The organism is Rhodanobacter sp. Root179 (genome assembly GCF_001428465.1).
In the GTDB taxonomy this organism is placed as follows: domain Bacteria; phylum Pseudomonadota; class Gammaproteobacteria; order Xanthomonadales; family Rhodanobacteraceae; genus Rhodanobacter.
The window spans coordinates 1-57,671 of sequence record NZ_LMHR01000064.1 but is presented as its reverse complement, the minus strand read 5'-3'; the positions used below and the strand labels follow the sequence as shown (position 1 = coordinate 57,671).

Genomic DNA, 57,671 nt, shown 5'->3' with positions numbered 1-57,671 from the left:
CCGGCGGTGAGCCGCGACTACAACCACAACGGCCACCAGGTGATCGCGCGGCTGGCCGATGGCGTGGACATCGCCACCGCGTCGGCGCAGGTGGATGCCGCCGAGCGCACGATGTTTCGCGACATGGGCATGGGCGGCAACTGGAAGAAGCCGCGCTTCGGCGCGCAAGGCTATGCCGCCGCGTTCCAGCAGGAGGCACGGCCGTTGCTGCTGCTGTTCCTCGCCAGCGCGGCGCTGGTGTTGCTGATCGCCCTGGTCAATCTGGCCAACCTGATGATGCTGCGCGCGCTGGCGCGTCAGCATGACGTGGCGGTACGCCATGCACTGGGCGCGTCATGGTGGCGCAGCCTGCTGCCGGCGCTGGCCGAAGGCCTGCTCATCGGTGTCGTGGCGGCGTTGGCGGGCATGGCGCTGGCGCTGGTCGGGCTGGCCTTGCTGCAGGGGGCCATTCCCGCTTCGTGGCGCTGGGGCGGCCAGGTGCAGGTGGGCGCCACGGCTTGGCAGCTCGCTTTCGGCATGGGGTTGCTGGGCGCGGTGCTGGCGGCCGCGTTCGGCGTGCTGCGCAGCCGGGGCGTGGCCAGTGTCGAGGCATTGCGCGAAGGCGGGCGTAGCGGCGTCGGCATCGACCGTGGCCGCCTGAGCCGCGGCCTGGTGGTGGCGCAGGTGGCGCTGGCGACCGTGCTGCTGTGCGCCGCCGGCCTGCTCGTGCGCGCCATCGGCGATGCCTCGCGGCAGCCGCTGGGCTACACGGAAACCGGCGTGCTCACGTTCGAACTGGCGCCGGTGAAAGGCCACTATCCGGACACCGCGTCGATGCTGGCCATGACCCGGCAACTGGTCGAGCGCCTGCGCATCCTGCCCGGCGTGAGCGCCGCGGCGGTGACCACCAACCTGCCCACCAGCGACGACATCTTCGGCTCGTTCAACAACGGCATGCGCACGCCCACGGGCGGTGAATTCCAGTCGCAGGTGAAGGGCATCGGCACGGACTATTTCAACGTGTTCGGTATGCACCTGCGCGAGGGACGCGACTTCGCGCTGACGGACCAGCAAGGCGGTGCGCCGGTGGCGATCGTCAGCCAGGATCTGGCCGACCAGTGGTATCACGGTCGCGCGCTGGGCCAGCAGCTCGACATCGAGGTGAGCAATGCGGCACCGGTGCCCATGCGCATCGTCGGCGTGGTGCCCCGCACCTGGCAGAGCGGCCCGCTGCATCCGCCGCTGCCGGTGGTGTACCTGCCGCTGGCGCAACTGCCGGCGCCCACGATGGCGATCTTCCGCGAGCTGGAACCGCTGCGTTTCGCGGTGCGCGGCCACGGCAATCCGGATGACTGGCGCGCCGGCGTGCGCGAGGCGGCGGCTGCGGTGGCGCCCGAGCAACCCATCGCCAGGCTGCGCAGCATGCGCAGCATTGTCGAGCAGACCACCGCCGACGCGCGACTGAACCTGCTGTTGATCGGCGTATTCGCCACGTTGGCGCTGCTGCTGGCCGCGGCCGGGTTGTATGCGGTGATGGCGGTGGCGGTGGCCGCGCGCGAACGCGAATTCGGCGTGCGCATGGCGCTCGGTGCGCAGCCTTCGCGGCTGGTCGCCATGGTGCTGCGTGGCGGCCTGCTGCAGATCGCGGCGGGGCTGGTGCTGGGCGTCGGCATGGCGCTGGTGTTCACCCGCCTGTTGCGCGCGCTGATCGAGCAGCTCGGTCGCCGCGCCTTCGATCCGTGGGCGCTGGCCGGCGTGTGCGTGGTGCTGGCCTTCGCCGGTCTGCTGGCCTGCCTGGTGCCGGCGCTGCGCGCCGGTCGAACCCATCCCATGCGCGCCTTGCGCGGAGAGTAGCGACGATGAAGCACATGACGCGGGAGCTTTGGCGATGAACATCTGGCTGGCGGAAATCTGGCGTGCCTGGCGCGCGAGTCTGCGGCGTCCCGGTTTCCTGCTCCTGGCGGCCGGCGTGCTGGCGCTGGGGGTCGGCAGCACTGCCGCGGTGTTCACCCTGATCGACCAGGTGCTGCTGCAGCCGCTGCCGGTGCCGCAGGCCTCGCGGCTGCTGGTGGCCGGTCCCTGGAACGGCGACCATGTCAGCGCGGTGTCGCCGCAGCAGTACCAGCACATGCAGTCGCTGGAAGGCGTGCAATCGCTCGGCCTGATCCAGGATGGCCCGAAGTTGAACATCGCCGGTGGCGGCCAGCCGGAGCTGGTGCCGGCGAGCTACGCCGATCGCGGCCTGCTGCCGACGGTCGGTCTGTCCCTGCAGCTTGGTCGCAACTTCAGCGCCGAGGAGGACCGGCCGCACGGGCCGCAGGTGGTGATCCTGGGCCACGGTTTCTGGCAGCGCCGTTATGGCGGCGACGCCGGCGTGATCGGCCGCAGCATTTCGATCGAAGGCACGCCGCGCACCATCGTCGGCGTGTTGCCGCAAGACTTCGCCGCGCTGGGCTTCGCGGGCGACGTGGTGTTGCCCGCCGCGCTGCCGCCGAACACCGTCAATGACGGCACCAACTACATGGCGCTGCTGCGCCCCAACGCCGGTGTGGCCGCCGCCACGGTGGCGGCCGAGGTCGACACGCGCCTGCACGCGATGTACGTCGCGCTGGGCAACGATGACTGGAGGCGTGCCCACTTCGGCGCGCAGCCGTTCAGTGCCTGGCAGCATGCCGATGCCGGCCACGTGCTGACGCTGTTCCTCGCCAGTGCACTGTTCGTGTTGCTGATCGCCCTGGTCAACCTGACCAACCTGATGCTGCTGCGTGCGCTGTCGCGCAGCCACGATGCCGCGGTGCGCGGTGCACTGGGCGCGCCGATGTCGCGGCTGGCATTGCCGGCGCTGGCCGAAGCGCTGCTGGTCGGCGTCGCCGGTGCGCTGGTCGGCATGCTGCTGGCGATGATCGGCCTTGGCGCCTTGCAAAGCCACATGCCGGCGGAGTGGTTGCCGAATGGTCGGCTGCATTTCGATGCCGCGACATGGCTGCTGGCCCTGCTGGTCGGGCTGGGCGGTGCGCTGCTGGCCGCGGCGCTGGGTCTGTGGCGCGGGCGCCGCGTCACCGGGATCGACGAACTGCGCGAAGGCGGACGCAGCGGGCTGGGCCCGCACAGCGGTCGGCTGGGCCGCGTGCTGGTGGTGGCCCAGGTGGCGCTGGCGACCGCGCTGCTCAGTGCCGCGGGCCTGTTCCTGCACACGCTGTACGACGCCGCGCGCACGCCGCTGGGTTTCGACAGCGACGGCATCCTCACCTTCGAGCTGGCGCCGGTGCTGGCCGACTATCCCGACGCCGCCGCGGTGGAGCGCCTGTCGACGCGCGTGCTTGAACGTCTGCGCGCGATACCCGGCGTGACCACGGTGACCTCCACCACCAATCTTCCGGCGGACCTGTGGAGTGGCCAGTTCAACCTCGGCGGCCTGCACCTGCCCGGTAGCGGGGAGATGTTCAACACGCAGTACCGCGGCGTCGACCCCGACTTCTTCGCGCTGTTCGGCATCGCCACGCATGAGGGGCGCACGTTCGGTCGCAACGATATCCGCGGCGGCGAGCCGGTGGCGATCATCAACCGGGCGATGGCGCAGAAGCACTATGGCGGCCAGGCCCTCGGCAAGCTGATCCAGCGCGGTGAGCGCGGCGACCATGCCGGACTGTGGTCGGCGCGGATCGTGGGCGTGGTCGGTGACACCAACCAGTTCGGTCCGCTGGAAGAACAGCCGGAAGTGCTGTACGTGCCGCTGGCGCAGATGACCGACAACGCCATGGCGATTTTCCGCAGCTTCGAACCGATGCGCTTCGCGCTGCGCGGCCATGGCGACCCGAACGCGTGGCGCGATGCGCTGGCGGCGGCGGTGACCGCCGTCGCGCCGAACCAGCCGATCGCCAACGTACGCAGCATGCAGGGCATCGTGCGCAGCACCACTGCGGACATGCGCCTCAACCTGTTGTTGGTCGGCATCTTCGCCGCGCTGGCGCTGCTGCTCGCCGCGGCCGGCATGTACGCGGTGATGGCGGTGGCGGTGGCCGCCCGCGAACGCGAGTTCGGCGTGCGCAGCGCGCTGGGCGCCTCGCCATGGCGCTTGATGCGACTGGTGCTGCGCGGCGGGCTGTGGCAGATCGGGCTTGGCCTGGTGCTGGGCGTCGGCCTCGCGCTGGGACTGTCCGGCGTGCTGCGCGCGGTGCTCGAAGACATCGGCCGCGGCGCGGTCGACCCGGTGGCCATCGGCGGCGTCTGCGCGGTGCTGGCCGTGGCCGGTGTGCTGGCCTGCCTGGTGCCGGCGCTGCGTGCCGGCCGTGTTCATCCGATGCGCGCGTTGCGGGGGAGCAGGGAATGATCGTGCGCGAATTTCGCGGTGCATGGCGGCGGTTGCTGGCGCGGCCGGGTTACACCTGTCTGTCGACCGGCATGCTGGGTGTCGGCCTGGGCGTGCTGCTGTTTCTGTTCAGCCTGATCGACACCCTGGTCCTGCAGCCGTTGCCGTTCCCGCATGCCGATCGGCTGCTGGCGATCGGCGAGGTGCACGACAACGGCAGCGGCATCGGCGATATCGAGAGCAGCCAGTACCTCGACCTGCATGGCCGACTGCAGGGACTGGATGAGGATGGCGCCTATGCACCGGTCGGCCTGGGCATGGACCATGGCAACGGCACCAGTTTTTACAGCGGCACCTTGTGGACCTCGTCGATGATGGATCTGCTCGGCGTCAAGCCGTTGCTGGGGCGCGGCTTCGGCGCGGCGGACGACGTGCCCGACGCCGCCCCGGTGGTATTGATCGGCGAGACCTTGTGGCGGCACGAGTTCGACGCCGACCCCGCGGTGATCGGGCGTGCCGTGCGCGTCAATGGCGAGTGGGCGACGGTGGTCGGCGTGCTGCCGGCGGCGTTCGGCTTTCCGGGTGTCAGCCAGCTGTGGATGCCGCTGCAACCTCGCGCAGGGCAGCACGATTCCGTGTACATGGTCGGGCGGCTCGAGCCCGGTGTCAGCCTGGTCCAGGCGCGTTCGCAGCTGCTTGCGCTGGACGGCCAGCTGCGGCAGCGGTCGAGGTCGTGGCAGATGCAGCAGGCCCTGACGGCCAAGCCGCTGGCGGTGAGTTTTGCACCCGAAGACATGCTGCGCTGGGTCTGGCTGATGTTCGCCGCCGCCGCGCTGGTGTTGCTGCTGGCCTGCGTCAACGTGGCCAATTTGCAACTGGTGCAGACCCTGAGCCGGCGTCGCGAGCTGGCCTTGCGCAGTGCGCTGGGCAGCAGCCGTGGCCGGCTGATGCTTGGCGTGCTGGCGGAGAGCCTGATGCTCGGCATGATGTCGCTGGCCCTGGCGCTGCCGATCGTGCACTGGGGCAATCGCTGGATCATTTCCGCCTACATGACGGCGGACCGGCAGGCTCCCGGCTTCCAGCACTTCGGCATCAGCGGCGGCGTGCTGATGTTCGCTGTCGCCGTGGCGTTTTTCACCACGGCGCTGGCCGGACTGATACCGGCGTGGCGCGCCTCGCACGCCGACATGCAGGATGCGTTGCGCGAAGGCAGCAAGGGATCGGGCGGCGCGTTCGCGCGTATCGCCAAAAGCCTGGTGGTGATGGAAATCGTGCTGACCGTGGTCCTGCTGGTCGGCGCCGGCACCTTCGTGCGCTCGCTGAACCAGCTGCTGGCGGTGCCCGCGGCCGGCGGTGGCGATGCCAGCCATGTGCTGACCGCCGAGGTGGCGCTGCCGCCGAAAGCGTATGCGAAGGACGAGCAGCGCATCCGCTTCTTCAGCACGCTGGCCGAACGCCTGCGCGCGGACCCGCAGGTGCTGGATGCCACGGTGGCCAACACCGTGCCCGGCGCGCGGCTGGGCAGCCACGAAATGATCGGCGCGAAGGGACGCTCGCGTCCGTCCGGCGGCTGGACCGAAGCGCAGATGGGTATCGTCGACGGGCACTTCCTCGACACCTACGGCGTGCACCTGCTGTCCGGCCGGTTCTTCGATACGCGCGATCGTGCCGACAGCCAGCCGGTCGCGGTGATCGATCACAAGACCGCCGTCGCACTGTGGCCTGGCCAGGAGGCGGTGGGCCAATCGCTGGTGCTCTATCCCGAGCAGCCGTGGGCGACCACCGTCACCGTGATCGGCGTGATCGAGCCGCTGCAACTGGATACCCAGATGGAGCGATCGGTGCCGGGATTCCTGGTGCCGCTGCAGCAATCGCAAGGAATGTCGCCGCTGGCCGCCGTTGGCCTGGCCGTGCGCACGCGGGCGGATGCCCATGCCTACGGGCCGCGCCTCACGGCGCTGGTGCGCAGCGTGGATGCGCAGGCCGCCGTGCACTACGTGCACAGCCAGTCGCACCTGATGGCTTCCGGACGGATCGGCTTGCTGGTGCTGACCCAGGTGTTCAGCGCGCTTGGTCTGATCGCGCTGCTCCTCGCGGCCGCCGGACTGTATGGCGTGCTGGCCTTTTCGGTGGCGCAGCGCACGCGGGAATTCGGGATACGCCGCGCGATCGGTGCGGGCAACGCCGCGATCGTGCGCGAGGTCGCGCGGCAGTTGCTGTGGCAACTGGGCCTCGGGCTGGGCATCGGCCTGCTGCTGGCGTGGCCGTGGTCGGGCCTGCTGGCCGACCCCAACCTGCACACGCAGGCGCATGACATGCGGGTGTTCGTGCCGGTGCTGCTGGTGGTGGCGCTGGTGGCGATGTTTGCGTCACTGCTGCCGATGATTCGCGCGCTGCGCGTGGCGCCGGCCATTGCGCTGCGCTACGACTGATGCGCTCCTGCGCGCCGGAGCCGATATGCTTTGCTGAACCCGTGAACGGAACGACATGACACGCGAATCGAATCCCACCGTCCTGCTGGTCGACGACCAGGCCGACGTGCGCGAAGCCTTGCGCCTGCTGCTGAAGTCCGAGGGCTTCGCCAGCGTGGGCGTCGACGGCCCGGCGGCCGCGCTGGAAGCGGTGCGCCAGCGCGATTTCAGCTGCGCGCTGATCGACCTCAACTACACCCGCGACACCACCTCGGGCGAGGAAGGCCTGGCCCTGCTCGATGCGTTGCGCCAGCACGTGCCGGAGCTGCCGGTGGTGGTGATGACCGCGTGGGGCAACGTGCCGCTGGTGGTGGATGCGCTGCGCCGCGGCGCCGGCGATTTCATCGAGAAGCCGTGGGACAACGCGCGCGTGCTCAGCATCGTGCGCACCCAGATCGCGCTGGGCGAGGGCGCGCGGCGGCAGCGCCGGCTGGAGGCGGAGAACGCGCTGCTGCGCGGTGGCGGCGAAGCGTTGATCGCCGAGTCGCCGGCGATGCGCCGGGTGATGGAGCTGGTGGCGCGGGTCGCGCCCAGCGACGCCAACGTGCTGGTGCTGGGCGAGAACGGCACCGGCAAGGGCGTCATCGCGCAGGCGCTGCACGCGCAGTCGCGACGCGCGGCGAAGGCGCTGGTCAAGGTCAACATGGGCGGCATCGCCGAGAACGTGTTCGAGTCGGAAATGTTCGGCCACGTGCGCGGCGCGTACACCGACGCCAAGAGCGAACGCATCGGCCGTTACGAGCTGGCCGACGGCGGCACGCTGTTCCTCGACGAAGTGGGCAACGTGCCGATCTCGCAGCAGCCGAAGCTGCTGCGCGTGCTGGAGGATGGCGAGTTCGAGCGGCTGGGTTCCTCGCGCACGCAGAGCGCGGATGTGCGGCTGGTCTCGGCCACCAATGCCGACCTGGCCGTCGAGGTGGAGGCGGGGCGCTTCCGCAAGGACCTGCTGTATCGGCTCAACACGCTGGAAATCCGCCTGCCGCCGCTGCGCGAACGCCGCGACGACATCCTGCCACTGGCGCGCAGCTTTCTCGAACGCAGCGCCGTGCGTTATGGCCGTCACGATCTGCGCCTGGCGCCGTCGGCCGAGCGCGCGCTGCTGGCCTGGCGCTGGCCGGGCAACGTGCGCGAGCTGGGCCACCTGATGGAACGCGCCGCGCTGCTGGCCGAGCAGGATCTGGTCAGCGACTCGGCGCTGGCTTTCGGTCCCGGCCCGGGTGGCGGCACGGCGGCGGCGTCGACCGAGCTCGACGACATGACCATCGACCAGGCCGAGGCGCATCTGGTGCGACGCGCGCTGGAACGCCACGATGGCAACCTGCAGCATGCCGCCGATGCGCTGGGGATCACCCGCCAGACGCTTTACCGGCGCATGGAAAAACACGCGCTGCGCGATCCCGCCAGTGACGACGATGGCTGAACCCGTGGCCAGGGCGTCATCGCGGCGCCGCGCGCGCATGCCCGCATTCGAGCGGCGCGTGCTGTCCGGCGGCTGGCTGGTGGCGTTGCCTGCACTGGCGGCGCTGGCGATCGTGCTGCTGACGGGGCGGCCCGAGGTCGAACTGTGCTGGCTGCTCGCCGTCGCCGTGCTGGTGCTCACCGCGATGCTCGCCCGCTGGCAGCACCGGCGCGTGGTGTATCCGCTATACACCCTGGTCGGCCTGCTCGAAGCGTTGCGCGAAGGTGACTACAGCCTGCGCGGGGTGAGCGGCGGCGTGCTGGGCGAGGCGATCTACGACATCAACGCGCTGGCCGACCGGCTGCAGCGCGAGCGCCTGCAATCGGAGGATTCGGCGCGCCTGCTGGGCAAGACGCTGGCCTCGCTGGATAGCGCCGTGTTCGTGTTCGACAGCGACGTCCGCCTGCGCCTGCTCAATCCCGCCGCGCAACGCCTGCTCACCGGCGAGCGCCATGCGCTGATGGGTCGCCGCGCGGACGAACTGGGCCTCGATGCGCTGCTCGCCGCGCCATCGGCGCAGGTCGTGCGGCACGTGTTTCCCGGTCGCAGCGGCCGCTTCGAGATTCGCCACGCGCCACTGCGCAACGAAGGTCGCAACGGCCAGCTGCTGGTCGTCAACGACGTCGGCCGCGCGCTGCGCGAGGAAGAGCGCCAGGCCTGGCAGCGGCTGCTGCGCGTGCTTGGCCACGAGGTCAACAACTCGCTGGCGTCGATCCATTCGCTGGCCGGCACGCTGGCCAGCCTGGTCGCGCGCGAACCGCTTCCCGACGACTGGCGCGAGGATGCCCGTGGCGGCCTGCAGGTGATCGGCAACCGCGCCGAATCGCTGGCCCGTTTCCTGGCCGGCTACAGCAAGCTGGCCGCGCTGCCGCCGCCGCAGAAGCGGAGCGTCGACCTGGCCGAGCGCATCGCGGCGGTGGCGCGGCTGGAGCAGCGCCTCGTCGTGCGCGTCGAAGACGGGCCGCCGCTGTCGCTGCAGGCCGATCCCGACCAGCTCGAACAGGCGCTGATCAACCTGCTGCGCAACGCCGTCGAGGCGAGCCTCGACGGCAAGGGCGAGGTGGTGATGCGCTGGCGCAGCGAGGGCGAGCGTGTGCTGATCGAGATCCTCGACGATGGCCCCGGCCTGCCCGGCAGCGACAACCTGTTCGTGCCGTTCTTCACCACCAAGCCCGGCGGCTCCGGCATCGGCCTGGCCCTGGTGCGGCAGATCGCCGAAGCACACGAAGGCGGCGTCAGCCTGGGCGCCCGCGAAGGCGCGCCCGGAGCCGTCGCCCAGCTGTGGTTGCCGCTGGAGCTGGCGCGCGACTAGCCGGCGTCGCCTTCGGTGTACTTCTCGTGCAGCGCCACCGGCGCCACCTGCCGGTTCGCGCGCCGCCGAATCCACAGGTTGATCAGCTCCACGAACACCGAGAAGGCCATCGCGGCGTAGATGTAGCCCTTGGGAATGTGCTGGCCGAAACCATCGGCCACCAGCACCAGGCCGATCATGATCAGGAAGCTCAGCGCCAGCACCTTGACCGTGGGATGGCGCTCCACGAATTCGCCGATCGGCCGGGCAAACGCCAGCATGAATCCGATCGAGGCGAGGATCGCGGTGACCATCACCCAGCGCTCGTCGACCATGCCTACCGCGGTGATGATGGAGTCCAGCGAGAACACGATGTCGAGCAGCATGATCTGCACGATCACGCCGCCGAACGTCGCGGTGGCGGCGCCCACGGTCACCTGCTCGCTGGCGCCTTCCAGCTTCTGGTGGATTTCGTGGGTGGCCTTGCCGATCAGGAACAGGCCGCCGCCGACCAGGATCAGGTCACGCCACGAGAAGGCGTGGCCGAACAGCGAGAACAGCGGCGCGGTCAGCCCGACGATCCAGGCGATCGCCATCAACAGGCCCAGCCGGGTGATCGCGGCCAGCACGATGCCGAGGCGGCGCGCCTTGTCCCGTTGCTCCGGCGGAAGCTTGCCCGCCAGGATCGAGATGAAAATGATGTTGTCGATGCCGAGCACCAGCTCCAGTGCGGTCAGCGTCGCGAGGGCGATCCAGATTTCGGGATTGGCCAGTGATTCCATGGGGATCTCTTTGAGGTGGGTGGCTGCAGGACAGGCTGGTCACGCGGTGGAGCCACGGCGTCAAAGGCGTTCGTGATGGACGCAGCTTCGCCGTGGGACGGCGAAGGTCTTGCTCGCAAACCTGGCGGTTTGCCGCTGCACCGGGGTCAAGCCCGTATTGACGGTGACAGCGAACGGGAGCTACTCCCCTTCACGGCTGATGCTAGCACGCGTTCGTGCGCGTCATGCCTTCCCGCAGCGCCGCGATGCGTTGCGCCCGCGGCAGGCGCTTCCAGGCCATCTCCAGCCGCAGCGCGTCGCCATGGCTGGCAACCCACACCCAGCCCAGCAACTGCCGCGGCGGATTGGAACGGGTGAAGCGGGCACCCTTGCCGGCGAGGTGCTTCGCGTAGCGTTGTTCCGGATCGCGGGCGATGCCGGTGTAGACGCGGCCATCAGCGCATTCGAGCAGGTAGACCGCCCAGGCGTCGGCGCCGGGGGTATCGCTCATCCGCTCAGGCCCACTCGACCAGGCCTTCAACCTCACAGAGCTGCTTCCACGACGGACGGCCCTTCAGTCGCGTGGCCAGTGCGGCCAGATGCGGCCAGCTCGTCGCGGGCTTCGGCATGTTGCGCGACCAGCGCATCAGCATCAGGGCGTAGAGATCGACGATGCCGAAGCGCTCGCCCAGCATGTACGGGCCATGCGCGGCGAGGTGGGCGTCGAGCTGCGACCAGCACTTCTCGATGCCGATGCGCGCGGCTTCCTTCACGGTATCGCTGGCGTCAGGCAGGTGGTCGCCGGGGTAGAACCACTGGCGGAACAACGGCTGCAGCGCATTGGCCAGGTGGAACATCCGCTGCAGGCAGTCGGCACGTTGCGCGCTGGCCGGCGTAGGCGCCAGCGCGGCCTCGGGATGGCGTTCGGCCAGCAGCATCGCCAGTGCCGCCGCTTCGCCATGCGGCACGCCGTCGATGACCAGGGTCGGCACCACGCCGTTCGGGTTCAGTGCGAGATAGGCCGCGCTGCGCTGCTGGCCGGCGTCCAGGTCCACGCGCTCCAGCAGGTGCGGCGCGCCGATTTCGAGCAACACCAGATGCACCAGCATGCTGGCCGCACCGGGGGAGTAGTAGAGCGTGTACATGGCGAGGTCCGCGAATGAGTCAGCGGATGATACGACGGGGAAGCGGCGGCCCCCATCCGCCCTTCGGGCACCTTCCCCCGTTGCACGGGGGAAGGAAGCGGTGGGGCCCCGACGCATGCTCCCTTCCCCCGCCTGCGGGGGAAGGTGCCCGAAGGGCGGATGGGGGGAAGCTCTTCCCCCAAACCCCAATCAGTCGTCCAGCTCCGACCAGCGCGCATAGGCCGCGTCGAGTTCCGCCTGCACCGCCACCAGGGCCTCGTTGGCCTTGACGATGGCCGCGCTGTCCTGCTGGAAGAATGCGGGCTCGTTCATCGCGGCGGTGCGCGTGGCGATGTCGGTTTCCAGTTGCTCGATGCGCTTGGGCAACTGCTCCAGCTCGTGCTGTTCCTTGAAGCTGCGCTTGCGCTTCGCCACTGGCGGTGCGGCTGGGGCCGGGGCAGGGGACTTGCCGGTTGCGGTGGTGCCGCGCGGAGCCGGCCGCTGGCGCAGCCAGTCGCTGTAGCCGCCCACGTATTCGCCGATCCGGCCCTCGCCCTCCAGCACCAGGGTGCTGGACACCACGTTGTCGAGGAAGGCGCGGTCATGCGAAACCAGCAGCAAGGTGCCCTGGTAGTCGGTCAGCAACTCTTCCAGCAGTTCGAGTGTTTCCACGTCGAGGTCGTTGGTCGGTTCGTCCATCACCAGCAGGTTGGACGGCTGGGCGAACAGTTTGGCCAGCAGCAGGCGGTTGCGTTCGCCGCCGGACAGGCGGGTGATCGGCGCGCGGGCGCGTTCGGGCGAGAACAGGAAATCCTGCAGGTAGCCGATGATGTGCTTGCGCTGGCCATTGAGCTCGATGAACTCGCGGCCTTCGGCCACGTTGTCCAGCGCGTTGAGCGAGTCGTTGAGCTGCAGCCGGTGCTGGTCGAAGTAGGCGATCTGGATCGACGTGCCCAGCTCGGCCGTGCCGCGCAGTGGTGTCAGTTCCCCCAGCATGATCTTCAGCAGGGTGCTCTTGCCGGCGCCGTTGGGGCCGATGATGCCGATGCGGTCGCCGCGCAGGATGGTGGTCGAGAGGTCGTCGATCAGTACCCGGCCGTCGTAGGCCTGGTGCACGTGCTTGAGGTCGATCACCTTCTTGCCGGACGTCTGCGCGTTGGCGGCGGTCATCTTCACGTTGCCGCCCAGGTTGCGCCGCTCGGCGCGCTCGTTGCGCAGCGCCTTCAGCGCGCGCACGCGGCCCTCGTTGCGGGTGCGCCGGGCCTTGATGCCCTGGCGAATCCACACTTCCTCCTGCGCCAGCTTCTTGTCGAACAGCGCGTTGGCCTGCGCTTCGGCGTGCAGGCGCTCCTCGCGGCGGCGCAGGTAGTTGTCGTAATCGCCCGGCCAGTCGGTGAGCTGGCCGCGATCGATCTCGACGATGCGCGTGGCCAGCGCGCGCAGGAAGCTGCGGTCATGGGTGACGAAGATGATGCTGCCGGCGAACTGCTTGAGGAAGCTTTCCAGCCAGCCGATCGCCTCGATGTCCAGGTGGTTGGTCGGCTCGTCCAGCAGCAACACGTCCGGCTTGCGTACCAGCGCCTGGGCCAGCAGCACGCGGCGCTTCATGCCGCCGGAAAGCGCGGCGAAGTCGGTCTCGCCGGGCAGTTCCAGCTGGGTGATCACGTCGCTGACGCGGCGGTCCAGGTCCCAGCCGTGCTGCGCCTCGATCTCGTGCTGCACGTCACCCAGCGCGTCGAAATCGCCGGTGTCGAGCAGGTGGTGATAACGCGCCAGCAGCCGGCCCAGGTCGCCCAAGCCCTCGGCGACCACGTCGAACACGCTGCCTTCGGTGCCGTGCGGCACCTCCTGCGCCATCCGCGCCACCACGATGCCGTTCTGCACGCGCACCTCGCCGTCGTCGGCATGCAACTCGCCGGCGATCAGCTTCATCAGGGTGGATTTGCCTTCGCCGTTGCGACCGACGATGCAGACCCGCTCGTTCGCCTCAATCGACAGATCGACGTGTTCGAGCAGGAGTGGGCCGCCGATGCTGAAGTCGACGCGTTGCAATTGGATAAGAGACATCCGCCCATTGTAGCGGTAGCCGCGTCCTTGCTTGCGTCGGGATGGCTCCAAAAGAAACGGGCCGCACTGGGCGGCCCGTTTCCCTGGATGGCGTGGCGAGGCCTACTTCAGCTTCGCATCCTTGCGCAGCGCCTCGGCGCGGTCGGTCTTTTCCCACGAGAACGAGGTGAACTTGTTGCCGTTGGCGTCGACCAGGTCGCGCGGAGTGCGCCCGAAGTGGCCGTAGCTGGCGGTCTGCTGGTACATCGGGTGGATCAGGTCGAGCATCTGCAGGATGCCGAACGGACGCAGGTCGAAGTGCTTGCGGATCAGCTTCTCGATCTTTTCGTCGCTGATCTTGCCGGTGCCGAAGGTGGTCACCGAGATCGAGGTGGGATGCGCCACGCCGATCGCGTAGCTCACCTGCACCTCGCAGCGGTCGGCGATGCCGGCGGCCACGATGTTCTTGGCCACGTAGCGCGCGGCGTAGGCGGCCGAACGGTCGACCTTGGACGGGTCCTTGCCCGAGAACGCGCCGCCACCGTGACGGGCCCAGCCGCCGTAGGTGTCCACGATGATCTTGCGGCCGGTCAGGCCGCAGTCGCCCACCGGCCCGCCGATCACGAACTTGCCGGTCGGGTTGATGTGGAACTTGGTGCCCTTGTGCAGCAGCTTGGCCGGCAGCACCGGCTTGAGGATTTCCTCGCGCACGGCCTCGATCAGGTCCTTCTGCTTCACGCTCGGGTCGTGCTGGGTCGACAGCACCACGGCGTCGATCGCGGTGGCGATGCCGTTCTCGTAGCGCAGGGTGACCTGGCTCTTGGCGTCCGGGCGCAGCCACGGCAGCGGCGAGTTCTTCTTCTTGCGCACCTTGGCCTGCTGCTCGACCAGGCGGTGCGAGTAGTAGATCGCGGCGGGCATGAAGTCCTTCGTTTCATTGGTCGCGTAGCCGAACATCAGGCCCTGATCGCCCGCGCCCTGTTCTTCCGGCTTCTTGCGGTCCACGCCCTGGTTGATGTCGGGCGACTGCTTGCCGATCAGGTTGATCACGCCGCAGGTGGCGCCGTCGAAGCCGACGTCGCTGGAGTCGTAGCCGATGTCCAGGATCACCTTGCGGGTGATCGCTTCCAGGTCGATCCACGCATCGGTGGTGATCTCGCCGGCCACGATCGCCACGCCGGTCTTGACCATGGTTTCGCAGGCCACGCGGGCGCGCGGGTCCTGCGCGACGATCGCGTCGAGGACGGCGTCGGAGATCTGGTCGGCGACTTTGTCCGGATGGCCTTCGGAGACCGATTCGGAGGTGAACAGGTAGTTGGACATCGCGGTTTATATCCCTTTGTTCGGATAGAAAGATAAATGAAGTCGGGCATGATACATCCCCGCTCCGGGTTTTGCAGCTTGCGCCGATTCCCGTCCCTGCGGGGTTAGGCGCGTGTTCAGCCGTCTGGACGGCCGCGGGTTCAGGCGGCCAGCCGGTCGCCGGCAGCAAGCGCCGCGAAATAATCGCGGGTCAGCCGCAACTGTTCGTGGACAGTTTCCGCCCGGTTGACCACCTGCCGGAACGCGGCGTTTTCCGGCCGATCCTTCGCGTACCAGCCCAGGTGCTTGCGCGCGATGCGCACGCCGGCCTGTTCGCCGTAGAACGCGTACAGCTGTTCGAGGTGGCCGAGCAGGATGCTGCCGACTTCGGCCGGCTCCGGCTCGGCCAGCAACTCGCCGGTGGCGAGATAATGGGCGACCTCGCGGAAGATCCACGGTCGGCCCTGGGCGCCGCGGCCGATCATCAGCGCGTCGGCGCCGGTGGCGTCCAGCACGTGCCTGGCCTGCTGCGGCGTGTTGACGTCGCCATTGGCCAGCACCGGAATGCGCACGGCGGCCTTCACCGCGGCGATGGTGGCGTACTCGGCTTCGCCCTCGTACTTGTCGGCGCGGGTACGCCCGTGCACGGCCAGCGCGGCGATGCCGTTGTCCTGGGCGATGCGGGCGATGTTCAGCGCGTTGCGGTTCTGCCGATCCCAGCCGGTGCGGATCTTCAGCGTCACCGGCACCTCGACGGCGTCGACCACCGCCTTGACGATGCGCGCCACCAGCGGCTCGTCCTGCAGCAGGGCGGAGCCCGACCACACGTTGCACACCTTCTTGGCCGGGCAGCCCATGTTGATGTCGATGATCTGCGCGCCGTTGGCCACGTTGAAGCGCGCCGCCTCGGCCAGCATCGCCGGGTCGTAGCCGGCGATCTGCACGCTGACCGGCTCGGGCTCGCCCTCGTGGTCCATCCGCCGCAGCGACTTGCGCGTATGCCACAGCCGCGGGTCGGCATTGGTCATCTCCGACACGGCCAGGCCCGCGCCCAGCCGCTTGCACAGCAGCCGGAACGGCTTGTCGGTGACGCCGGCCATCGGGGCGAGCACCACGGGCGGGTCGATGAGGTACGGGCCAATGCGCATCGGCGCATTGTAGCGGCCCACGGCTGCCGCGACGCGGCGCTCAGTGCGTAGGCACCGCCCGCTGCGCGGCCCCGCGGTCGTGCCGGTGCTTGAACAGCGGCACGAACAGCAGCGCCATCACCAGCGAATAGCCGGCGAAGGCCAGCCAGATGCCGGGCCAGTCCTTGCAGATCGCCACGGTGTCGTCGCACTGGTGGTTGGTGAAGAAGTGGTCGATCACGAAGCCGGCGATCAGGCTGCCCAGCACCGCGCCGATGCCGTTGGTCATCAGCATGAACAGGCCCTGGGCGCTGGCGCGGATCTTCGGGTCGGCCTGGCTTTCCACGAACAGGGAGCCCGAGATGTTGAAGAAGTCGAAGGCCATGCCGTAGATGATGCACGAGAGCACGATCATCCACAGTCCGCCGGCCGGGTCGCCGAACGCGAACAGGCCGAAGCGCAGCACCCAGGCCAGCATGCTCATCGTCATCACCGCCTTGATGCCGAAGCGCTTCAGGAAGAACGGGATGGTCAGGATGAAGGCGGTTTCGGAGAACTGCGAGATCGAGATGATGATGGTGGAGTACTTCACCGCCAGCAGGTTGGCGTACGCCGGCACCTTGACGAAGTCGCTGAGGAAGGCGTCGCCATAGGCGTTGGTCAGCTGCAGCGCCGCGCCCAGCAACATCGCGAAGATGAAGAACACCGCCATGTTGCGGTTCTTGAACAGGGTGAACGAGGTCAGTCCCAGCCGGTCGGCGAGGCCGCGGCCTTCCGCGGCGCGCAGCCGCGGCGGGCACTTGGGCAGGGTGAACGCATACAGGCCCAGCAGCAGCGAGGCGGCCGCGGCCACGTGGAACTGGGCGGGCGAGGCCTTGAAGCCGAGCAGGCTGGTGGTCCAGGTGGCGGCGATGAAGCCGATCGTGCCCCACACGCGGATCGGTGGATACGTGTTCACCACGTCCAGGCCGTCCTGCTTCAGCGCGTTGTAGGTCACCGTGATCGCCAGCGAGATGGTCGGCATGTAGAAGCACATGTTCAACAGCATCACCCAGAACATCTGCTCGGGATCACGCACGTGCGGGATCGAGAACAGCACCGCGGCGCCGCAGATCTGCAGGATGCCGTACAGGCGTTCGGCGTTGATCCACTTGTCCGCCACGATGCCGACCAGCGAGGGCATGAACAGCGAGGCGATGCCCATGGTCGAGAAGATCGCGCCGAAGCTGGTGCCCGACCAGTGCTGGGTCTGGAACCACCAGGTGCCGATGGTCAGCAGCCACGCGCCCCAGATGTAGTACTGGAAGAAATTGAGTACGGTGAGACGGAGCTTGAGGCTCATGAACGAGGATTCCCCTGCAAGGCCGGGGTCGGCCCCGTGGCCACAATGTTGTAGCGGGGCAGGTTAGACGACGCCGGCGCCGGGCGGCAAGGTGCAATGCGGCAGCTCGTTCCGGTCGCTCACCCCGGCACGGCCAGCACATCGGCCACGCGCTGGCGCAGCACCGGCAGCAGCTCGGCCTCGAACCACGGGTTGTGCATCACCCACGGCCGGTTGCGCGGACTCGGGTGGGGCAGCGGCAGCACGTTGCGGGCCAGGTGGGTGCGCCAGTTGCGCACGGTGTCGGTGAGCGTGGCGTCGCGCGCGTCGCCGAGCATGCCGACCTGGGCGTATTGCCCGATGGCCAGGGTCAGTTGCACGCCGGTGAGCAGCGAAAACAGGCGCGGATGCCAGATCGCGGCGCACGCCGGTCGCGGCGGCAGGTCGCCGCTCCTGCCCTTGCCCGGGAAACAGAAATCCATCGGCACGATCGCCACGCGATCGGCGTCGTAGAAGGTGGCGCGATCGATCTGCAGCCAGTCGCGCAGGCGCTCGCCGCTGACGTCGTCGAACGGAATGCCGCTTTCCTCCACCTTGCGCCCCGGCGCCTGGCTGACGATCAGCAAGCGCGACCGGGTCGACGCCTGCAGCACCGGCCGCCGCCCCGGCGGCTGCTGCATCGCGCAGGTGTGCCCGCAGCGGATCTCCGCCAGCAAGGCATCCATGTCGCGCTGTTGCTGCATCGGGCCCAGCTTTCTTTTCTTCTCCATTCCCTATTCCCTATTCCCCATTCCCGGCCCTCAAACCACCTTGCCCGGATTGAGGATGCCGTCCGGATCGAACGCGGCCTTGACCGAGCGCATCAGCGCGATGGTCGACTCGCCCAGCGCCAGCGGCAGGTAGTCGCGCTTCACCACGCCGATGCCGTGTTCGCCCGACAGCGTGCCGCCCAGCGCGATCACCAGGGCGAACAGTTCGGGCAGCGCGGTGTAGCCGCGTTCGATCTCGTCGACGTCGCGAGGCAGCAGGTTCACGTGCAGGTTGCCGTTGCCGGCGTGGCCGAAGCACACCATCGGCACCGCGTGCCTGGCGGCGAGCGCCTGCGCGCCGGCGACCAGTTCGGGCAGGCGGCTCACCGGCACCACCACGTCCTCGTTGATCTTGTGCTCGGTAACCGCGCGCTGGGCGAACGAGAGCGCCTTGCGCGCGGCCCACAATGCGGCGTTCTCGCCAGCGTCGGCCGCGATGTCCAGCGCGAGCAGGCCTTCGCCACGCGCGGCGCGTGCCACCGCGTCCTGGGCAAAGCCCACGGTCTCCGGCGTGCCATCCACCTCGATCAGCAGCAGCGCACCCGCTTCGGGCACGTCGGCGTCCGGTGCGTGGTCGCGGGCCAGCTTGAGCGCCAGCGCATCCATGAACTCCAGCGCCGCGGGCGTCACCGGCTGCGCCATGATGCGCGCCACCGCCTGCGCCGCGCTGGCCGTGTCGCGATAGGTGGCACGCAGCGAGCGCACGACAGCGGGCCGGGGCGTGAGTTTCAGCGTGGCCTCGGTGATCAGCGCCAACGTGCCTTCCGAACCGACCAGCAGGCGGGTCAGGTCGTAGCCGGTGGAATCCTTGGTGGTGTGCGTGCCGGCGACGAAACCCGCGCCGGTGCCGGCCACCGCGCGCAAGCCCAGCACGTTGTCGCGGGTGGCTCCGTACTTCAGCGCGCGCGGTCCGCCCGCGTTGCAGGCGAGGTTGCCGCCTATCGTGCACCACGGCGCCGAGCCGGGATCGGGCGCCCAGAAGAATCCGTGCGGCGCCAGCGCCTGTTGCAGGGCCTCGTTGGTGACGCCCGGCTCGACCACCGCGAGGCGATCGTCCGGCGCGATGCGCACGATGCGATCCATGCGCTGGAAATTCGCCACCACGCCACCGGCCAGCGGCACCGAGGCGCCGGTGGAACTGGTGCCGCCGCCGCGCGCGGTGAGCGGCACGCGATGTTCGCGGCAGGTGCGCACCAGCGACTCCACTTGGGCGTGCGTGGCGGGATGGACCACCACGTCAGGTCGATGCGCGTGGCGCGAGTGGTCGCGCGCCGCGAGACGCAGGGCGTCGTCACCGCTGTCCAGTGCGTCGCCGGGAAAGATCGTGCGCAGGCTGTCGAGCAGGGAAGCGGGCAGGGTCATGCCGCGATTATCGCACCGGGCGGGGTTCAGCCCGCCTCGAACGCACCACGCAGCCATTGCCGCTGCAGCGCGTCGAGCGGACCGTCGTAGCTGACCACGTCGAAACGGCAGGCCGCCCGCGCATGTTGCGGGTGCGCGGCCAGCCAGTGTTGTGCCGCGAGTATCAGCTTGCCCTGCTTGGCGGCGGTGACCGAGGTGGCGGCGTCGCCGTGGCTGGCGCTCTTGCGGTAGCGCACCTCGACGAAGACCACGGTGCCGCCGTCACGCATCACCAGGTCCAGCTCGCCGTGGCGCGTGGTGTAGTTGCGCGCCAGCAGTTTCAGGCCGGCGCGTTCGAGCTCGCCGCAGGCGCGTTGCTCGAAGTCGTCGCCGGCCGCGCGCATCAGCGCGATTCGGGCTGGAAGGTTCCGCTGGACGACGGACTCGCCGGCACCGGCTCGGCGTTGGCGGGCGGCGCGGTCGATGGCATGTCGTCCATCTGCAGGCTGCCGCCCAGCGGACGCGCCAGGCCATCCTGGAAGCGCGCCCAGATCAGCACGCGGCGCACGCGGCCGAACTGGTCGGCGGCGAGCTGGCCGCTGGCGCCCGGCAGGTAGCTGCCCGGATGGGCGCGCATCCATTCGATGTAGGGCACCAGGTTCCAGGCATCCATGCCGAAGGCGAACAGCCGCGCCGCGCCGCCCCGGGCCGCGGGCAGGCGCGTGGCGATGTCGTCGTGGCTGGGCAGTCCCGGCTGGGCGTCGAACAGCCAGGGTGCGTCGCAGAATTCCAGGCCGTCCAGGTCGCGATTCGCGGCGGAGTCGTCGCTGCCTTCATAGACGTGCGAGGTGCCGAATACCGGCAGGCCGACCCGGGCGATGTGCAACTGCGGCAACAGCAGCCGCGCCTGTTGCGGGCGCATGCTGATGAAGATGCCGCTGTCCACCACCATCGGATTGTCCGGCTGCGCCGTGCTGGCGCTGGCCGCGGGCTCGGCGGTGGCCGGTGCCGTCGGCAGTCGCATCCCGGCAATGACATCGGCGTAGCTGGTGACTCCGGGCGGCAGGGTGATCGAACCCAGCAACTCGCCGCCGCGGGCCGTCAGCTCCGCCTTGAACGCGCTGGCCGCACGCTGGGCAAAGTCGTCGACCGAGACCATCACGTAAGCCTTGCGGATGCCCCGTTCGATCATGTGATCGGCGGCCTGCGCGCCCTCGGTCTCCGGCAGCAGGCCGAATTCGCTGGTGTCACCGGCGGGCAGTTGCTTGTCGTCAGGATGATTCAGGGCCAGCAGCGGAACCGGCAGCTGCGCCTGGCCGAACACGGCCGCGACTTCAGTGCGGGTCAGCGGGCCGACGACCAGCCGCGCGCCGTCACTGACGGCCTGCTGATACGCCTTGAGTGCGCCGTCGGCGGTGCCCTGGCTGTCGTAGACCCGTACCGAGGGGCGCGGCGCGTGATTGCGGCCGGCATCGAGATAGGCCGCGAAGAAACCTTCGCGGATCGCCGTGCTGGCGGCGGCGTAATTGCCGTCGTTGGGCAACAGCAGGGCCACCTGGGTGGGCACCTTGTAGCCCTCGCGCACGTTGGCGTCGGCGCCGGGCAGCAAGGTGCCGACCGGTTGCTGGAGGTCGGGCGTCGGCTGCGCCACGGTGACGCCGAGCTGGCTGAGCGCCTCGTTCACCCACGGCAGCATGCGGTCGCCGCGCTGCATGCCGGCGGCGCGCTGCTTCAGCGAATCGACGCCGACCTGGCCCAGCAGGGCGAGGATCTGCTGGCGATTCTGGCCGTGGTCGAAACCGCTGAGCTGTCCGTCCAGCTCCACGCGGGTTCGCGCGGCACCCCACCGGTCGCCGCTGGCGGCCATCGCGCGGGCGCGGAATTCCAGCAGGCGCGGCTGCAGCGCCGCCGGGACGGCGACCCGGGGTTGCGTGGTCAGCCGCAGCGCGGTGGCGGCATCGTGCTGGTCCAGTGCCAGTTCGGCGCGCAGCAGGTCCAGCCGTACCGGTTCATCACCGGCAAGGTTCTGCCGCTTGATGCTGGCGAGCACTGGTGCGGCGCGCTGGAGCTGGCCTTCCTCGCGCCACGCCTCGGCGGCGTACAGGCGATAGCTGTCGGCGTGTCCGCGCGATTGCCCGGCCAGTGCGAGCCATGCCTGCGCGGCCTGGTCGAACTGGCCCTGCGTGGCCAGTGCGGAGGCACTCTGCGCCGCGGCAAGCTCCGCCGGCGAGCGTGGTGCATTGCTGGGCACGCAGGCGGCCAGCAGCAGCGAAAACAGCAAGGCAGTCGCGGCGACGCGCGAGTGGCGCATGAAGCGCATGGGAAATCCCTTGGTCGTCATGGTCGTCAATGCGCGATCATAACGGATTGGATTGTCGCCTCGCGGTGCAGGAGTTTGCAGATGTCATCGGTTCAGTCAGGGTGTTTGTGGGTAGTGGCCACGCCCATCGGTCATCGCGACGACTTTTCAGCACGGGCGATCGCCACCTTGCGCGCGGTAGCGGTGATCGCGGCGGAAGACACCCGCCACAGCCGCCCGTTGCTGGTTCACCACAATATAGATACGCCGCTGCTCGCGCTGCACGACCACAACGAGCGCGATGCAGTTGATGCGATCGTGCGCCGGATGCAGGCCGGTGATTCGGTGGCGCTGATCTCGGACGCGGGCACGCCGCTGATCAGCGACCCGGGCTTCCGGCTGGTGCGCGCCGCGCGCGCCGCAGGCATCCGCTGCGTTCCGGTGCCGGGCGCGTGCGCGGCGATCGCGGCCCTGTCGGTGGCCGGCCTGCCCAGTGACCGTTTCGTGTTCGAGGGTTTCCTGCCACCGAAGGCGGCGGCGCGGCGCAGTCGCCTGCAGGAACTGGCCGGCGATCCGCGCACGCTGATCTTCTACGAGTCGTCGCACCGCGTCGCCGAAAGCCTGGCCGACATGCGCGACGTGTTCGGCGCCGATCGCGAGGCCGTGCTGGCGCGCGAGCTGACCAAGATGTTCGAAACCGTGCTGGGCGAGCCGCTGGCGGAGCTGGCGGCGCGGGTCGTCAGCGATCCGGACCAGCAGCGCGGCGAGCACGTGATCCTGGTCGCGGGACGCGGCGAGGAAGCCGACGCGAAGCTGGCCGAAGGCAGGCGCATTTTCGCGATCCTGCGCGAGGAATTGCCGCCTGCGAAAGCTGCGAAGCTGGCGGCGGCGATCAGCGGGGCGCCGCGCAAATCTCTCTACGAGAGCGAGAAGTGAGTGGAGAGGAGTGAGGTAGGGGTAAACACGCAGGCAGCGGCTTCTCTCTCGTTTCTCACTCCTCTTCACTCACTCCTGTATCCTTTCCCGTGGAGTCGGCCGGACAGTCGCGTCGCGCGCAAGCGCATCGAGGAAAGTCCGGGCTCCGCAGGGCAGAGTGCCAGGTAACTCCTGGGCAGCGTGAGCTGACGGCCAGTGCAACAGAGAGCAGACCGCCGATGGCCCGCAAGGGCACAGGTAAGGGTGAAAGGGTGCGGTAAGAGCGCACCGCGTACGGGGCCAACGTCGTACGGCACGGTAAACCCCACTCGGAGCAAGACCAAATAGGGGAACGATAACGCGGCCCGCGTTGTTCCCGGGTAGGTTGCTGGAGCCAGGCGGCGACGCCTGGCCGAGAGGAATGACTGTCGCGTCGCAAGACGTACAGAACCCGGCTTACAGGCCGACTCCACCTCTTCGTGCATGCCATCGCCACCTCGACGCCTTCGTCGGGGTGGCGATGGCACGCCCATGTGAACGGAAATTCAGTCCGCGGGCGCCAAATGGCGTGATTTCGCGTGGATTTCACCCTATTCCGGCCCAAAGCAGCGTGGGTCTGATTGCAAAAAATTCCCTGCTTTCAAACACCTTGCCGGTGTTCCTGAGAATATGCTGCATGTACGGTCAGGATTTTGCCTTTACTCATTGATTCACAAGCGAAATTGCCTTGACAGTCTCAGGGGGCGAGATTATCGTGGGCTCCAGTGTGAAATTGTGGGTTTTCGTGGAGTCTGCTGATCGTGTTCCAGGGCGAAACCGCCATCACCATCGACGACAAGGGTCGCCTGACCATCCCGACAGCGTATCGGGAGCAGGTGGCGGGCGAGTGCGCCAATCGCCTGGTGATTACCTACAACCCGTTCGAGGCGGGCAGCCTGTGGCTGTTTCCGCATGCGGAGTGGGAAAAGGTGCGCGATCAGGTGAACGCCCTGTCCAAGGTCAAGGCGGCTCACCGCGACATGCAGATGAAGCTGGTCGGTGCCGCCGCCGTGGTCGAGCCCGATGGCGCGGCGCGCGTCCTGTTGCCGGCCAGCCAGCGGGCCACCACCGGCATCGAGAAAAAGGCGGTGCTGCTGGGCATGGGCAACAAGTTCGAGCTGTGGAGCGAACAGGCCCACCTGGCCAAGATCCGCCAGAGCATCGGCGAAGACGACATCACCAACGAAATGGCCGAACTGCGCCTGTAAACGGCGCGGCGACACACGTGGGACGGGAGCGGGAGTGCGGCATGGCCGAGCAAGTTTTGCGGCACATCCCGGTGATGCTGGGTGAAGCAGTGGAGGGTCTCGCCGTGCATGCGGGCGGGCGTTATCTCGATGGAACCTTCGGTCGCGGCGGTCACGCCCGCGAGGTCTTGTCGCGCCTGGGCGCCGACGGTCGCCTGCTGCTGATGGATCGCGATCCCACCGCCATCGCCACGGCCCGCGCCGAGTTCGCCGCCGATCCGCGGGTGTCGATCCGTCATGCGAATTTCTCCAGCCTGGCCGAGTGGGACGAAACCGCCCACGGCCTCGATGGCGTGCTGCTCGACCTGGGCGTGTCCTCGCCGCAGCTGGACGAGGCCGCGCGCGGTTTCAGCTTCATGGCCGATGCGCCGCTGGACATGCGCATGGACACCAGCCAGGGCGAGAGCGCGGCCGATTTCCTGGCCCAGGCCAGCGAGCGCGAAATCGCCGACGTGTTGTGGAACTACGGCGAGGAACGCCACAGCCGCCGCATCGCCCGCGCCATCGTGGCCGATCGCGAGGCCACCCCGTTCCTCCGTACCGGCCAGCTGGCCGCGCTGATCGAGCGCGTGGTGGGCCGGCGCGAGCCGGGCAAGCATCCGGCCACGCGCAGCTTCCAGGCGCTGCGCATTCGCGTGAACGGCGAACTGGATGCCCTGCAGCAGGGCTTGAATGCCGCGCTGGAACGGCTGAAGCCGGGCGGTCGCCTGTCGGTGATCAGCTTCCACTCGCTGGAGGACCGCGCGGTGAAGCTGTTCATCCGCGACCACTCCGGCCGCGTGCAGAACAGCCGCCGCGGACCGCCGGTGCAGGGCGCGCCGGCGCAACTGGCGGCGGTCGGCAAGGCGCAATTCCCGGGCGATGCCGAACTGGCGGCGAACCCGCGCTCGCGTTCGGCCGTCCTGCGCGTGGCGGAGAAACTCGCATGAAGGCCGTCGGCGCCCTCTGCCTGCTGGTGTTGCTGGTGGCCGTGCTGGCCAGCGCGCTCGGCGTGGTGTGGACGCGCCACGAGAGCCGCGTGCTGTTCGTCAACCTGACCGCGCTGCAGAACCAGCGCGACGAGCTGAACATCGAATACGGCAAGCTCGAACTGGAGCAGGCCACCTATGCCGAACCCCGGCGCATCGACGACGAGGCCCGGCAGAAGCTGGGCATGGTCGATCCGCGCCCGCAAGACATCCGGTTGCTGCGATGAGCTGGCGCAAGCACGTCAAGCCATCTCAACCCGGTCGCCGTCGCGTCGCGGGTCCCAGTGCGCGGCGGCGCATGGTCGTGGTGGTCGGCCTGCTGGGGCTGGTTTCCGCGGCCCTGGTCGCGCGAGCGTTCGACCTGCAGGTGGTGCGCAAGGAGTTCTACCAGCGCCAGGGTGACGCGCGCTTCCTGCGCGAAGTGCCGATCCCGGTGTCGCGCGGCACCATCTTCGACCGCAACGGCGAGCCGCTGGCGGTGTCGACGCCGATGATGTCGATCTGGGCCAATCCGTCCGAGGTGCTGGACAACGACGAGCGCATTCCCGCGCTGGCGCAGGCGCTGGGCGTGGAAGCGGACGGCCTGAAGGCGCAGCTGGCGCAGCGTTCGGATCGCGAGTTCGTCTACCTGCGCCGGCAGATGTCGCCGGCCGCGGCACAGGCGGTGCTGGACCTGGGCATTCCGGGCATCAACGGCCAGCGCGAATTCAAGCGCTACTACCCGTCCGGCGAAGTCACCGCCCACGTGCTCGGTTTCACCAACATCGACGACCGCGGCCAGGAAGGCCTGGAGCTGGCGTACGACGAATGGCTGGCCGGCAAGCCGGGTGCCAAGCGCGTCATCCGCGACCGCATGGGTCACGTGGTCGAGGACCTGGAGCAGGTGCGTGCGCCCAAGCCCGGCCAGAACCTCACCCTGAGCATCGACCGGCGCATCCAGTTCCTCGCCTACAACGAGCTGAAGAACACGCTGGAGAAATCACAGGCCGACTCCGGCTCGATGGTGGTGCTCGACGTGCGCACCGGCGAAGTGCTGGCGATGGTCAACCTGCCGACCTACAACCCGAACGCACTGGGCGGCAGCAAGCCGGGCCAGCGCCGCAACCGGGCGATGACCGACGTGCTCGAACCCGGCTCGACGATCAAGCCGATCCTGATGGCGGCGGCGCTGTCCAGCGGCAAGTACACGCCCACCAGCCCGCTCATCGACACCACCGGCGGGCACTGGTACTTCCAGGGCCACGACATCCACGACACGCACAACTACGGCGTGCTGACCCCGACCGGGGTGATCACCAAGTCCAGCAACGTGGGCGCGGCGCGCATCGCGATGCAGCTGGACACCTCGCTGATGTACGACACCTATCGTGCGTTCGGCTTCGGCAACAGCACCGAGAGCGGCTTCCCCGGTGAGGCATCCGGGTACCTGCGTATCGGCCGCGACTGGCGCCCGCTGGAAAAGGCCATTCTCGGCTACGGCTACGGACTCAACGTCACCGTGCTGCAGCTGGCCAACGCCTACGCCACCATCGCCGATGGTGGCGTAATGCACAACCCGACCTTCATCAAGAACAACGACAGCGCCGCAAAACAGATCATCTCGCCCGAGGTGGCGCACGAACTGCTGCGGATGATGGAGACGGTGACCGGGCCGGGCAGCACCGGCACGATGGCGCGCATCGCCAACTACAGCGTGGCCGGCAAGACCGGTACCGCGCACAAGGCGAGCGCCGGTGGCTATGCCAAGAGCAACTACACCTCGGCGTTCGCCGGCATCGTGCCGGCCAGCAACCCGCGCCTGGCGGCGGTGGTGGTGATCGACAACCCGCAGAAGGGCAGCTACTACGGCGGCACCGTGTCCGGCCCGGTCTTCGCCAAGGTGATGGAAGGTGCGCTGCGCCTGCTCGACGTGCCGCCGGACAATATCGGCCGCTGGTATGTCGGCGGTCCGCTGCAGAGCCCGAACGGACTGGTCGGCAGCAAGCCGCCGGTGGATGCGCCGATCGACGATGCGCCCGTGGACGAGGACACGCCATGAACACCGGCCACCTCGACCAGTTGTTGCTGGGTATCGCCGACGCGCAACTGGCAGCGATGCCGGAAGTCGCGCGCATGACGGTCTCCGGCCTGAGTCTGGATTCGCGCAGTGTGCAGCGCGGTGACGCGTTCTTCGCGCTGCATGGAACCCGCGCCCATGGCATCAGCTTTGCGCCTGCCGCCGTGCAGCGCGGCGCGCGCATCGTGCTGGCCGAGGCCCCGGCGACAGGCGAATCGCTTGCCCCGCTTGCGGGGGAAGCTGGCGAAGGCGGAAGGGGTGAGTTGCCGCAGGCAGTCGGCGAGGTGCCGGTGCTGTGGATCGACGATCTGCACACGCAGGTCGGCGAGATCGCCGCGCGCTTCCACCAGCGACCCAGCGAGTCGCTGCGTCTGATCGGCGTGACCGGCACCAACGGCAAGACGTCGTGCGTGCAGCTGCTGGCCCAGGCGCTGACCCTGCTGGGTCATCGCGCCGCCTCGATCGGCACGCTCGGCGCCGGGGTGCACGGCCAGCTGCATGAGGGCGAGCGCACCACCCCCGACGCGATCAGCGTGCAGGCGCAGCTGGCGGCGTTTCGCGACGACCGGGTCAGCCATGTCGCGATGGAAGTTTCCTCGCACGCGCTGGTGCAGGGGCGCGTGGCCGCGGTCGACTTCGAAGTGGCGGCGTTCACCAACCTCACCCGCGACCACCTCGACTATCACGGCAGCATGGAAGCCTACGGCGCCGCCAAGGCCATGCTGTTCGCGTGGCCGGGGCTGCGCAGCGCGGTGATCAACATCGACGACGCGTTCGGCCGCGAGCTGACGAGTCAGCTGTCCGACGATCTGCAGTTGCTGCGCTTCAGTGCGACCGGCGACGACGAGGCGGAAGTTGCCGCCAGCGACATCGTCACCTCGGCTGAGGGTCTGGCCTTCCATCTGCGGACCCCGTGGGGCAGCCGCGTGATCCGCAGCCAGCTGATCGGTCGCTTCAACGTGGCCAACCTGTTGGCCGTGGTGGCCAGCCTCGGCGCGCTGGGCGAACCGTTCGCACGCATCGTCGAGGTGGCCGCCCAACTGCAGCCGGTGAACGGCCGGATGAGCCGGATCGGCGGCGTGCACGGCCAGCCGCTGGTGGTGATCGACTACGCGCACACCCCGGACGCGCTGGAGCAGGCGCTGAATGCCGTGCGCGCCCACTGCGCCGGCAAGCTGATCTGCGTGTTCGGTTGCGGCGGCGAGCGCGATGCCGGCAAGCGTCCGTTGATGGGCGAGATCGCCGCCAGGCTGGCCGACGTGGCCATCGTCACCGACGACAACCCGCGCGGCGAAGACGGCGATGCCATCGTGGCGCAGATCGTGGCCGGCATGACTGCTGCGCCGGCGATGGCGGTCGAGCGCGATCGCGCGGTGGCGATCGCCGATGCGCTGGCGCTGGCCCGGCCGGGCGACGCGGTGCTGATTGCGGGCAAGGGACACGAGACCTATCAGGACGGCGCGGCCGGCAAGCATCCGTTCGACGACCTGCTGGTGGCCCGTGCGGCGCTGGAGCAATGGCAACGGGAGCCGCGCGCATGATGGCGCTCGCCACCATCGCCGTGTGGACCGGCGGCCGCCTGCTCGCGGGTGATGCCGAGGTCACCGGCGTGGCCATCGATACGCGCAAGCTCAAGCCCGGCGACCTGTTCGTCGCGATCAGGGGCGAGCGCGCCGATGGCCATGACTACCTGGCCGAGGCTGCCGCGCGCGGCGCGGTGGCCGCGATGGTCACGCGCAAGGTCGACAGCGACTTGCCCCAGGTGCTGGTCAACGATGCAGGACTGGCGCTGGGCGACCTGGCCAGTGCGGTGCGTGCCCAGCGCGACGTGCGCGTGGTCGGCATCACCGGCTCCAACGGCAAGACCACGGTGAAGACCCTGGTCGCCTCGATCCTGTCGCGGCACGGCCGCACCCATGTCAGCGGCGGCAACTACAACAACGAGCTCGGCCTGCCGCTGAGCCTGCTGGCGATGCCGGCCGACACCGAATACGCGGTGTTCGAGATGGGCGCAGGCAAGCCTGGCGACATCGCGTATCTGGCTGCCATCGCACGGCCCGATATCGGCCTCGTCACGCTCATCGCGCCGGCGCATCTTGCGCGCATGGGCAGCATCGAGGGCGTGGCCGAAACCAAGGGGGCGCTGTATCAGGCCCTGCCGGTGGACGGCACCGCGATCATCAATGCTGACGACGCGTTCGCCAGCTTCTTCGGCGGCCTGGCCGGTTCGCGCCAGGTGCTGCGTTTCGGCCTGGAGCACAAGGCCGACGTGGGCGCCGACATCATCGAGCAGCGCGTGGACGGTTCGCGCTTCGTGCTGAGCACGCCCCGGGGCGACGCCGAGGTGGCGCTGGCGCTGCCCGGTCGGCACAACATCGCCAACGCGTTGGCCGCGGCCGCGGTGGCGCTGGCGCTCGACGTGCCGCTGGACACCATCGTCGCCGGACTCGAGCAGGCCTCCGGCGTGGCCGGTCGCCTGCGTCGCGTGGTGGCTGCCGGCGGCTGGACCGTGATCGACGACAGTTACAACGCGAACCCCGGTTCGATGGCGGCGGCGATCGACACGCTGCTGCTGGCCGGCGGCGAGCGCTGGCTGGTGCTGGGCGACATGGCCGAACTGGGCGCCGATGCGCGCGCGCTGCATGCAGGCATCGGCGCGATGGCGCGCGAGCGCGGCATCGAGCGCCTGTTTGCGGTGGGTCCGTTCGGTGCGGCGACGGTCGAAGCCTTCGGCGCCGGCGCCACGCACTTCGACGACAAGGCGGCGCTGATCGCCGCGCTGCAGGCGCAGCTGCATGCGGGCGTCACCTGCCTGGTCAAGGGTTCGCGTTCGGCCGGCATGGAGCAGGTTGTGGCCGCCATCGACGGTGGCGCAGAAAAGAAGGGGGAGGCATTCCATGCTGCTTGAGCTGGCCGACTGGATGGCACGGCATTTCACCGCGCTGCACCTGTTCCAGTACATCACCTTCCGCACGATCATGGCCGCGCTCACCGCGTTGGCGATGTCGCTGCTGTGCGGGCCGTGGCTGATCAACCGGCTGGCCGCGCTGAAGGCGGGCCAGGTGGTGCGCAGCGATGGGCCGCAGACGCATCTGGTCAAGGCCGGCACGCCGACCATGGGCGGCGTGATGATCCTGCTGTCGGTCACCGTGGCCACCTTGCTGTGGGCCGACCTGCACAACCGCTACGTGTGGGTGGTGCTGGCGGTGCTGCTGAGCTTCGGCGCGATCGGTTTCTACGACGATTACCGCAAGCTGGTGCTGAAGGACAGCCGCGGCCTGGCCAGTCGCTGGAAGTATTTCTGGCAGTCGGTGTTCGGGCTGGGTGCGGCGCTGTTCCTCTACTACACCGCACCCCATGCCGCCGCGGCCGGGCCGGTGGCGGAAACGGCGCTGTACCTGCCGCTGTTCAAGCACGTGGTGCTGCCGCTGGGCGTGTTCTTCATCGCCATCACCTACTTCATGATCGTGGGCTTTTCCAACGCGGTGAACCTCACCGACGGCCTGGATGGCCTGGCGATCATGCCGACCGTGCTGGTCTCCGGCGCGCTGGGCGTGTTCGCCTACCTGGCCGGCAACAAGGTGTTTTCCGAATACCTGGGCATTCCCTCGATTCCCGGCGCGGGCGAGCTGGCGATCTTCACCGGTGCGCTGGCTGGTGCGGGTCTGGGCTTCCTGTGGTTCAACACCTATCCGGCCCAGGTGTTCATGGGCGACGTGGGCGCGCTGGCGATGGGCGCGGCGCTGGGCTGCGTCGCGGTGATCGTGCGCCAGGAGATCGTGCTGCTGGTGATGGGTGGCGTGTTCGTGATGGAAACCGCCTCGGTGATGATCCAGGTCGCCAGCTTCAAGCTCACCGGCAAGCGCGTGTTCCGCATGGCGCCGATCCACCACCACTTCGAATTGAAGGGCTGGCCCGAGCCCCGCGTGATCGTGCGCTTCTGGATCATCAGCGTCGTGCTGGTGCTGATCGGCCTCGCCACGTTGAAGGTACGGTGATGATGAAAGCCGGGAATAGGGCATCGGGAATCGGGAATCGGAAGGGCGTGCGTCTGTGCGCTTTTGCCCATTCCCTATTCCCCATTCCCTATTCCCGTGCCTCCAAAGGAGGCACCCATGTTTGACGCCTCGCAAGCCAGACGCCGGACCGGGCCGCGCGGCAGCTACGACCTGTGGCTGCTGGTCGCGCTGGTCGGGCTGGCCAGCGTGGGCGTGGTGATGGTGACCTCCAGTTCGATCGCGGTGGCGGACAGCCAGCACATCGGCGCGTTCTATTTCCTGAAGAAGCACCTGCTGTTCCTCAGCCTGGGCCTGTTCGCGGCGGCGCTGGCCATGCGCACCGAACTGAAGCTGCTGGAGAAATATGCGTTCCCGCTGCTGGCGCTGGCCTTCCTGATGCTGTTGGCGGTGTTCGTGCCGCACTTCGGCATGCGCATCAACGGCGCGCGGCGCTGGCTCAACCTGCTGGTGACCACGTTCCAGCCGGTCGAGGCGGTAAAGCTGATCCTGGTGATCTACGTGGCCAGCTACCTGGTGCGCCACCGCGACAGCGTGGAGACGAAGTTCCTCGGCCTGTTCAAGCCGGTGCTGGTGGCTGGCCTGATCGTGCTGCTGCTGCTGGCGCAGCCGGACTTCGGCTCGGCCACGCTGGTGATCGCGGTGACCATCGCGATGGTCTGGCTGGGTGGCGCGCGGCCGATCTTCCTGTTCCTGATGGGTCTGCCGCTGATGCCGCTGCTTTATATCGCGGCGACCGGCGAGAGCTATCGCATGAAGCGGCTGACCTCGTTCATGGACCCGTGGAAGGATCCGTTCAACGACGGCTTCCAGCTGACCCAGTCGCTGATGGCGATCGGTCGCGGCGAGTGGACCGGCGTGGGCCTGGGTTCCAGCGTGTTGAAGCTGTCCTACCTGCCCGAGGCGCATACCGATTTCATCTTCGCAGTGATCGGCGAGGAGCTGGGCCTGGCCGGCGTGATCCTGGTGATCAGCCTGTTCGGACTGGCGGTGGGCCGCGGCCTGTACATCGGCCTGAAAGGAGTCGAGGTGGGCCAGCGCTTCGCCGGCTACGTCGCGTTCGGCATCTCGCTGATGCTGGCGATGCAGGCCTTCGTGTCGGTCGGCGTGAACCTCGGTGCGTTGCCGACCAAGGGACTGACCTTGCCGCTGATCAGCTACGGCGGATCGTCGATGGCGCTCACCTGCGCCATGGCCGGTGTGCTGCTGCGCGCCACCTACGAGATCAACCGCGCGCTGGACGCGCGGCAGATGGCCACCCGGATGCCGGCAGCCGTCGCTGCCGTCGACGCGAGCGCCGCGGCGAAGCCGCGCGAGGCGGTGGCAGCATGATCGCGCAGCGTCCCGTGCTGATCATGGCCGGCGGCACCGGCGGCCATATCTTCCCCGGACTGGCCGTGGCCGAGTGCCTGCGCGCGCAGGGCGTGCCGGTGGTGTGGCTGGGTGCGGACGGCGGGATGGAAACGACGGTGGTGCCGGCGCAGCGGATCGAGCTGCATACGGTGGCCGTCGGCGGTCTGCGCGGCAAGGGTTGGAAGACCCGGTTGCTGGCGCCGCTGATGCTGTTGCGTTCGCTGCTTGCTTCGCTGGCCGTACTGCGCCGGGTCAATCCGCGCAGCGTGTTGTCGATGGGCGGCTACGTGGCCGGCCCCGGCGGTCTCGCCGCGTGGCTGTTGCGCCGACCGTTGCTGGTGCACGAACAGAATCGGGTGGCCGGCTTCACCAATCGCAAGCTGGCCGCGCTGTCGAAGCGCGTGCTGGCCGGTTTCGCCGATGCCTTGCCGCAGGCCGAATGGGTCGGCAATCCGGTGCGCGACGCGATCGCCGCGCTGCCGCCGCCGGCGCAGCGCATGGCCGGGCGCGAGGGCAGGCCGCGCCTGCTGGTGCTGGGCGGCAGCCTGGGCGCGCGCGCACTGAATCTCGCGCTGCCGCAGGCGCTGGCCCTGCTGACGGCGGAGCAACGGCCCGAGGTGCTGCACCAGTGCGGCAACCGCGGTCTGGACGAGGCCCGCGCCGCGTATGCGAAGGCCGGCGTCGAGGCGCAGGTGGTGCCGTTCATCGACGACATGGCGGCCAGCTACGGCCGCGCCGACCTGGCTGTCTGCCGCGCCGGCGCACTGACCCTGGCCGAGCTGGCTGCGGCCGGACTGGGCGCGGTGCTGGTGCCGTTCCCGTACGCGGTGGACGACCACCAGACGCGCAATGGTGAAGTGCTGGTGGCGGCCGGAGCCGCCGAACTGATGCAGGAGAACGAGCTGGACGTACAGATTCTGGCGCAGCGACTGGAGTCGCTGCTGGGTGACCGCAGCCGCCTGCTGGCGATGGCCGAGGCCGCGCGCACGCTGGCGAAACCCGACGCGGCGCAGGTCATCGCCCGCGCATGCCTGGAGGTGGCCGCATGACGCCGCGCCGCCTGCATGCGCACGAAGATCCGATGAGCACGTTCCGCCGGGTGCACTTCATCGGCATCGGCGGCGTCGGCATGAGCGGCATCGCCGAGGTGCTGCACAACCTGGGCTACGCGGTGTCCGGCTCCGATCGGGCCAACTCGCCGACGGCACAACGGCTGCAGCAGCTGGGCATCGTGGTGCACGTGGGCCATGCGGTGGAAAACATCGGCGACGCCGACGTGGTGGTGACATCCAGCGCGATCAAGCAGGACAACCCGGAACTGATCGCCGCCCGTGCCGGCCGCATTCCGGTGATTCCCCGCGCGGAGATGCTGGGCGAACTGATGCGTTTCCGCCGCGGCGTGGCGATCGCCGGCACCCATGGCAAGACCACCACCACCAGCCTCACCGCCAGCGTGCTGGCCGAGGCCGGTTACGACCCGACCTTCGTGATCGGTGGCCAGCTCAACGCGGCCGGCGCCAATGCGCGGCTGGGCACCGGCCAGTACCTGGTGGCCGAAGCGGACGAATCGGACGGCTCGTTCCTGATGCTGTCGCCGGTGATCGCGGCGGTGACCAACATCGACGCCGATCACCTGGAGAACTACCACGGCGATTTCGCCGAGGTGAAGCAGGCGTTCGACGACTTCCTGCATCGGCTGCCGTTCTACGGCCTGGCCGTGCTGTGCGTGGACGACCCGGAAGTGGCGGTGCTGGCGAAGTCCACCACGCGGCGGGTGATGACCTACGGCATCGACAGCGCGGACGCCGACGTCCGCGCGCTGAAGGTGAGCCAGCACGGCTTCGAGATGCACTTCGACCTGCAACTACCGGGGCGCGACGAGGTGCTGCCGGTGAAGCTCAATCTGCCGGGGCGGCACAACGTGCTCAATGCGCTGGCCGCGGCGGCGATCGGCTGGCAGCTCGGCGTCGAGGCTGATGCGCTGGCCCGTGCGCTGGAGAATTTCCAGGGCGTCGGCCGGCGTTTCCACCGGCGCGGAGAACTCGCGCTGGACCACGGCAGCGTGCTGCTGGTGGACGACTACGGCCACCACCCCCGCGAACTGGCCGCAGTGTTCGCCGCCGCCCGCGGCGGCTGGCCCGATCGGCGCCTGGTGGTGGGTTTCCAGCCGCACCGCTACAGCCGCACGCGCGACCTGCTGGACGACTTCGCCAACGTGCTGGCCGAGGCCGACGTGCTGGTGCTGACCGATGTCTATCCCGCCGGCGAAGCGCCGATCGCCGGCGCCGACGGTCGCGCCCTGGCGCGCGCCGTGCGCGCGCGCGGCAAGGTCGATCCGGTGCTGGTCGAGCATCCGCGTGATCTGAAAGAGAGCCTGCCGGCGCTGCTGCGCGATGGCGACCTGCTGCTGCTGCTCGGCGCGGGCGACATCGGCGCGGCGGCGGTGGAGCTGGCCCAAGCGGGCAACCTGAGGACAAGCAAGTGAGCATGATGATCAAGGACCCTGCCCAGTTCGGACGCGTCGCCGTGGTGATGGGCGGCAGCTCGGCCGAGCGCGAGGTGTCGCTGGATTCCGGCCGCAACGTGCTCGATGCACTGCGCGCGCGCGGCATCGATGCCCATGCCATCGACGGCATCCCGGCTCTGCTCGATGCGTTGCGCGCCGGGCACTTCGCCCGGGTGTTCAACATCCTGCATGGCCAGCACGGCGGTGGCGAGGATGGCGTGCTGCAGGGCGCGCTGGAATCGCTCAACGTGCCGTACACGGGTTCCGGCGTGCTCGGTTCGGCACTGTCGATGGACAAGACCCGCTCCAAGCGCGTGTGGCAATCGCTGGGCCTGCCGACGCCGAAGTTCGTGGCACTGCCGCGCGGCGCCGACGTGCATGCGGCGGCGAAACAGGTCGGCTTTCCGCTGATCGTGAAGCCGGCCTGCGAAGGTTCCAGCGTGGGCGTCACCCGCGTGTTCGACGAATCCCAACTGGACCAGGCGGTGGAGCTGGCCGCGAAGTATCCGGGCGACCTGCTGATGGAAACCCTGATCGAGGGTGACGAACTGACCGTCGCGATCCTCGGGCGCCAGGTGCTGCCGTCCATCCACATCGTGCCAAAGGGCGCGTTCTACGACTACAACGCGAAGTACATCGCCGAAGACACCCTGTACCTGTGCCCCGGCCAGGAAGGCGAGGCCGAGGCGGAACTGCGCGCGCTGGCGCTGCAGGCGTTCGACGCGCTGGGCTGCGCCGGCTGGGGTCGGGTCGACGTGATGCGCGATCGCGTCGGTCGCAACTGGCTGCTGGAAGTGAACACCGCGCCGGGCATGACCTCGCATTCGCTGGTGCCGAAGGCCGCCGCGGTGGACGGCATCGACTACCAGGAGCTGTGCTGGCGCGTGCTGGAAACCAGTTTCCGGGAGGGCCTGTGAAGGGAGCCGTCCGCCTCGTCGCCTGGTGCCTGGCCATCGCCCTGGTCGCGCTGCCGATCGTCGGCGTGCTGCGCGGCTGGTTTGCGGCCGGGCGCTGGCCGGTGACCCGGTTGACGGTGCAGGCCGAGTTCAAGCACGTCAGCGAAAGCGACCTGCGCGCCGCGGTGCGGCCGCGGCTGGGCAAGGGCTTCTTCGCGCTGGATCTGGACGCGGTGCAGAAAGCCGTGGCCGCGCTGCCGTGGGTGGAATCGGTCGAGGCGCGCAAGCGCTGGCCCGACACGCTGCAGTTGCGCATCTACGAACGCCAGCCGTTCGCGCGCTGGAACGACAGGCAGCTGATCAGCCGCCAGGGCCTGGTGTTCGATGCGCCCGGCATGAATGACCTCGGCGACCTGCCGGAGCTGCATGGCCCGGATGCCAGGCTGGCCGAGGTGGTGAGTTTCTACGCCGAGACGCAGAAGGCCTTCGCCGGCACGCACCTGCGCATCACCGGCGTGGCGCTGACCGAGCGCGGCAGCTGGAGCATCGGCACCGCTGGCGGTGCGCAGATCGTGATCGGCGATCGCGAGCAGGCGGGTCGTCGCCTGCGCCGTTTCCTCGACGTCTATCCGCAACTGATCGCCGGACACACCGACGGTTTTGCCTACGCCGACCTTCGCTACACCAACGGATTCGCCGTGCGCTGGCCCGATGCGGCCGCCGCCAACGCTGGGGGTTCGCCTCGCACATGAGCATTTTTCTATGAAGCCGCGCAACGACAAGCAACTGGTGGTGGGGCTCGACATCGGTACCTCGAAAGTGGTGGCGATCGTGGGCGAGTACGAGCCGGGCGAGCCGATCACCGTGATCGGCATCGGCACCCACGTCTCGCGCGGCATGAAGCGCGGCTCGGTGGTCGACATCGAATCGACCGTGCACTCGATCCAGCGCGCGGTGGAGGAAGCCGAGCTGATGGCCGGCTGCGACATCCGTTCGGTCTACGCCTCGATTTCCGGCAGCCACCTGGAAACCCGCAACTCGCACGGCAACGCGGCGATCCGCGACCGCGAGGTCACCGCGGCTGACCTGGAGCAGGTGCTGGAGGCGGCCAGTGCGGTGGCGATCCCGGCCGACCGCAAGGTGCTCTACAAGGAGTCGCAGGAATACCGCATCGACGGCCAGGACGGCATCCGCGCCCCGGTCGGCATGAGCGGCGTGCGGCTGGAGGCCAACGTGCACCTGGTCACCGGCGCGGCCGCGGCGGTGCAGAACATCTCCAAGTGCATCCAGCGCTGCGGCCTCACCGTCGACGAACTGGTGCCGTCGGCGCTGGCCAGCGCCAAGGCGGTGCTCACCGACGACGAGCGCGAGCTTGGCGTGTGCCTGGTCGACATCGGCGCCGGCACCACCGACATCGCGATCTACACCCAGGGCTCGATCCGCTACACCGCGTCGCTGCCGGTCGGCGGCGACCAGGTCACCAGCGACATCGCCTACGGCGTGCACACGCCGACCGCCCACGCGGAGGAGATCAAGATCAAGTACGCCTGCGCCCAGACCGGGCTGGCGCACGCCGAGGAAACCATCCAGGTGCCCAGCGTGGGCGATCGCCCGCCGCGCCGGCTCGCGCGGCAGTCGCTGGCGCAGAGCGTGCAGGCCCGCTACGAGGAAATCTTCGAGATGGTGCAGGACCAGCTGCGCCGCTCCGGCTACGAGAGCCTGGTCGCGGCCGGCGTGGTGCTGACCGGCGGCGCTTCGAAGATGGAAGGCGCGCTGGAACTGGCCGAGGAGATCTTCCACAAGATGGTGCGCATCGGCGTGCCGCAGCAGATCGACGGGCTCGGCGAAGTGGTTTCCAGTCCTCTGCACGCCACCGGCGTGGGCCTGCTGCTGCACGGTGCGCGGGCGGGCGGCATGCGCGTGGGCGGGCAGGTCGGCGGCAGCGTCGGTGGCCTGGTCGGGAAAGTGCGTGGCTGGCTGACCCGGAATTTCTGAAAACACGGTTGCGGATGACGCAGGACGCGTCATCCAGGGTGGAGGGACATCCACCCATCACCATGGACCGACAGGAGTCGTCATCCATGGTTAAAACGACAACAACTCTACGGAGGACGGGAAATGTTTGAACTGATCGATAAACTCGCACCCAATGCAGTCATCAAGGTGATCGGCGTGGGCGGCGGCGGTGGCAATGCCGTGGCGCACATGCTCAACGCCAACATCGAAGGCGTCGACTTCGTCGTCGCCAACACCGACGCCCAGGCGATGACCAGCTGCGGCTCGCGTACCCACCTGCAGCTCGGTGGCAACGTGACCAAGGGTCTCGGCGCCGGCGCGAACCCCGAGGTCGGCCGGCAGGCCGCGCTGGAGGATCGCGAACGGATCGAGGCGATGCTGGAAGGCGCCGACATGGTGTTCATCACCGCCGGCATGGGCGGCGGCACCGGTACCGGCGCCGCGCCGGTGGTGGCGCAGCTGGCCAAGGAGAAGGGCATCCTGACCGTGGCCGTGGTCACCAAGCCGTTCCCGTTCGAGGGTCGCCGGCGCATGCAGGTCGCCCTGAAGGGCATCGAGGACCTGTCGCAGCACGTCGACTCGCTGATCACCGTGCCGAACGAGAAGCTGCTCAGCGTGCTCGGCCGCGAGGTCACCCTGCTCAACGCGTTCAAGGCCGCCAACGACGTGCTGCAGGGCGCCGTGCAGGGCATCGCCGACCTGATCACCGCTCCCGGCCTGATCAACGTCGACTTTGCCGACGTGCGCACCGTGATGTCGGAGATGGGCCTGGCGATGATGGGCTCGGGCACCGCCCGCGGCGACGATCGCGCCCAGGCCGCGGCCGAGGCGGCGATCAAGAACCCGCTGCTGGAAGACGTCAACCTCAACGGCGCCTGCGGCATCCTGGTCAACGTCACCGCCGGCCCGAACCTCACCATGCGCGAGTTCGACGAGATCGGCCGCATCATCCACGACTTCGCCAGCGAAGACGCCACCGTGGTGATGGGCACCTCGCTCGACCCGGAAATGAAGGACGACGTGCGTGTCACCGTGGTCGCCACCGGCCTCAACCGGGCGATGGCCTCGCGCCAGCAGCCGCCGATCCGCATGGTGGAAACCAGCCAGCAGGTGCAGATGCGTCCGCGCCCGGTGGTTTTGCGCACCGGCACCGGCAATGAGGTGGTCGACTATGCCCAGCCGGACGTGGTGCATTCGAACCAGGGCAGGACGGAACCCTCGGCACCGGCGAAGCATGCCGAGCCCGGCTTCGACTACCTGGACATTCCGGCGTTCCTGCGCCGCCAGGCCGACTGAAGAGGTGACTTCCGGCAGGCTGACTTCCGACAGGTTCAAACTGTCCGGGGAGATGCGAAAGTATTGAACAAATCCGCGTTGGGCCGGTCACTGCAGGACTCACCGGGCTCGTCGCCTGCCGATGGCAGGGCGGCGGATTCGGGTGTCCCGGCCGGTACACGCAGGTCTGGTCACGCTGCCGGTAGTGCGCCGTGATACCGCAACAAGACTGTGCATCAGGACGATGCACGGCCTGTCACCAGGGCTTTGCCGTGATGGCAGGTCCGATGTCCCGTGCCGGATTCCCGTCCCAGGCACGGGGCGTCGTGTCGTCGCCGTTCTCCTCGGGAAATCAGATGGATACCCGTCGCTTCAGGGATGAAGGAACCATGAAGGCATAATCAGACTGTACGGTACGGTTTGCTTTTACCACAGGTTAAAACTGTGTTAGCATCCGCCCCTGATTGGCTGCTGCCTACACAGGTACCAACAAAAATGATCAAGCAGCGTACCCTCAAGAACATCATCCGGGCGACCGGTGTCGGCCTGCATACCGGCGACAAGGTCTATATGACCTTGCGTCCCGCAGCGCCCAATACCGGCATCGTGTTTCGACGAACGGATCTCGATCCGCCGGTCGACATCCGCGCGCGAGAGGATCATGTCGGCGACACCCGCCTGTCGACCACCTTGGTCAATGGCGACGTGCGCGTCTCCACGGTCGAGCATCTGCTGTCGGCGATGGCCGGACTGGGCATCGACAATGCCTATGTCGACTTGTCTGCGCCGGAAGTGCCGATCATGGACGGCAGCGCCGGTCCCTTCGTGTTCCTGCTGCAGTCCGCCGGCATCGAAGAGCAGAATGTGGCCAAGCGCTTCATCCGCATCAAGAAGCCGGTGAAGGTGCAGGAAGGCGACAAGTGGGCCAGCTTCGAGCCGTTCGAAGGCTTCAAGGTGGGCTTCTCGATCGACTTCAACCATCCGATCATCAGCCAGCGCACCTCGCGTGCCGAGATCGACTTCTCCACCACCTCCTTCGTCAAGGAAGTGAGCCGCGCCCGCACGTTCGGCTTCATGCGCGACATCGAGATGCTGCGCGAACACAACCTGGCGCTGGGTGGCTCGATGGACAACGCCGTGGTGCTGGACGACTACCGCGTGCTCAACGAGGACGGCCTGCGTTACGAGGACGAGTTCGTCAAGCACAAGATCCTCGATGCGATCGGCGACCTGTACCTCCTCGGCCACAGCCTGATCGGCGCCTATCACGCGCACAAGTCGGGTCATGAGCTGAACAACAAGCTGCTACGCACGCTGATGGCCGATGCCTCGGCTTGGGAAGAGGTCAGCTACCAGGACGACCCGGCCACCTCGCCGATCTCCTACGCCCATCCCGCCCAGGCGATCTGAGCCGACGCCGCGGCAGCGGCGCTCCCGTCAAAACGAACGGCCGTGTCTCGCGACACGGCCGTTTTTGTGATGGTCGTCACATTTTATCCGCGGGCCGCTTCACGCCCCGACGACATCCCGGCTTATTCCTTAACAAAGTGCATGCTATAAACCTCACACCGAATTGACGGACGGCGACTTCAGTCCGCGTCGGCAACAGGGGAATCAGCGGTTTCGGCGAAGGACGCCAGCTCAAGGAACAGTGCCCGCAATTCGGGGTCTGTGAATGACGCGGCGGCCGCCACGAGGTGGGCGGCGGCGGCAGGCGAAAGCGGTTTTGACCGATCCGGTGGCGTTGCGGCCGGTGGTTGGGGGACCACTTTCACGGTGACTGAACTGGCGCGCGTGCCGATGGCATGTGCGGCGGCAAGGATCTGTGTCTGCATCAAGCGCAGGCGCGATGCCCAGCCCGGTGAAGACGCCAGGAAGACGAGGCGGTCGTGGCGCAGGTTGGCGAATCTCACCTGCTCGCGCAACGGCGATGGCAACGTCTGGCGCAATGCGCGATCCAGCGCTTCCAGCGACTCGGCCTTCTGGGCCAGGGTCGCGAAGGAGCCGCAATCGACAAGTGACTTCGGTCCGTTGTCGCGGCGGCGGGAAGTGGCCGGGGTAACGCGTTGCATGGTGCCGGAAATCGATCTTGGAAAGACATGCAAATCATACTCGTATCACGTGCCCGGAAATTGCCGCAAACCCTTGACCTGGCGAACCGGCGCCTGCGCTGGAAGCTCTTCGCCGTGGCTTCGGTGGCGGTGCTGGCCTGCATGAGCGCCGGCGTGGCGCTGGCCCTGCTGGTGGCCAGTCCGCGGGATCGTTCGTTGGCCGAGATCCACGCCTTGCAGCAGGAGATCGGGCAACAGAAGGCCCAGTTGGGCACCGTGCGCGAGGACGCCCGACGCGGGCTGGACGCGCTGGCCGTGAAGCTGGGGCAGCTGCAGGCCCAGTCGACCCGCCTGAACGCGCTGGGCGAACGCCTGGCCGAGGTCGGCAAGCTGGACAGCGGCGAGTTCAACTTCGACCAGCAACCCGCGGTGGGTGGTGTCGAGGATGCCAGCGGCACGGCATACGCGCTGCCGCCCTCGCTGGACAGCGGCATCAACCAGCTGGCCGGCCAGTTCGATCGCCAGCAGGCCCAGTTGTCGGCGTTGCAGAGCCTGCTGCTGGACGCCAAGATCGAATCGAATCTGAAACCCACCGGCATGCCGGTGCCCGGCTACATCTCCTCGTACTTCGGCGTGCGCGCCGACCCGTTCGACGGCCATTCGGCGCGGCACACCGGCATCGACATCTCGACGCCCCTGGGTACTGCCGTGCACACCGTGGCCGAAGGCATGGTGACCTTTGCCGGCGTGCGCAGCGGCTACGGCAAGGTGATCGAGATCGACCACGGCAACGGCTACATGACCCGCTACGCCCACAACAGCGCGCTGGAAGCCCGTCCGGGCCAGCACGTGCAGGTCGGCGACGTGATCGCCAGGGCCGGCTCCACCGGTCGCTCCACCGGCTCGCACGTGCATTTCGAAGTCTGGTACGACGGCCGCGTGGTCAACCCGCTGGCCTTCGTGCGCAATCACCGCTGAGTCTTTTCCGGCGGTTCCCGCCACTTGAATCGGGCGCCCGCCGGCGCCATTCAGGATGGCGGGTGCGGCATCTGCTGCTGCCTGCATCCCCTCCAGCCGGCCTGACGGGCAGTGCCGAGCGGGCATGTAGTAACATGCCCGATTGGCCCGCGCCTGTGGCGGGCGTTTCAACTCTCCAACCCGGAAAATCGATGTTCAATCGTGCCCTGACGAGCCTGTTTGGTAGCCGCAACGAACGCGTGCTGCGCCAGATGTCCAAGAGCGTCAACCGCATCAATGCGCTGGAGCCGGAGTTCGAGAAGCTGAGCGACGACGAGCTGCGCGGCAAGACCGACGAGTTCAAGCAGCGCGTCGCCGCCGGTGAATCGCTGGACAAGCTGCTGCCGGAAGCTTTCGCGGTGGTGCGCGAGGCGGCCAAGCGCACGTTGGGCATGCGCCATTACGACGTGCAGATGATCGGCGGCATGGTGCTGCACCAGGGCAAGATCGCCGAGATGCGCACCGGCGAAGGCAAGACCCTGGTCGGCACGCTGCCGGTGTACCTCAATGCGCTGGCCGGCATGGGCGTGCACGTGGTCACCGTAAACGACTACTTGGCACGGCGCGACTCGGCCCAGATGGGCAAGCTGTACAACTTCCTCGGCCTGGCCGTGGACGTCGTGTATCCGGGCATGGACCACGCCGACAAGTACGCCGCCTACCGTGCCGACATCACCTACGGCACCAACAACGAATTCGGTTTCGACTACCTGCGCGACAACATGGCGCTGAGCAAGGAACAGCGCTACCAGCGCGGCCTGCATTACGCCATCGTCGACGAAGTCGACTCGATCCTGATCGACGAGGCGCGCACGCCGCTGATCATTTCCGGCCCGGCCGAGGATTCCCCGCAGCTGTACCTGGCGGTGAACAGGATCGTGCCGCAGATGATCCGACAGGCCGAAGAGAACGGCAGCGGTGACTACTGGGTCGACGAGAAGCAGAAGCAGGTCCACCTGTCCGAAGAGGGCATGCAGCACGCCGACGAGCTGCTGCGCGCGGCCGGCGTGATCGACGAAGACAGCGGCCTGTACGACTCCAAGAACCTGGCGGTGGTGCACCACCTCAACGCCGCGCTGCGCGCCAACGGCATCTACCAGCGCGACGTGGACTACATCGTGCGCGACGGCGAGGTGATCATCGTCGACGAATTCACCGGCCGTACGCTGGCCGGCCGGCGCTGGTCCGACGGCCTGCACCAGGCGGTCGAGGCGAAGGAAGGCGTGCCGATCCAGCGCGAGAACCAGACGCTGGCCACGGTGACGTTCCAGAACCTGTTCCGCATGTACAAGAAGCTGGCCGGCATGACCGGCACGGCCGACACCGAGGCGTTCGAGTTCCAGAGCATCTACGGCCTGGAGGTGGTGGTGATCCCCACCCACAAGCCGATGATCCGCAAGGATAACCCGGACATGATCTTCCTGTCGCAGACGCCGAAGTACAACTCGGTGATCGAGGACATCAAGGATTGCCACAAGCGCGGCCAGCCGGTACTGGTCGGCACCACCTCGATCGAGGTGTCCGAGCTGCTGTCCGGGCTGCTCAACAAGGCCGGCGTGACGCACGAAGTGCTGAACGCCAAGCAGCACGAGCGCGAAGCACACATCGTGGCCCAGGCCGGTGCGCCGGGGCAGGTCACCATCGCCACCAACATGGCCGGTCGCGGTACCGACATCGTGCTCGGCGGCAGCCTCGAGGCTGCGCTGGCGGGCTTGCCGGAAGGCGCCAGCGAAGTCGATCGCGCCCGCGTCAAAGCCGAATGGAAGAAGCTGCACGAGCAGGTGCTCGCCGCCGGCGGCCTGCACATCATCGGCACCGAACGCCACGAATCGCGGCGCATCGACAACCAGCTGCGTGGCCGTTCCGGCCGCCAGGGCGACCCGGGTTCCTCGCGCTTCTACCTGTCGCTGGAAGACAACCTGCTGCGCATCTTCGGCGGCGAAGGCCTGGTGCGCTGGATGAAGCGCTTCGGCATGAAGGACGACGACGCGCTGGAAGATCGCATGATCAGCCGGCAGATCGAGAAGGCGCAGCGCAAGGTCGAGCAGCACAACTTCGACATCCGCAAGCACCTGCTGGAATTCGACGACGTCGCCAACGACCAGCGCAAGGTGATCTACCGCCAGCGCGACGAGTTGCTGGATGGCGAGGAAGTGCAGGCGACCGTCGCCGACATCCGCGAGGACGTGGTGCAGTCGATGGTGCGTGCCTACGTGCCGGACGAGAGCATCGACGACCAGTGGGACCTGGCCGGGCTGGATCGCGAGCTGGAAAGCGAACTGGGCCTGTCGCTCGACCTGAAGTCGTGGATCGAGCAGCAGCACGAGGTCGACGCGAAGATGATCCTCGAGCACGTCCGTGGCGCGGTGAACGAGCTGTTCCAGGCCAAGGAAGCGCAGATCGGTGCCGAAACCATGCGCCAGCTCGAGAAGCACATCATGCTGACCGTGGTGGACAACGCCTGGAAGGATCACCTGGCCAGCATGGATTACCTGCGCCAGGGCATCTATCTGGTCGGCTACGCGCAGCAGGACCCGAAGCAGGCGTTCAAGCGCGAGTCGTTCAAGCTGTTCTCCGGCATGCTCGAACGGATCAAGGGCGAAGTGATCCAGATGCTGGCGCGCATCCGTATCCGCAGCGAAGAGGAAGTGGCGGCGATGGAGGCCGAGCAGCAGCGTCTGGCTGACCGCCTGCAGCAGCAGATGCTGGCCACGGGCGGCGGCGCGCCGCCGGCCGGTGCATTCGGCGGCGACTCTGCTGACGATTCCGCCGTCGGTGCCGGAATCCGCATGGCGCCGCAGGCGGATGGCCCCAAGGTCGGTCGCAACGAACCCTGCCCCTGTGGCTCGGGCAAGAAATACAAGCACTGCCACGGCCAGCTCGCCTGAGTTGTCGCGACAGTCCCCATGAAAAACCCCGCCGCGGCGGGGTTTTTTCTTGGCTGGAGGCGGACGCGAATCAGTCTTCGCCGCCGGGCGGCCGTTTCCGGTGCGGTTCCGCGTCGACCGTGACGTAGCGGGGTTCGTCGCCGTCCAGCTGCAGCGCGGTGAGTTGTCCACCCCAGACGCAGCCGGTGTCGATCGCGTGCACGCCCAGTCCGGCGAAGCGACCCAGTGCCGACCAGTGACCGCAGACGATGCGGGTATCGCGCTTGCGCATGCCGGGCACCGAGAACCAAGGATACAGGCCCGGCTTCTGCGTGCCGGGAACGCCCTTGGCATCGAAGTCGATGCGGCCGTTGACGTCGCAGTAGCGCATCCGGGTGGTGGTGTTGATGGTGGCGCGCTGGCGATCCAGTCCCTGCAGGCGCGCCGACCACACCGCCGGCCGATTGCCGAACAGGTTGCGCAGCAGGCGCGGGTGACGCGGGCTGGACAGTTCGCGCTCCACGTCCTGGGCGGCCCGCAATGCCTGGCGCAAGGTCCACATCGGGGCCAGCCCGGCATGCACCATGGTCCAGTTGAGCCGCTCGTCGTGGTGCACCAGTTTCTGCGAACGCAGCCATTCGAACAGCACGGGCGCGTCGTCGGCGAACAGCACTTCGCGCAACTCGGGATTGACCCGCGCCTGCGCGTCCGGGCGGCGCTGCGAGATCGCCAGCAGGCTGAGGTCGTGGTTGCCCAGGGTGATGATGCTGGACTCGCGCAGGCCGTGAATCAGCCGCAGCGTGTCCAGTGACTGCCCGCCGCGGTTGACCAGGTCGCCGCAGAACCACAGCTGATCCTGCGCCGGATCGAAGCGCAACTTTTCCAGCAGGCGTTGCAATTCGGGATAGCAACCCTGCACGTCGCCGATTGCGTACGTCGCCATGTCAGTCCTTGACCATCAATGCAGCGTACGCGGAATGGACAGGGTGAAAGTCGGGATCGGCGCCTCGAATTCCGTGCCGTCGTCGGCAAGCATCTGGTAGCTGCCGCCCATGGTGCCCACCGGCGTTTCCAGCACCGCGCCGGAGGTGTATTCGAAATCGTCGCCCGGGCGCATCCACGGCTGTTCGCCGACCACGCCTTCGCCGCTGACTTCCTCGACCTTGCCGTTGGCGTCGGTGATCATCCAGCGTCTGGCGAGCAGGCGTGCCGGCATCGCGCCGGCATTGCGCAGGGTGATGGTGTAGGCGAAAACGTAGCGATTGTCACCCGGCTTGGACTGGTCCGGAACAAAGCGGGTCTGGACCTGCACGTCGATCGTGTAGGAAGGTTTTTCAGTCATGCCGCGATTGTACGGCCTGCCGCCGTGATTGGGTGGCGTTGCCTCGGGTGAGTCGATCAGCGATCGCCGTAGACCTTGGCCAGTCGCACGAAATCCGCCGGCGCCAGCGTCTCGGCGCGGGCGCGCGGATCGACGTCGGCGCGGCGGATCGCATCGGCATCGAGCAACTGTGCCAGGGCATTGGACAAGGTCTTGCGGCGTTGTCCGAACGCCGCCTTGACCACGCTGTAGACGTGTTCGGGTCGCGCGTCGTGCAGTTCTTCCGCAGGCAGCGGCAGCAGGCGTACCACCGCCGAGTCCACCTTCGGTGGCGGCCGGAACGCTTCCGGCGGTACCTCGAACAACGGCTCCACGCGGCACGCCAGCTGCAGCATCACCGACAGCCGTCCATACGTCTTGCTGCCGGGCTCGGCCGCCATGCGGTCGACCACTTCCTTTTGCAGCATGAAGTGCATGTCCTGGATGGCGGCGGCATGTTCGACGCAGTGGAACAGGATCGGACTGGAGATGTAGTAGGGCAGGTTGCCAGCGATGCGCAGACGGGAGACGCCGTGGCTGTGCGCCATCGCGGTGAAGTCCACCTTGAGCACGTCGGCATGGACGATGTGCAATTCACCCGCGCTGGCGGCGCGGGCCTGCAGGCCGGGGATCAGGTCGGTGTCCAGTTCGATCGCGGTAAGCCTGCGGGCAGCGGCGAGCAACGGCAGGGTCAGCGCTCCCTCGCCCGGCCCGATCTCGACCACGAAATCCTCGGTGCGCGGTTTGATCGCGCTGACGATGCGATCGATGTAGCGACCGTCGTGCAGGAAGTGCTGGCCGAAGCTTTTCTTGGGGCGCGCGTTCATCAGGCGGATGCTTCCGGGGAAAGTGGCCCTTCACCGCGCGCTTCGCCCCACGGGGAAGCGGAGGGACGAGCGACGCTGCGTGCCACCAGTTCCATCGCCATCTTCGCCGCGGCGATCAGGCTGGATGGGTCGGCCCTGCCGCTGCCGGCCAGATCCAGCGCGGTGCCGTGGTCGACCGAGGTGCGGATGAACGGCAGGCCGAGGGTGAGGTTGACGGTGCGGTCGAACGCTTCGCTTTTCAGCACCGGCAGCGCCTGGTCGTGATACATCGCCAGCACCGCGTCATAGCCCTGGCGTTGCGCCTGCACGAACGCGGTGTCGGCCGGCAGCGGCCCGATCAGCTGCATGCCTTCGCGGCGCAAGGCCTCGATCACGGGGATCAGCGTGTCGATCTCCTCGTGGCCGAGGTGGCCGGCTTCGCCCGCATGCGGGTTGAGGCCGAGCACGGCGATGCGCGGCGAGGCCAGGCCGAATTTCGTCTGCAGCTCCGCATGCACGATGCGCAGCGTGCGGGTGAGCGTGGCCGGCGTGATCGCGGCAGGCACGGCCGCCAGCGGCAGATGGGTGGTTGCCAGCGCCACCCGCAGTTCCGGGCTGGCCAGCATCATCACCACGTCGGCATGGGCGCGCTCGGCAAAGAACTCGGTGTGTCCGCTGAAGCGGATGCCGGCGTCGTTGATCGAGGCCTTCTGCAGCGGCGCGGTGACCACGGCGGCATAGCGCCCCGCCATGCAGCCGTCTGCCGCTTCGCCAAGCGTGTCCAGCACGTGGCGGGCGTTGCGTGGATCGGGTCGACCCGGCACTTCGTCGACCGCCAGCGGCACATGCCGCACGCGCAATGTGCCGGGCTGGCGTTCGGTGGCGTCCGAACCATCGTCATCGATCAGCGTGATCGGGACCGCGCAGCGCAAGGCCGCACGCCGCAGCAGGCTGCTGTCGGTGATGGCGACGAGGTTGGCCGGCAGGGACGTGGCGGCCAGCCGGATCAGCAGTTCGGGGCCGATGCCTGCCGGCTCTCCGGCGGTGACCGCGAGCCGGGGCAACGGCACGGCGTCCAACTGCGCTTACGGCGACTTGGCGGACTGGTCGTCCGCGCTGCGCAGCTCGGGTACCAGCACGTTGATGTAGGCGTTGGAACGCAGGTCACGCAGATAGTCTTCGTATGTCTGCTCGGACTTGCGGGTACCGATCGCCTGGCGTGCCTGGTCGCGGGCGAGCTGTACGGTCTGGTCGCTTTGGCGCTCCCCCAGTTTCTGCAGGATGTGCCAGCCGGCCTGGCTCTGGAACGGCTTGGACACCTCGTTGTCTTTCAACTGGTCCAGCTGGTTGGCGATGGTCTTGCCCCAGGCCTCCTTGGGGAACCAGCCCATGTCGCCGCCGACGTTGGCCGACGTATCGTCCTTCGAGTATTCCTTCGCCAGGGTGGCGAAGTCCTCGTGCTTGTCGACGATGCGCTGGTACAGGTCGCGGGCCTTCTGCTCGGCCTGCTCCGGCGTCACCAGCTCGCTGGGGCGGATCAGGATCTGCCGGGCATGCAGTTCGGTGACCATCTTGCGGCTGCTGTCGCGCTGACCAACGAGCTTGAGGATGTGGAAGCCGGTCGGGCCGCGCAGGGCGGGACTGACGTCACCCGGCTTCATCGTGGCGATGGAATCGGCAAACGCGGGCGGGATCTCGTCCAGTCGGCGCCAGCCAAGGTCGCCGCCCTCCAGCGCGTCCGATGCGTCGGAATAACGGATCGCTGCCGCGTTGAAATCCATGCCGCCCTTGATCGCGGCCAGTGCCGCCCCGGCCTTGGCCTGGCTGGCCTGGATGGCCGCGGCGTCACCGCCGGCCGGAATGCTGATCTGGATATGCGCCAAGTGCACTTCGCCGGACTTGTAGGTCGGGCTGCTGAGCAGGTTGTCGATCTCGCTGTCGCTGATCGTGACCGCGTCCTGCACCACGTTCTGGTGCAGTCGCTGCACGGTGATCTGGTCGCCGATCTGCTCGCGGAAGGCCGCGAAGCTGCTGCCGCTGCGTTCGACCTCGGTACGCAACTGGTCGATGCTGAGATTGTTCTGCTGCGCCACGCCCTGAATGGCCTGGTCGATGTCGGCGTCGGACACGCGAATGCCCTGATCCTGTGCTTTCTGGATCTGCAGCCGCATCAGCACCAGCCGGTTGAGCACCTGCTGCTGCAGCACGTTCATCGGCGGCAGTTGCTCGGTGTGGCCGGCATACTGCTGCTGCACCGAGAGCACGGCGTCGTTCAGCTGGCTCTGCAGGATCACGTCGTCGTTGACGACGGCCACGATCCGGTCCAGCGGCTCGCTGGCCGGGGCTGCCGGGGTCAGCAACTGGGCGTGAGCGGGCAGGATGATCGCAAGCGCGAGCAGGAGGGATGCGAAGGTTTGCTTCATCAGTGGAAAGCCTGGTCGCCGCAGCGATTGTGTTTATTGATAGCCGAGAATATCACGGCGCAGCAGGGGGTCGATCTGGCCACCGGTGGAACCCAGGCCCTTGAACACCACTTCGAACATCACCGCGTTGTCCCGCCGATCGAGCCTACCGGCCGTCGCGATCGGGCCAAAACCGTAATACGCCTGGTTGACGTAGCTGCGCCCGACCAGGCGCAGCGACACGCAGCAGCTGTCGTATTCCACGCCGGCCAGCGCGTCGATGCTCTGGCGATCCTTCACCGAATACGTCCACGCGCCCACCAGCCGCCAGCGCTCGGACACCGGGTAGACCACGGAGGCGTTGTATTGTTCCAGCAGCCCGCGACGGTAGCGGTAGGAGAAGTTGAAGATGCCGTCCGTGCCGATCCGGCGCTGCAGTTCCAGCACCCCCATGTCGGTGAGCCGGCTGTTCGGGCTCCACTGGTACGAGCTGGCGAGGCGCCAGCGGTCATTCAGGCGGATGTCGAGCTGGGCCACGTAGTCCGAGCGGGTCCAGTCGGTGGGGGGCACCACGCTGTTCTGGCCATTCGGCAGCTGTACCCGTTGCGGGCTGAAGTAGTGGATCTGGCCAAGACTGGCGGACAGCCGCTCCACGCCGCCCTCGTCGAGCAGGCGCGTGGTGAGGGCCGCGGTGAGGTTGTTCGCATCCATCTGCCGGTCGGCACCGGAGAAGCGGTTCGGCGAGAACAGCTGCCAGTAGTCGAACGTCATCGCGTTGGTGTTGAACAGCGGCAGGTTGTCCTGGTTGCGATACGGCACGTACAGGTAGTACAGCCGCGGCTCCAGGGTCTGCGTATAGCTGTTGCCGAACAGCGAGGCAGCCCGATCGAACACCAGCCCCGAGTCCAGACTGACCACCGGCAGCGAGCGGCTCGGCGACTTGTCGGTGAACGGCGTGCCGACGCCGCTGCCCAGCAGGCCGGCATAACCGTAATCCTGGTAATCGCCGTCGAGCTGGTAGGCGGTGTAGCGCCAGGCCACCTTCGGCCGCACGAACCAGGCCGAGCTGCCGAAGTCGGCAGCGAGATAGGGATAGAGATCCTCGCGCTGGCCCTCGACATAACCGGTCTTGCGGAAGGCGACTGCCTCGCTGTCCAGGCCGAGCTCCAGCCAGCGCGACAGCGGCACGTCCATGCTGAAACGGGCGTAGGGTAGTTGCCGGTACGGCAGGCCACGGTCGGTGATGAACGGATTGACGTTCTGGTAGATCGTGCCGCCGACCGAGGCGTCCCACCACTTGCCGGAACCCACCAGGGCGGCGTTGGAGGACAGTGTATAGATCGCGCTGTGACTCAGGCTGTCGCCGAAGTCGTACAGGTAGCTGGCGTCCGAGGCGTGGTTGTACGAGCTGACGAACTGCCAGCCCTTCCACAATTGCGTGCGATCGGAGAACTGCACCAGATAGCGCGAATCACCCCGGGTGTCGGCCAGCCCGTCGCTCTCGCCGTGATCCCTGGGCACATACTGCGCGTTGAGCCGGCCGGTGCTGCCGGGCACCAGGTAGCGGAACTCGCCGCCCAACATCGCGCCCCGCGCGCTGTAGTAGCGCGGGTCGAGCGTGGCGTCGTAGTTCGGCGCCAGGTTGAGGTAGTACGGCGTGCTGATTTCGTAGCCGGAGCGTCCGCTGTGGCCGATGGTCGGATACAGGAAGCCGCTCTTGCGCCGGTCATCGATCGGAAAGCTGAAATACGGCAGATACAGGAACGGCACCTTGCCCACGCGCATGGTGGCGTTGCGCGCCACGCCGACGCCATTGACCTTGTCGATGGTGATCGACTTGGCGCGGAATTCCCACACGTGATGACCCACGTCGCAGGTGGAATAGGTGGCCTGCGAATAGCGCGTGTGCTGCGCGTCCAGCATCTGGCCCTGGCTGGCGGTGCCGTTGCCGCGCGCGTCGAGCATCTGGTAGCGCACATCGTTGGCGACGCCGTGGCTGGCCTCGGTGTTGCCGCGCATGTGCGAGGCGGCCAGCAGCTGCCCCGCGTCCTGATAGCGTACGTTGCCGCTCGCGTCGTAGTCGGTGCTGCCGTTGTTGTAGTCGATGCGGTCGGCGCGCAACAACTGGTCGGCGCGCTCCAGCCGCACGTCGCCGCTCAGGTGGTAGACCGACTGGTTGGAGCTGTCCACGTGCCGTGCCTGCACCTGGGTCGGGCTGGTGTCGCGCAGGCTGCTGTCCCGCATCAGGCTGGGGTCGTAGAACTCCAGCAGGGCATTCGGGCGGCACATCGCGTAGTTGAGTGGCCGCGGGGCGCAGTGGAACGAGCCCAGCGGGCAGGCCAGATCGGCCGCTCCGGATGCATCGCTGGTGGCCGGGCTCTGGCCGCTGCTGGCGTCGGCCTGACCGCCGATCAGGGCGAGTGCGGCGGCAACCGCCAACAGGCGGCGTGGAGGTAGCTTGCGCGTCACGGGAAATCTGCCGGCTTCGAAGGCTCGTTAAGCTAACAGAAAGCCCCCCTCGGCGGCAGATGCTGGCGTTGCCGGAAGCGGCCGGGATTCAGCGTGTGAAGGCCAGCCATGGGGATGGCGGAGGCTTTCAATCCATCAGCGCGGCGACGTGTGCGCTGCTGCTGGCAGCCAGCGCCGCCAGGTCATAGCCGCCTTCCAGCGAGGAAACCAGTCGGCCGCCGGCGTGCGTATCGGCCAGCGCGACCAGTCGCTCGGTGATCCAGGCATAGTCCTCGCTGCCCAGCCGGATGTCGGCCAGCGGATCGTTGCGATGGGCGTCGAAGCCGGCCGAGATCAGCACCAGCTGCGGCTTGAACGCATGCAGTCGTGGCAGCAGCACGCCGTCCCACAGTTCGCGGAATTCATGCGAGCCAGCGCCGGGCGAAAGCGTGCCGTTGACGATGTTGCCGACGCCGCGCTCGTCCTCGTAACCACTGTCCGGATACAGCGGCGACTGGTGGCTGGAGGCGAACAGCACGCGCGGCTCGCGCTCGAAGATGTCCTGGCTGCCGTTGCCGTGGTGCACGTCGAAATCGGCGATCGCCACCCGTTTCAGCTTGTGCGCGGCCAGCGCGTGGGCGGCGCCCACCGCGATGTTGTTGAACAGGCAGAAGCCCATCGAGCGGTCGGCGGTGGCATGGTGGCCCGGCGGACGCACCGCGCAGAACGCGCGCCGGGTCGTGCCGCCCAGCACCGCGTCGACCGCCGCCACCACCGCGCCGGCCGCACGCAACGCGGCCTCGGTAGAGCCGGCGCCCATCACCGTGTCCTGGTCCAGCGCCAGCATTTCGCCGGGCGGCGGGCCGGCCAGGATTTCCGCGACGTGGGCGGCACCATGCACGCGCAGCAGTTGTTCACGGGTGACCGGCGGCGCCTCGATGCGATCGAGCGCGGCGAAGCGGTCATGGTCCAGCGCCTGCAACACCGCGCGCAGCCGCGACGGCCGCTCGACGTGGCCCGGGCCGGGGTCGTGCTGCAGGCAGGCGGGGTGCGTGTACAGCCGCAGCATGCGGCGATTCAGGCGGACGGCTTGGGCTTGCGCCGACGCTCGTGCTGCCACAGCACTTCGCCGTGGCCGCTGGCACGCGCCAGCACGCGCGAGATCACGAACAGCAGGTCGGACAGCCGGTTCAGGTAGCGCTGCGGCTGGCTGCGGACCTCTTCCACCCGGGCCAGCGCGATCACCTCGCGCTCGGCGCGGCGGCACACCGTGCGCGCCAGATGGCCGCAGGCCGCGGCCATGCCGCCGCCGGGCAGGATGAATTCCTTCAGCGGCGGCAGCGGTTCGTTGAGTTCATCCAGGATCGACTCCAGCCGGCTGATGTCGCTGTCCTCGACCATCGCCATGCCGGGAATGCACAACTCGCCGCCCAGATCGAACAGGTCGTGCTGCACCTGGGTCAGCGCCTCGCGCACCTCGTCGGTGACGCCTTCGGCGGCCAGCAGCATGCCGATCGTGCTGTTGAGTTCGTCCACCGTGCCGTAGGCGGTGACCCGCTGCGAATCCTTGCCGACCCGCGAACCGTCGCCGAGGCCGGTGGAGCCGTCATCGCCGGTGCGGGTGTAGATCTTCGAAAGACGGTTGCCCATGCGGGGGAGATCAGTGGCTCAGGCCGGTCCGGTCCGACTGGCGCAGCGTGCGCGCCAGCAGCGTCACGCCCACGTGCAGCACGGCACCGATGCCGACATACAAGGCGGTGGTGGCCAGGAACGGCAGGTCCCAGTCGCCCAGGTTGGCGAACCAGCTGCCGAAGCTGCGCGGCAGCGGCACGCTGTGGCTGAGCCAATAGAAGCTGCCGTTCGAAATCAGGTAGCACAGCGTTTCGCTGACGAGCAGCGACACCGCGGCCAGGCCGAGCGTGGTCAGGCTCAGGCCGGACTGGTGGCGGGCCAGCCAGCTGCCGCCCATCCACAGCGCGGCGAAATACACCGGCATGAACCAGTACGCCGGCGATACGCAGTAGTGGCTCCAGAAATCGAGCCCGCTGCTGGTGATCGCGAAAAAGTCGACCAGTACCGCGGTGGCGATCAGCAGCGGGAAGGCCCAGCGGGCGGAGCCGCGCAGCCAGAAACCGGCCAGGAAGAAGACGCCCCACGAGGCGTCGGGCAGCGCGCCGAAATGATGCAGGCGGGTAGCCACCATCACCAGGGCCAGCAGCAGGAAGATGCCGATGCGTTGGTTCTGCGTCTTGGCCATGGGGGACTCCGTGTAGGCGACTGGACAGACCGCTAGTCTAGCCGAACGTGCTGCGCCGCAGACAGCACCTGCGGGTATCATCGACGAATGGACGTCTCCGAAATTTCCCCCGGCAGCGAAACCGGCGTGCTGATCATCGGCGGCGGCCTGGTCGGCGCCAGCCTGGCGATCGCGCTGGATGCGGCCGGCATCGCCGCCACCCTGGTCGAGACGGCGGCGCCGCGCGCCGACGCGCAGCCCAGCTACGACGAACGCAACCTCGCGCTGGCCAGGGCTACCGTCAACGGGCTTGACGCGATCGGCGTCTGGCGTCACGCCGCCGCCCGCGCCACGCCGATCCGGCACATCCGGGTCAGTCGCGCCGGCGAGTTCGGCAGCGCCCGCATCGACGCCGACAAGCAAGGCGTCGATGCGCTGGGCTGGACCCTGCCGGCACGCGAGCTGGGCCTGGCCCTGCTGCGACGGCTCGACGAATGCACCCGGCTGACCCGGCTCGCTCCCGCGACGCTGTCCGCGCTGGAGCCGTTGGCCGATGGCTGGCGCGCCCACATCGACATGGCGGACGGCCCGCGCAGCATCGACACGCCGCTGCTGGTCGGCGCCGACGGCACGCACTCGTTCGTGCGCGCCCGGCTCGGCATCGAGGCCGAGCATCACGATTACCGGCAAAGCCTGTTCGTGTGCACGGTCACGCCCGAACGCGAGCACGCGAACCGCGCCTTCGAGCGTTTTTCCGACGACGGCCCGATCGCCATGCTGCCGCTGGCCGAGCGCCGCTGCGGATTGGTGCTCACCGTTTCGGCGGACGAAGCCGACGCGGTGGCCGCGCTGGACGATGCCGGCTTCCTCGACCTGGCCCAGCGTCGCTTCGGCTGGCGGCTGGGTCGCCTGACGCGGCCGGGCAAGCGCCATCCTTACGCGATCCATCGCGTGGCCGCCACGCAGCTCGTCGCGCCGCATGCGGTGCTGGTCGGCAACGCCGCGCAGACCGTGCATCCGATCGGCGCGCAAGGTTTCAACCTGGGCTTGCGCGACGCGTTGACCCTGGCCGAGCTGGTGACGGCGGCGACCGATCCGGGCGATCCCGCCCTGCTTGCGGCCTACGCGGCGCGCCGCGCACCGGATCGCAAGGGCACCATGGCGATGAGCCACGGCCTGGTCCGGCTCGCCTGCCTGGAGCAACCGCTGCTGGCGCCGTTGCGCTCGCTGGCGCTGCTGGCCTGCGACCGACTGCCGCCGTTGCAACGGGCGCTGGCGCGGCGCGGCATGGGTTTTCGCGGTGAACCGCCACGGGCGGTGCTGGAGCGCCTGCCATGAATGCATCCGTCCAGGAACTGGCGCCCCGGCGTCGTCCACCCGCGCTGGACGTGGCGGTGGTCGGCGGCGGCATGGCCGGTGCCGCCACCGCACTGGCGCTGGCCCGCGCAGGCTTTAACACGGCCCTGCTGGAGGCGCGCGCGCCGGCGGCGTGGGATGCGCAGGCCGAGGTGGACCTGCGCGTGGTCGGGCTGGCGCCGTCCTCGGTGGCCCTGCTGGATGATCTGGACGTCTGGACGTCCATTCGCGAAGCGCGCGCGGCGCCGTATGTCCACATGCACGTCTGGGACGCCGAAAGCGGTGCGACGATCGACTTCGACGCCGCCAGCGAAGGACGCGACCTGCTCGGCCATATCGTCGAGAACTCGCTGGTGCAGTGGACGCTGTGGCAGGCCCTGCAGTCGGCCGGCGTACGCGTGATGTGCCCCGCCGAGGTGACGGCGTTCGAGGCGCGCGAGGATCGCATCCAACTGGAGTTGGCCGGTGGGGAAACCCTGTCGGCGGCCCTGCTCGTGGCCGCCGATGGCGCTGCTTCGCCGCTGCGCCGGCTCGCCGGCATCGGCACCCGTGGCCGCGATTACGCGCAGCGCGCGGTGGTGGCGCACGTGACGACCGAACGACCGCACCAGGCCACCGCGTGGCAGCGTTTCCTGCCCGGCGGCCCGCTGGCCCTGTTGCCGTTGGCCGACGGTCGCAGCTCGATCGTGTGGTCGCTGCCGGAAGCCGAGGCCCGGAGGGTGCTGGCGCTGGACGAGCCCGCGTTCCTCGATGAACTGGGCGTGGCCAGCGACTTCCGGCTGGGCCGGATCATCGCGAGCACGCCGCGCGCCGGATTCCCGCTGAAACTGCAGCTGGCCGAACGCTACCAGGCCGAGCGCCTCGTGCTGCTCGGCGATGCGGCGCACACGGTGCATCCGCTGGCCGGGCAGGGCGTGAACCTGGGCCTGCGCGACGTGGCCGAATTGCGCGACGTGCTGGTCGACGCCCGCGCCGCCGGTCGCGATATCGGCGCGGTTCACGTGTTGCGCCGCTACGCACGCCGCCGGCGCAGCGCCGACACGCTGGACGCGCTGGGCTTCGACGCACTGGCGCGGGTCTATGCGTGGCAATCGCCGGCGCTGGTGGCCGCGCGAGGACTCGGCGTGCGTGTGCTGGATCGCCTTGCGCCGTTGAAGCGGCGACTTTCGGAACACGCTGCCGGGTATTGAAACCTTTGCTCCTCCCTCTGCTCGCAGGGGAGGGGTCAATCAATCCGCGTCAATCAACCCGCGTCAATCAACCCGCGCCAATCAACCCACGGAGAATCATCATGCGCATCTCCCGACTCTGCTGCCTGCTGGTGCTTGCCGGTTCGAGCTTCGCCCTGCAGGCGAAGATGGTGCACCGTCCGGTCGAATGGACCCAGGACGGCACCCGCTTCCACAGCGTGCTGGTGTACGACGATGCGTCGACGGCGCAGCGGCCAGGCCTGGTGATGGTGCCGAACTGGTACGGCATCAACGATGTGGCCGTAAAGAAGGCCGAAATGATCGCCGGCAGGGACTACGTGATCCTGCTCACCGACATGTACGGCGCCAGCGTGCGCCCCCAGGTGGGCAATGCGGCGCAGGCGCAGGCCGCGGTGAAGCCGCTGTACGGCGACCGCGCGCTGATGCGCAAGCGGATCAATGTGGCGCTGGACCAGTTGAAGGCGCAGGCGGCGAGCGCGCCGATCGACCTGAAGAAGCTGGGTGCGATCGGTTTCTGCTTCGGCGGTTCGGCCGTGCTCGACCTGGCCCGCAGCGGTGCCGATGTCGCCGCGGTGGTGTCGTTCCACGGTGGGCTGGACACCGACAACCCGGCGCTGGCGAAGAACATCAAGGCCCGCGTGCTGGCGATGAACGGCGCCGACGACAAGGGCACCATGCCGGACGCGGACAAGTTCATGGACGAAATGCGCATGAGCCCGGCCGACTGGCAATTCGTGGTGATCGGCCACGCCGTGCACTGCTTCACCGAGGTGGGCGAGAACTCGCCCGGTTGCCGCTACGACGAACGTGCCGCCACCCGCAGCTACCGCCTGATGCACGACTGGCTGCGCGCCGCGTTCGCGGGCACGCCGTAGGGGTTTCTGGCGCTTGCTGAAAGACCTTTGGAGCGGAAAGCATCAGGAGCCAGAGCTTTCGTCTGCCTACGGCAGCCGAGCCACCTTTCTCTGAGTGGCCAGAGAAACGTGGCCCA

At 68.3% G+C, this 57,671-nt stretch carries 47 protein-coding genes and 1 other RNA gene (1 of these 48 running past the window's edge); 27 read left to right on the top strand and 21 right to left on the bottom strand.

Annotated features, from left to right (window positions below):
• The 5 genes in view from ASD82_RS06135 to ASD82_RS06115 are tightly spaced (at most 55 nt apart) and all read left to right on the top strand, a layout consistent with a single transcriptional unit that may run on beyond the window.
• Positions 1-1,833, top strand: the 3' portion of a protein-coding gene (locus ASD82_RS06135) for an ADOP family duplicated permease (protein WP_056716872.1). The gene continues 603 nt to the left of window position 1, outside the view; only the last 1,833 of its 2,436 coding nucleotides appear in the window; its start codon lies off the left edge, out of view; its stop codon occupies positions 1,831-1,833.
• A gap of 34 nt (positions 1,834-1,867) precedes the next feature.
• Positions 1,868-4,309, top strand: coding sequence for an ADOP family duplicated permease (locus ASD82_RS06130; RefSeq protein WP_056716869.1), 2,442 nt, complete (start codon positions 1,868-1,870; stop codon positions 4,307-4,309).
• Positions 4,306-6,720, top strand: coding sequence for an ADOP family duplicated permease (locus ASD82_RS06125; RefSeq protein WP_056716868.1), 2,415 nt, complete (start codon positions 4,306-4,308; stop codon positions 6,718-6,720). The genes ASD82_RS06130 and ASD82_RS06125 overlap by 4 nt, the downstream gene beginning before the upstream one ends.
• A gap of 55 nt (positions 6,721-6,775) precedes the next feature.
• Positions 6,776-8,179: a sigma-54 dependent transcriptional regulator gene (locus ASD82_RS06120; RefSeq protein WP_056716867.1), complete on the top strand. Its 1,404-nt coding sequence runs from the start codon at positions 6,776-6,778 to the stop codon at positions 8,177-8,179.
• Between the two features lie 37 nt (positions 8,180-8,216).
• The gene (locus ASD82_RS06115) at positions 8,217-9,530 is read left to right on the top strand and encodes an ATP-binding protein (RefSeq protein WP_056716864.1); all 1,314 of its coding nucleotides are present in this window, start codon (positions 8,217-8,219) and stop codon (positions 9,528-9,530) included.
• On the opposite strand, the gene ASD82_RS06110 is transcribed toward ASD82_RS06115, so the two are convergent.
• The 11 genes from ASD82_RS06110 to ASD82_RS06060 form a co-directional block, all read right to left on the bottom strand.
• Positions 9,527-10,291 (bottom strand): TerC family protein, encoded by a 765-nt coding sequence (locus tag ASD82_RS06110; protein ID WP_056716862.1) that lies wholly within the window; start codon positions 10,289-10,291, stop codon positions 9,527-9,529. The two genes, ASD82_RS06115 and ASD82_RS06110, sit on opposite strands and share 4 nt — an antisense overlap.
• A 202-nt stretch (positions 10,292-10,493) precedes the next feature.
• Positions 10,494-10,781, bottom strand: coding sequence for a GIY-YIG nuclease family protein (locus tag ASD82_RS06105; RefSeq protein ID WP_056716861.1), 288 nt, complete (start codon positions 10,779-10,781; stop codon positions 10,494-10,496).
• Between the two features lie 4 nt (positions 10,782-10,785).
• Positions 10,786-11,415: a glutathione S-transferase gene (locus ASD82_RS06100; RefSeq protein WP_056716859.1), complete on the bottom strand. Its 630-nt coding sequence runs from the start codon at positions 11,413-11,415 to the stop codon at positions 10,786-10,788.
• A 189-nt stretch (positions 11,416-11,604) separates the two neighbouring features.
• On the bottom strand, positions 11,605-13,461 hold the full coding sequence (locus ASD82_RS06095; RefSeq protein WP_056716857.1) for an ATP-binding cassette domain-containing protein: 1,857 nt from the start codon (positions 13,459-13,461) through the stop codon (positions 11,605-11,607).
• A gap of 102 nt (positions 13,462-13,563) precedes the next feature.
• The gene (gene metK / locus ASD82_RS06090) at positions 13,564-14,763 is read right to left on the bottom strand and encodes a methionine adenosyltransferase (RefSeq protein WP_056716855.1); all 1,200 of its coding nucleotides are present in this window, start codon (positions 14,761-14,763) and stop codon (positions 13,564-13,566) included.
• A gap of 140 nt (positions 14,764-14,903) precedes the next feature.
• Positions 14,904-15,890 (bottom strand): tRNA dihydrouridine synthase DusB, encoded by a 987-nt coding sequence (dusB, locus tag ASD82_RS06085; RefSeq protein WP_056716884.1) that lies wholly within the window; start codon positions 15,888-15,890, stop codon positions 14,904-14,906.
• A gap of 40 nt (positions 15,891-15,930) precedes the next feature.
• Positions 15,931-17,211, bottom strand: a complete 1,281-nt coding sequence (locus ASD82_RS06080; RefSeq protein ID WP_056716854.1) for a nucleoside permease — start codon at positions 17,209-17,211, stop codon at positions 15,931-15,933.
• A 119-nt stretch (positions 17,212-17,330) separates the two neighbouring features.
• Positions 17,331-17,960: a uracil-DNA glycosylase family protein gene (locus ASD82_RS06075; protein ID WP_235580645.1), complete on the bottom strand. Its 630-nt coding sequence runs from the start codon at positions 17,958-17,960 to the stop codon at positions 17,331-17,333.
• A 30-nt stretch (positions 17,961-17,990) separates the two neighbouring features.
• Positions 17,991-19,361 carry an FAD-linked oxidase C-terminal domain-containing protein gene (locus ASD82_RS06070; RefSeq protein WP_056716852.1) on the bottom strand — a complete coding sequence of 457 codons (1,371 nt, stop codon included), beginning with the start codon at positions 19,359-19,361 and terminating at the stop codon, positions 17,991-17,993.
• Between the two features lie 26 nt (positions 19,362-19,387).
• On the bottom strand, positions 19,388-19,744 hold the full coding sequence (locus ASD82_RS06065; RefSeq protein WP_056716850.1) for a YraN family protein: 357 nt from the start codon (positions 19,742-19,744) through the stop codon (positions 19,388-19,390).
• The gene (locus ASD82_RS06060; protein WP_056716847.1) at positions 19,744-21,660 is read right to left on the bottom strand and encodes a penicillin-binding protein activator; all 1,917 of its coding nucleotides are present in this window, start codon (positions 21,658-21,660) and stop codon (positions 19,744-19,746) included. Before ASD82_RS06060 ends, ASD82_RS06065 begins: the two co-directional genes overlap by 1 nt.
• 81 nt (positions 21,661-21,741) lie before the next feature.
• On the opposite strand from ASD82_RS06060, the gene rsmI reads away from it, so the two are divergent.
• The 17 genes from rsmI (at position 21,742) to lpxC (ending at position 40,336) form a co-directional block, all read left to right on the top strand.
• Entirely contained in the window at positions 21,742-22,575 is an 834-nt protein-coding gene (rsmI, locus tag ASD82_RS06055) for a 16S rRNA (cytidine(1402)-2'-O)-methyltransferase (protein ID WP_056716846.1), read from the top strand.
• Between the two features lie 91 nt (positions 22,576-22,666).
• Positions 22,667-23,029, top strand: an RNA gene (rnpB, locus tag ASD82_RS06155) — RNase P RNA component class A.
• Between the two features lie 316 nt (positions 23,030-23,345).
• Complete coding sequence (mraZ, locus tag ASD82_RS06050) at positions 23,346-23,801, top strand: division/cell wall cluster transcriptional repressor MraZ (RefSeq protein ID WP_235577731.1); 456 nt, start codon at positions 23,346-23,348, stop codon at positions 23,799-23,801.
• 41 nt (positions 23,802-23,842) lie between these two features.
• Complete coding sequence (rsmH, locus tag ASD82_RS06045; protein WP_056716842.1) at positions 23,843-24,769, top strand: 16S rRNA (cytosine(1402)-N(4))-methyltransferase RsmH; 927 nt, start codon at positions 23,843-23,845, stop codon at positions 24,767-24,769.
• Positions 24,766-25,035: a cell division protein FtsL gene (ftsL, locus tag ASD82_RS06040; protein ID WP_056716840.1), complete on the top strand. Its 270-nt coding sequence runs from the start codon at positions 24,766-24,768 to the stop codon at positions 25,033-25,035. Before rsmH ends, ftsL begins: the two co-directional genes overlap by 4 nt.
• Positions 25,032-26,846, top strand: a complete 1,815-nt coding sequence (locus ASD82_RS06035; protein WP_056716837.1) for a penicillin-binding protein 2 — start codon at positions 25,032-25,034, stop codon at positions 26,844-26,846. The genes ftsL and ASD82_RS06035 overlap by 4 nt, the downstream gene beginning before the upstream one ends.
• Positions 26,843-28,405, top strand: a complete 1,563-nt coding sequence (locus tag ASD82_RS06030; protein ID WP_056716836.1) for a UDP-N-acetylmuramoyl-L-alanyl-D-glutamate--2,6-diaminopimelate ligase — start codon at positions 26,843-26,845, stop codon at positions 28,403-28,405. The genes ASD82_RS06035 and ASD82_RS06030 overlap by 4 nt, the downstream gene beginning before the upstream one ends.
• The gene (gene murF, locus ASD82_RS06025; protein ID WP_056716834.1) at positions 28,402-29,772 is read left to right on the top strand and encodes a UDP-N-acetylmuramoyl-tripeptide--D-alanyl-D-alanine ligase; all 1,371 of its coding nucleotides are present in this window, start codon (positions 28,402-28,404) and stop codon (positions 29,770-29,772) included. The genes ASD82_RS06030 and murF overlap by 4 nt, the downstream gene beginning before the upstream one ends.
• Entirely contained in the window at positions 29,762-30,862 is a 1,101-nt protein-coding gene (gene mraY / locus ASD82_RS06020; RefSeq protein ID WP_056716833.1) for a phospho-N-acetylmuramoyl-pentapeptide-transferase, read from the top strand. Before murF ends, mraY begins: the two co-directional genes overlap by 11 nt.
• A gap of 117 nt (positions 30,863-30,979) precedes the next feature.
• Positions 30,980-32,212, top strand: coding sequence for a putative lipid II flippase FtsW (gene ftsW, locus ASD82_RS06015; RefSeq protein ID WP_056716831.1), 1,233 nt, complete (start codon positions 30,980-30,982; stop codon positions 32,210-32,212).
• A complete protein-coding gene (gene murG, locus ASD82_RS06010) occupies positions 32,209-33,282 on the top strand; it encodes an undecaprenyldiphospho-muramoylpentapeptide beta-N-acetylglucosaminyltransferase (RefSeq protein ID WP_056716830.1) in 1,074 nt (357 codons plus the stop codon). Before ftsW ends, murG begins: the two co-directional genes overlap by 4 nt.
• The gene (gene murC, locus ASD82_RS06005; RefSeq protein ID WP_056716828.1) at positions 33,279-34,718 is read left to right on the top strand and encodes a UDP-N-acetylmuramate--L-alanine ligase; all 1,440 of its coding nucleotides are present in this window, start codon (positions 33,279-33,281) and stop codon (positions 34,716-34,718) included. Before murG ends, murC begins: the two co-directional genes overlap by 4 nt.
• The gene (locus ASD82_RS06000; protein WP_056716826.1) at positions 34,715-35,656 is read left to right on the top strand and encodes a D-alanine--D-alanine ligase; all 942 of its coding nucleotides are present in this window, start codon (positions 34,715-34,717) and stop codon (positions 35,654-35,656) included. The genes murC and ASD82_RS06000 overlap by 4 nt, the downstream gene beginning before the upstream one ends.
• Entirely contained in the window at positions 35,653-36,387 is a 735-nt protein-coding gene (locus ASD82_RS05995; protein ID WP_056716824.1) for a cell division protein FtsQ/DivIB, read from the top strand. Before ASD82_RS06000 ends, ASD82_RS05995 begins: the two co-directional genes overlap by 4 nt.
• Positions 36,388-36,397: 10 nt before the next feature.
• Positions 36,398-37,630 (top strand): cell division protein FtsA, encoded by a 1,233-nt coding sequence (gene ftsA / locus ASD82_RS05990; RefSeq protein WP_056716823.1) that lies wholly within the window; start codon positions 36,398-36,400, stop codon positions 37,628-37,630.
• 123 nt (positions 37,631-37,753) lie between these two features.
• Complete coding sequence (gene ftsZ / locus ASD82_RS05985; RefSeq protein ID WP_056716821.1) at positions 37,754-38,947, top strand: cell division protein FtsZ; 1,194 nt, start codon at positions 37,754-37,756, stop codon at positions 38,945-38,947.
• A 474-nt stretch (positions 38,948-39,421) separates the two neighbouring features.
• Positions 39,422-40,336 (top strand): UDP-3-O-acyl-N-acetylglucosamine deacetylase, encoded by a 915-nt coding sequence (gene lpxC, locus ASD82_RS05980; protein WP_056716819.1) that lies wholly within the window; start codon positions 39,422-39,424, stop codon positions 40,334-40,336.
• A gap of 179 nt (positions 40,337-40,515) precedes the next feature.
• Here the strand turns inward: lpxC and ASD82_RS05975 are convergent, their stop codons facing one another.
• On the bottom strand, positions 40,516-40,998 hold the full coding sequence (locus ASD82_RS05975) for a DUF721 domain-containing protein (RefSeq protein ID WP_056716817.1): 483 nt from the start codon (positions 40,996-40,998) through the stop codon (positions 40,516-40,518).
• Between the two features lie 27 nt (positions 40,999-41,025).
• Between ASD82_RS05975 and ASD82_RS05970 the strand changes: the two genes are divergently transcribed.
• A complete protein-coding gene (locus ASD82_RS05970; RefSeq protein WP_056716816.1) occupies positions 41,026-41,955 on the top strand; it encodes a M23 family metallopeptidase in 930 nt (309 codons plus the stop codon).
• 191 nt (positions 41,956-42,146) lie between these two features.
• Positions 42,147-44,882 carry a preprotein translocase subunit SecA gene (gene secA, locus ASD82_RS05965; RefSeq protein ID WP_056716814.1) on the top strand — a complete coding sequence of 912 codons (2,736 nt, stop codon included), beginning with the start codon at positions 42,147-42,149 and terminating at the stop codon, positions 44,880-44,882.
• Between the two features lie 70 nt (positions 44,883-44,952).
• Here secA and ASD82_RS05960 read toward each other — a convergent pair whose 3' ends face one another.
• From ASD82_RS05960 to ASD82_RS05920, 9 genes are all read right to left on the bottom strand, one after another.
• Entirely contained in the window at positions 44,953-45,804 is an 852-nt protein-coding gene (locus tag ASD82_RS05960; RefSeq protein WP_007809415.1) for a symmetrical bis(5'-nucleosyl)-tetraphosphatase, read from the bottom strand.
• Positions 45,805-45,819: 15 nt separating this feature from the next.
• Positions 45,820-46,203: a Co2+/Mg2+ efflux protein ApaG gene (gene apaG, locus ASD82_RS05955; RefSeq protein WP_007809417.1), complete on the bottom strand. Its 384-nt coding sequence runs from the start codon at positions 46,201-46,203 to the stop codon at positions 45,820-45,822.
• A gap of 56 nt (positions 46,204-46,259) precedes the next feature.
• Positions 46,260-47,048, bottom strand: a complete 789-nt coding sequence (gene rsmA / locus ASD82_RS05950; protein WP_056716812.1) for a 16S rRNA (adenine(1518)-N(6)/adenine(1519)-N(6))-dimethyltransferase RsmA — start codon at positions 47,046-47,048, stop codon at positions 46,260-46,262.
• Complete coding sequence (gene pdxA / locus ASD82_RS05945) at positions 47,048-48,097, bottom strand: 4-hydroxythreonine-4-phosphate dehydrogenase PdxA (protein ID WP_056716879.1); 1,050 nt, start codon at positions 48,095-48,097, stop codon at positions 47,048-47,050. The genes rsmA and pdxA overlap by 1 nt, the downstream gene beginning before the upstream one ends.
• A 15-nt stretch (positions 48,098-48,112) precedes the next feature.
• Positions 48,113-49,450 (bottom strand): peptidylprolyl isomerase, encoded by a 1,338-nt coding sequence (locus ASD82_RS05940; RefSeq protein ID WP_056716811.1) that lies wholly within the window; start codon positions 49,448-49,450, stop codon positions 48,113-48,115.
• A 33-nt stretch (positions 49,451-49,483) separates the two neighbouring features.
• A complete protein-coding gene (gene lptD, locus ASD82_RS05935; protein WP_056716809.1) occupies positions 49,484-51,898 on the bottom strand; it encodes an LPS assembly protein LptD in 2,415 nt (804 codons plus the stop codon).
• A gap of 127 nt (positions 51,899-52,025) precedes the next feature.
• Positions 52,026-52,946: a histone deacetylase family protein gene (locus ASD82_RS05930; protein ID WP_056716807.1), complete on the bottom strand. Its 921-nt coding sequence runs from the start codon at positions 52,944-52,946 to the stop codon at positions 52,026-52,028.
• Positions 52,947-52,954: 8 nt separating this feature from the next.
• Positions 52,955-53,527, bottom strand: coding sequence for a cob(I)yrinic acid a,c-diamide adenosyltransferase (locus tag ASD82_RS05925; protein ID WP_056716804.1), 573 nt, complete (start codon positions 53,525-53,527; stop codon positions 52,955-52,957).
• A 10-nt stretch (positions 53,528-53,537) separates the two neighbouring features.
• Positions 53,538-54,134, bottom strand: coding sequence for a hypothetical protein (locus ASD82_RS05920; protein ID WP_056716803.1), 597 nt, complete (start codon positions 54,132-54,134; stop codon positions 53,538-53,540).
• A gap of 87 nt (positions 54,135-54,221) precedes the next feature.
• Between ASD82_RS05920 and ubiH the strand changes: the two genes are divergently transcribed.
• From ubiH to ASD82_RS05905, 3 genes are all read left to right on the top strand, one after another.
• Entirely contained in the window at positions 54,222-55,451 is a 1,230-nt protein-coding gene (gene ubiH, locus ASD82_RS05915; RefSeq protein WP_056716801.1) for a 2-octaprenyl-6-methoxyphenyl hydroxylase, read from the top strand.
• On the top strand, positions 55,448-56,659 hold the full coding sequence (locus ASD82_RS05910; protein WP_056716799.1) for a UbiH/UbiF/VisC/COQ6 family ubiquinone biosynthesis hydroxylase: 1,212 nt from the start codon (positions 55,448-55,450) through the stop codon (positions 56,657-56,659). The genes ubiH and ASD82_RS05910 overlap by 4 nt, the downstream gene beginning before the upstream one ends.
• A 101-nt stretch (positions 56,660-56,760) precedes the next feature.
• Complete coding sequence (locus tag ASD82_RS05905) at positions 56,761-57,555, top strand: dienelactone hydrolase family protein (protein WP_056716796.1); 795 nt, start codon at positions 56,761-56,763, stop codon at positions 57,553-57,555.
• The last annotated feature ends 116 nt before the right edge of the window (positions 57,556-57,671 follow it).

Coding starts and splice junctions, on each gene's coding strand:
- ASD82_RS06130 (WP_056716869.1), top strand. CDS start 1,868: ATGAACATCTGGCTGGCGGAAATCTGGCGTGCCTGGCGCGCGAGTCTG.
- ASD82_RS06125 (WP_056716868.1), top strand. CDS start 4,306: ATGATCGTGCGCGAATTTCGCGGTGCATGGCGGCGGTTGCTGGCGCGG.
- ASD82_RS06120 (WP_056716867.1), top strand. CDS start 6,776: ATGACACGCGAATCGAATCCCACCGTCCTGCTGGTCGACGACCAGGCC.
- ASD82_RS06115 (WP_056716864.1), top strand. CDS start 8,217: ATGCCCGCATTCGAGCGGCGCGTGCTGTCCGGCGGCTGGCTGGTGGCG.
- ASD82_RS06110 (WP_056716862.1), bottom strand. CDS start 10,291: ATGGAATCACTGGCCAATCCCGAAATCTGGATCGCCCTCGCGACGCTG.
- ASD82_RS06105 (WP_056716861.1), bottom strand. CDS start 10,781: ATGAGCGATACCCCCGGCGCCGACGCCTGGGCGGTCTACCTGCTCGAA.
- ASD82_RS06100 (WP_056716859.1), bottom strand. CDS start 11,415: ATGTACACGCTCTACTACTCCCCCGGTGCGGCCAGCATGCTGGTGCAT.
- ASD82_RS06095 (WP_056716857.1), bottom strand. CDS start 13,461: ATGTCTCTTATCCAATTGCAACGCGTCGACTTCAGCATCGGCGGCCCA.
- metK (WP_056716855.1), bottom strand. CDS start 14,763: ATGTCCAACTACCTGTTCACCTCCGAATCGGTCTCCGAAGGCCATCCG.
- dusB (WP_056716884.1), bottom strand. CDS start 15,890: ATGCGCATTGGCCCGTACCTCATCGACCCGCCCGTGGTGCTCGCCCCG.
- ASD82_RS06080 (WP_056716854.1), bottom strand. CDS start 17,211: ATGAGCCTCAAGCTCCGTCTCACCGTACTCAATTTCTTCCAGTACTAC.
- ASD82_RS06075 (WP_235580645.1), bottom strand. CDS start 17,960: ATGGAGAAGAAAAGAAAGCTGGGCCCGATGCAGCAACAGCGCGACATG.
- ASD82_RS06070 (WP_056716852.1), bottom strand. CDS start 19,361: ATGACCCTGCCCGCTTCCCTGCTCGACAGCCTGCGCACGATCTTTCCC.
- ASD82_RS06065 (WP_056716850.1), bottom strand. CDS start 19,744: ATGCGCGCGGCCGGCGACGACTTCGAGCAACGCGCCTGCGGCGAGCTC.
- ASD82_RS06060 (WP_056716847.1), bottom strand. CDS start 21,660: ATGCGCTTCATGCGCCACTCGCGCGTCGCCGCGACTGCCTTGCTGTTT.
- rsmI (WP_056716846.1), top strand. CDS start 21,742: ATGTCATCGGTTCAGTCAGGGTGTTTGTGGGTAGTGGCCACGCCCATC.
- rsmH (WP_056716842.1), top strand. CDS start 23,843: ATGGCCGAGCAAGTTTTGCGGCACATCCCGGTGATGCTGGGTGAAGCA.
- ftsL (WP_056716840.1), top strand. CDS start 24,766: ATGAAGGCCGTCGGCGCCCTCTGCCTGCTGGTGTTGCTGGTGGCCGTG.
- ASD82_RS06035 (WP_056716837.1), top strand. CDS start 25,032: ATGAGCTGGCGCAAGCACGTCAAGCCATCTCAACCCGGTCGCCGTCGC.
- ASD82_RS06030 (WP_056716836.1), top strand. CDS start 26,843: ATGAACACCGGCCACCTCGACCAGTTGTTGCTGGGTATCGCCGACGCG.
- murF (WP_056716834.1), top strand. CDS start 28,402: ATGATGGCGCTCGCCACCATCGCCGTGTGGACCGGCGGCCGCCTGCTC.
- mraY (WP_056716833.1), top strand. CDS start 29,762: ATGCTGCTTGAGCTGGCCGACTGGATGGCACGGCATTTCACCGCGCTG.
- ftsW (WP_056716831.1), top strand. CDS start 30,980: ATGTTTGACGCCTCGCAAGCCAGACGCCGGACCGGGCCGCGCGGCAGC.
- murG (WP_056716830.1), top strand. CDS start 32,209: ATGATCGCGCAGCGTCCCGTGCTGATCATGGCCGGCGGCACCGGCGGC.
- murC (WP_056716828.1), top strand. CDS start 33,279: ATGACGCCGCGCCGCCTGCATGCGCACGAAGATCCGATGAGCACGTTC.
- ftsA (WP_056716823.1), top strand. CDS start 36,398: ATGAAGCCGCGCAACGACAAGCAACTGGTGGTGGGGCTCGACATCGGT.
- ftsZ (WP_056716821.1), top strand. CDS start 37,754: ATGTTTGAACTGATCGATAAACTCGCACCCAATGCAGTCATCAAGGTG.
- lpxC (WP_056716819.1), top strand. CDS start 39,422: ATGATCAAGCAGCGTACCCTCAAGAACATCATCCGGGCGACCGGTGTC.
- ASD82_RS05975 (WP_056716817.1), bottom strand. CDS start 40,998: ATGCAACGCGTTACCCCGGCCACTTCCCGCCGCCGCGACAACGGACCG.
- ASD82_RS05970 (WP_056716816.1), top strand. CDS start 41,026: ATGCAAATCATACTCGTATCACGTGCCCGGAAATTGCCGCAAACCCTT.
- secA (WP_056716814.1), top strand. CDS start 42,147: ATGTTCAATCGTGCCCTGACGAGCCTGTTTGGTAGCCGCAACGAACGC.
- ASD82_RS05960 (WP_007809415.1), bottom strand. CDS start 45,804: ATGGCGACGTACGCAATCGGCGACGTGCAGGGTTGCTATCCCGAATTG.
- apaG (WP_007809417.1), bottom strand. CDS start 46,203: ATGACTGAAAAACCTTCCTACACGATCGACGTGCAGGTCCAGACCCGC.
- rsmA (WP_056716812.1), bottom strand. CDS start 47,048: ATGAACGCGCGCCCCAAGAAAAGCTTCGGCCAGCACTTCCTGCACGAC.
- ASD82_RS05940 (WP_056716811.1), bottom strand. CDS start 49,450: ATGAAGCAAACCTTCGCATCCCTCCTGCTCGCGCTTGCGATCATCCTG.
- ASD82_RS05930 (WP_056716807.1), bottom strand. CDS start 52,946: ATGCTGCGGCTGTACACGCACCCCGCCTGCCTGCAGCACGACCCCGGC.
- ASD82_RS05925 (WP_056716804.1), bottom strand. CDS start 53,527: ATGGGCAACCGTCTTTCGAAGATCTACACCCGCACCGGCGATGACGGC.
- ASD82_RS05920 (WP_056716803.1), bottom strand. CDS start 54,134: ATGGCCAAGACGCAGAACCAACGCATCGGCATCTTCCTGCTGCTGGCC.
- ubiH (WP_056716801.1), top strand. CDS start 54,222: ATGGACGTCTCCGAAATTTCCCCCGGCAGCGAAACCGGCGTGCTGATC.
- ASD82_RS05910 (WP_056716799.1), top strand. CDS start 55,448: ATGAATGCATCCGTCCAGGAACTGGCGCCCCGGCGTCGTCCACCCGCG.
- ASD82_RS05905 (WP_056716796.1), top strand. CDS start 56,761: ATGCGCATCTCCCGACTCTGCTGCCTGCTGGTGCTTGCCGGTTCGAGC.